Origin of the sequence: Labrys sp. 22185 (assembly GCF_052045555.1) — a bacterium.
In the GTDB taxonomy this organism is placed as follows: Bacteria; Pseudomonadota; Alphaproteobacteria; order Rhizobiales; family Labraceae; genus Labrys; species Labrys neptuniae.
In genome coordinates, this window is sequence record NZ_JBQEPH010000033.1 from 1 (window position 1) to 57671 (window position 57671).

Annotated in this window: 46 protein-coding genes and 1 pseudogene (1 of these 47 running past the window's edge); 30 read left to right on the forward strand and 17 right to left on the reverse strand. The window is 60.7% G+C overall.

Translation table 11 applies throughout. The features are described 5' to 3' along the window. Nucleotides 1-183: 183 nt before the first annotated feature. Entirely contained in the window at nt 184-558 is a 375-nt protein-coding gene (locus ACTJKX_RS32425) for an IS630 transposase-related protein (protein WP_440726361.1), read from the reverse strand. 380 nt (nt 559-938) lie between these two features. Here ACTJKX_RS32425 and ACTJKX_RS32430 point away from each other — a divergent pair, with 380 nt between their 5' ends. Beyond that, nucleotides 939-1973, forward strand: a complete 1035-nt coding sequence (locus tag ACTJKX_RS32430) for a DUF1254 domain-containing protein (protein WP_440727764.1) — start codon at nt 939-941, stop codon at nt 1971-1973. 263 nt (nt 1974-2236) lie between these two features. Here ACTJKX_RS32430 and ACTJKX_RS32435 read toward each other — a convergent pair whose 3' ends face one another. Further along, nucleotides 2237-3070, reverse strand: a complete 834-nt coding sequence (locus ACTJKX_RS32435; protein WP_440727765.1) for an acid phosphatase — start codon at nt 3068-3070, stop codon at nt 2237-2239. A gap of 41 nt (nt 3071-3111) precedes the next feature. Further along, nucleotides 3112-3894: a hypothetical protein gene (locus ACTJKX_RS32440; protein ID WP_440727766.1), complete on the reverse strand. Its 783-nt coding sequence runs from the start codon at nt 3892-3894 to the stop codon at nt 3112-3114. Between the two features lie 359 nt (nt 3895-4253). On the opposite strand from ACTJKX_RS32440, the gene ACTJKX_RS32445 reads away from it, so the two are divergent. Continuing rightward, the gene (locus tag ACTJKX_RS32445) at nt 4254-5255 is read left to right on the forward strand and encodes a helix-turn-helix domain-containing protein (RefSeq protein WP_440727767.1); all 1002 of its coding nucleotides are present in this window, start codon (nt 4254-4256) and stop codon (nt 5253-5255) included. A gap of 463 nt (nt 5256-5718) precedes the next feature. On the opposite strand, the gene ACTJKX_RS32450 is transcribed toward ACTJKX_RS32445, so the two are convergent. From ACTJKX_RS32450 to ACTJKX_RS32460, 3 genes are read right to left on the reverse strand one after another with little or no spacing between them, the layout of a single operon-like run. After that, nucleotides 5719-6309, reverse strand: coding sequence for a DUF1349 domain-containing protein (locus tag ACTJKX_RS32450; RefSeq protein WP_440727768.1), 591 nt, complete (start codon nt 6307-6309; stop codon nt 5719-5721). After that, nucleotides 6306-7232 carry a sugar phosphate isomerase/epimerase family protein gene (locus ACTJKX_RS32455; RefSeq protein WP_440727769.1) on the reverse strand — a complete coding sequence of 309 codons (927 nt, stop codon included), beginning with the start codon at nt 7230-7232 and terminating at the stop codon, nt 6306-6308. The genes ACTJKX_RS32450 and ACTJKX_RS32455 overlap by 4 nt, the downstream gene beginning before the upstream one ends. 40 nt (nt 7233-7272) lie before the next feature. Then, a complete protein-coding gene (locus ACTJKX_RS32460) occupies nt 7273-8253 on the reverse strand; it encodes a Gfo/Idh/MocA family protein (RefSeq protein ID WP_440727770.1) in 981 nt (326 codons plus the stop codon). 143 nt (nt 8254-8396) lie between these two features. On the opposite strand from ACTJKX_RS32460, the gene ACTJKX_RS32465 reads away from it, so the two are divergent. Further along, nucleotides 8397-9224 (forward strand): helix-turn-helix domain-containing protein, encoded by an 828-nt coding sequence (locus tag ACTJKX_RS32465; protein WP_440727771.1) that lies wholly within the window; start codon nt 8397-8399, stop codon nt 9222-9224. A gap of 15 nt (nt 9225-9239) precedes the next feature. Here the strand turns inward: ACTJKX_RS32465 and ACTJKX_RS32470 are convergent, their stop codons facing one another. Next, entirely contained in the window at nt 9240-9929 is a 690-nt protein-coding gene (locus ACTJKX_RS32470) for a hypothetical protein (protein ID WP_440727772.1), read from the reverse strand. A gap of 384 nt (nt 9930-10313) precedes the next feature. Between ACTJKX_RS32470 and ACTJKX_RS32475 the strand changes: the two genes are divergently transcribed. From ACTJKX_RS32475 to ACTJKX_RS32510, 8 genes are all read left to right on the forward strand, one after another. Next, nucleotides 10314-12116, forward strand: coding sequence for a thiamine pyrophosphate-binding protein (locus tag ACTJKX_RS32475; RefSeq protein WP_440727773.1), 1803 nt, complete (start codon nt 10314-10316; stop codon nt 12114-12116). Nucleotides 12117-12211: 95 nt separating this feature from the next. Then, on the forward strand, nt 12212-13528 hold the full coding sequence (gene hisD / locus ACTJKX_RS32480; RefSeq protein ID WP_440727774.1) for a histidinol dehydrogenase: 1317 nt from the start codon (nt 12212-12214) through the stop codon (nt 13526-13528). 119 nt (nt 13529-13647) lie between these two features. After that, nucleotides 13648-14859 (forward strand): ABC transporter substrate-binding protein, encoded by a 1212-nt coding sequence (locus ACTJKX_RS32485; RefSeq protein ID WP_440727775.1) that lies wholly within the window; start codon nt 13648-13650, stop codon nt 14857-14859. 80 nt (nt 14860-14939) lie between these two features. Continuing rightward, on the forward strand, nt 14940-15836 hold the full coding sequence (locus ACTJKX_RS32490) for a carbohydrate ABC transporter permease (RefSeq protein ID WP_440727776.1): 897 nt from the start codon (nt 14940-14942) through the stop codon (nt 15834-15836). A gap of 10 nt (nt 15837-15846) precedes the next feature. Further along, on the forward strand, nt 15847-16725 hold the full coding sequence (locus tag ACTJKX_RS32495; RefSeq protein ID WP_440727803.1) for a carbohydrate ABC transporter permease: 879 nt from the start codon (nt 15847-15849) through the stop codon (nt 16723-16725). A 4-nt stretch (nt 16726-16729) separates the two neighbouring features. Further along, a complete protein-coding gene (locus ACTJKX_RS32500; RefSeq protein WP_440727777.1) occupies nt 16730-17827 on the forward strand; it encodes an ABC transporter ATP-binding protein in 1098 nt (365 codons plus the stop codon). Nucleotides 17828-17838: 11 nt separating this feature from the next. After that, nucleotides 17839-19353, forward strand: a complete 1515-nt coding sequence (locus tag ACTJKX_RS32505; RefSeq protein ID WP_440727778.1) for a GMC oxidoreductase — start codon at nt 17839-17841, stop codon at nt 19351-19353. A 1-nt stretch (nt 19354) separates the two neighbouring features. After that, nucleotides 19355-20992, forward strand: coding sequence for a GMC family oxidoreductase (locus ACTJKX_RS32510; protein ID WP_440727779.1), 1638 nt, complete (start codon nt 19355-19357; stop codon nt 20990-20992). Between the two features lie 387 nt (nt 20993-21379). Here ACTJKX_RS32510 and ACTJKX_RS32515 read toward each other — a convergent pair whose 3' ends face one another. Both ACTJKX_RS32515 and ACTJKX_RS32520 read right to left on the reverse strand, forming a co-directional pair. Further along, nucleotides 21380-24496 (reverse strand): efflux RND transporter permease subunit, encoded by a 3117-nt coding sequence (locus ACTJKX_RS32515; RefSeq protein ID WP_440727780.1) that lies wholly within the window; start codon nt 24494-24496, stop codon nt 21380-21382. Then, complete coding sequence (locus ACTJKX_RS32520; protein WP_440727781.1) at nt 24496-25608, reverse strand: efflux RND transporter periplasmic adaptor subunit; 1113 nt, start codon at nt 25606-25608, stop codon at nt 24496-24498. Before ACTJKX_RS32520 ends, ACTJKX_RS32515 begins: the two co-directional genes overlap by 1 nt. A gap of 86 nt (nt 25609-25694) precedes the next feature. Here ACTJKX_RS32520 and ACTJKX_RS32525 point away from each other — a divergent pair, with 86 nt between their 5' ends. The 3 genes and pseudogenes from ACTJKX_RS32525 to ACTJKX_RS32535 all read left to right on the forward strand — a co-directional run bounded on the left by ACTJKX_RS32525 (nt 25695) and on the right by ACTJKX_RS32535 (nt 26892). Further along, nucleotides 25695-26273 carry a TetR/AcrR family transcriptional regulator gene (locus ACTJKX_RS32525; RefSeq protein ID WP_440727782.1) on the forward strand — a complete coding sequence of 193 codons (579 nt, stop codon included), beginning with the start codon at nt 25695-25697 and terminating at the stop codon, nt 26271-26273. 178 nt (nt 26274-26451) lie between these two features. Next, nucleotides 26452-26580: pseudogene (locus tag ACTJKX_RS32530) on the forward strand (SDR family NAD(P)-dependent oxidoreductase); the annotation flags it as partial. 36 nt (nt 26581-26616) lie between these two features. Next, a complete protein-coding gene (locus ACTJKX_RS32535; protein ID WP_394315390.1) occupies nt 26617-26892 on the forward strand; it encodes a LysR substrate-binding domain-containing protein in 276 nt (91 codons plus the stop codon). A gap of 179 nt (nt 26893-27071) precedes the next feature. Here the strand turns inward: ACTJKX_RS32535 and ACTJKX_RS32540 are convergent, their stop codons facing one another. The 4 genes from ACTJKX_RS32540 to ACTJKX_RS32555 all read right to left on the reverse strand — a co-directional run bounded on the left by ACTJKX_RS32540 (nt 27072) and on the right by ACTJKX_RS32555 (nt 33712). After that, complete coding sequence (locus ACTJKX_RS32540) at nt 27072-28352, reverse strand: alpha/beta hydrolase (RefSeq protein ID WP_440727783.1); 1281 nt, start codon at nt 28350-28352, stop codon at nt 27072-27074. Between the two features lie 64 nt (nt 28353-28416). Continuing rightward, entirely contained in the window at nt 28417-31506 is a 3090-nt protein-coding gene (locus tag ACTJKX_RS32545) for an efflux RND transporter permease subunit (RefSeq protein WP_440727784.1), read from the reverse strand. After that, a complete protein-coding gene (locus ACTJKX_RS32550; protein WP_394315387.1) occupies nt 31503-32594 on the reverse strand; it encodes an efflux RND transporter periplasmic adaptor subunit in 1092 nt (363 codons plus the stop codon). Before ACTJKX_RS32550 ends, ACTJKX_RS32545 begins: the two co-directional genes overlap by 4 nt. Next, nucleotides 32591-33712, reverse strand: coding sequence for an efflux RND transporter periplasmic adaptor subunit (locus tag ACTJKX_RS32555; RefSeq protein WP_440727785.1), 1122 nt, complete (start codon nt 33710-33712; stop codon nt 32591-32593). The genes ACTJKX_RS32550 and ACTJKX_RS32555 overlap by 4 nt, the downstream gene beginning before the upstream one ends. A 107-nt stretch (nt 33713-33819) precedes the next feature. Between ACTJKX_RS32555 and ACTJKX_RS32560 the strand changes: the two genes are divergently transcribed. Further along, on the forward strand, nt 33820-34491 hold the full coding sequence (locus ACTJKX_RS32560; RefSeq protein ID WP_440727786.1) for a TetR/AcrR family transcriptional regulator: 672 nt from the start codon (nt 33820-33822) through the stop codon (nt 34489-34491). Nucleotides 34492-34565: 74 nt separating this feature from the next. Here ACTJKX_RS32560 and ACTJKX_RS32565 read toward each other — a convergent pair whose 3' ends face one another. From ACTJKX_RS32565 to ACTJKX_RS32580, 4 genes are all read right to left on the reverse strand, one after another. Beyond that, nucleotides 34566-35948: an LLM class flavin-dependent oxidoreductase gene (locus ACTJKX_RS32565; RefSeq protein WP_440727787.1), complete on the reverse strand. Its 1383-nt coding sequence runs from the start codon at nt 35946-35948 to the stop codon at nt 34566-34568. 62 nt (nt 35949-36010) lie between these two features. After that, nucleotides 36011-37060, reverse strand: a complete 1050-nt coding sequence (locus ACTJKX_RS32570) for a substrate-binding domain-containing protein (RefSeq protein ID WP_440727804.1) — start codon at nt 37058-37060, stop codon at nt 36011-36013. Nucleotides 37061-37089: 29 nt separating this feature from the next. After that, nucleotides 37090-38115, reverse strand: coding sequence for an ABC transporter permease (locus ACTJKX_RS32575; protein WP_149249146.1), 1026 nt, complete (start codon nt 38113-38115; stop codon nt 37090-37092). 13 nt (nt 38116-38128) lie between these two features. Further along, nucleotides 38129-39655 carry a sugar ABC transporter ATP-binding protein gene (locus tag ACTJKX_RS32580; protein WP_440727788.1) on the reverse strand — a complete coding sequence of 509 codons (1527 nt, stop codon included), beginning with the start codon at nt 39653-39655 and terminating at the stop codon, nt 38129-38131. A gap of 249 nt (nt 39656-39904) precedes the next feature. Here ACTJKX_RS32580 and ACTJKX_RS32585 point away from each other — a divergent pair, with 249 nt between their 5' ends. The 15 genes from ACTJKX_RS32585 to ACTJKX_RS32655 form a co-directional block, all read left to right on the forward strand. Further along, nucleotides 39905-41458, forward strand: coding sequence for an ABC transporter substrate-binding protein (locus tag ACTJKX_RS32585; protein WP_440727789.1), 1554 nt, complete (start codon nt 39905-39907; stop codon nt 41456-41458). Between the two features lie 7 nt (nt 41459-41465). Next, on the forward strand, nt 41466-42449 hold the full coding sequence (locus tag ACTJKX_RS32590) for an ABC transporter permease (RefSeq protein WP_187829433.1): 984 nt from the start codon (nt 41466-41468) through the stop codon (nt 42447-42449). Beyond that, on the forward strand, nt 42446-43345 hold the full coding sequence (locus ACTJKX_RS32595; protein WP_440727790.1) for an ABC transporter permease: 900 nt from the start codon (nt 42446-42448) through the stop codon (nt 43343-43345). Before ACTJKX_RS32590 ends, ACTJKX_RS32595 begins: the two co-directional genes overlap by 4 nt. After that, a complete protein-coding gene (locus ACTJKX_RS32600; RefSeq protein WP_440727791.1) occupies nt 43342-44238 on the forward strand; it encodes an ABC transporter ATP-binding protein in 897 nt (298 codons plus the stop codon). Before ACTJKX_RS32595 ends, ACTJKX_RS32600 begins: the two co-directional genes overlap by 4 nt. A gap of 107 nt (nt 44239-44345) precedes the next feature. Continuing rightward, nucleotides 44346-45047, forward strand: a complete 702-nt coding sequence (locus ACTJKX_RS32605; RefSeq protein WP_440727792.1) for an ABC transporter ATP-binding protein — start codon at nt 44346-44348, stop codon at nt 45045-45047. A 67-nt stretch (nt 45048-45114) separates the two neighbouring features. Next, nucleotides 45115-46455, forward strand: coding sequence for an LLM class flavin-dependent oxidoreductase (locus tag ACTJKX_RS32610; RefSeq protein ID WP_440727793.1), 1341 nt, complete (start codon nt 45115-45117; stop codon nt 46453-46455). An 88-nt stretch (nt 46456-46543) separates the two neighbouring features. Further along, entirely contained in the window at nt 46544-47917 is a 1374-nt protein-coding gene (locus tag ACTJKX_RS32615) for an LLM class flavin-dependent oxidoreductase (RefSeq protein WP_440727794.1), read from the forward strand. A gap of 545 nt (nt 47918-48462) precedes the next feature. Beyond that, nucleotides 48463-49716 (forward strand): sugar ABC transporter substrate-binding protein, encoded by a 1254-nt coding sequence (locus tag ACTJKX_RS32620; protein WP_440727795.1) that lies wholly within the window; start codon nt 48463-48465, stop codon nt 49714-49716. Between the two features lie 54 nt (nt 49717-49770). Further along, the gene (locus tag ACTJKX_RS32625; RefSeq protein ID WP_440727796.1) at nt 49771-51420 is read left to right on the forward strand and encodes a sugar ABC transporter ATP-binding protein; all 1650 of its coding nucleotides are present in this window, start codon (nt 49771-49773) and stop codon (nt 51418-51420) included. After that, the gene (locus ACTJKX_RS32630) at nt 51417-52415 is read left to right on the forward strand and encodes an ABC transporter permease (RefSeq protein WP_440727797.1); all 999 of its coding nucleotides are present in this window, start codon (nt 51417-51419) and stop codon (nt 52413-52415) included. The genes ACTJKX_RS32625 and ACTJKX_RS32630 overlap by 4 nt, the downstream gene beginning before the upstream one ends. A gap of 7 nt (nt 52416-52422) precedes the next feature. Beyond that, nucleotides 52423-53814, forward strand: coding sequence for an LLM class flavin-dependent oxidoreductase (locus ACTJKX_RS32635; RefSeq protein ID WP_149249157.1), 1392 nt, complete (start codon nt 52423-52425; stop codon nt 53812-53814). A gap of 8 nt (nt 53815-53822) precedes the next feature. Then, nucleotides 53823-55196: an NtaA/DmoA family FMN-dependent monooxygenase gene (locus ACTJKX_RS32640; protein ID WP_440727798.1), complete on the forward strand. Its 1374-nt coding sequence runs from the start codon at nt 53823-53825 to the stop codon at nt 55194-55196. Between the two features lie 22 nt (nt 55197-55218). Further along, nucleotides 55219-55788 carry a peroxidase-related enzyme gene (locus ACTJKX_RS32645; protein ID WP_440727799.1) on the forward strand — a complete coding sequence of 190 codons (570 nt, stop codon included), beginning with the start codon at nt 55219-55221 and terminating at the stop codon, nt 55786-55788. Between the two features lie 66 nt (nt 55789-55854). Then, the gene (locus ACTJKX_RS32650; protein ID WP_440727800.1) at nt 55855-57207 is read left to right on the forward strand and encodes an LLM class flavin-dependent oxidoreductase; all 1353 of its coding nucleotides are present in this window, start codon (nt 55855-55857) and stop codon (nt 57205-57207) included. Between the two features lie 50 nt (nt 57208-57257). Then, a protein-coding gene (locus ACTJKX_RS32655; RefSeq protein WP_440727801.1) for a sugar ABC transporter substrate-binding protein crosses the window boundary here: on the forward strand, nt 57258-57671 show its beginning. 921 nt of this gene lie beyond the right edge of the window; the window shows 414 of its 1335 coding nt (coding positions 1-414); its start codon is at nt 57258-57260; its stop codon lies off the right edge, out of view.

Below are 57671 nucleotides of genomic sequence, written 5' to 3' on the forward strand. Positions count from 1 at the left end.
GTCTGGGTCCCCCATTTGCCAAAGGGGGCACGGGCCTTGAGCCGGCGACCGCGAGGGGCGCGGCCACGCAGGCGGGTCATTTTGGTGTTGAGGCTCGTCTCGTCGATAAAGACCAGGCGGCCTGGCTGGCGGCGCATCCGGGGCTGACGCTTCTGGATCCAGACACGACGCTTCTCGGCCACGTCAGCGCGTGCGCACTCCGACGCCATCAGCTGTTTTTTTATACGTGAACCCGGCCCGGCACAAAAGGCGCGACAGGGAAGCGGTATGAGCAACAATCCCGCTCGCCTGCTGGAGACGCTCGGCAAGCTCCGGCATGGTTATGTCCGGCGTCTCCTCCACTGCAGCGATGAGGAAGTCCAGATGATCCGACAGCGGCCCTTTGCCCGCCGGCCGCCCCATCTTCGAAGCCTTGACTTGCCCGCTCCGTTCCACTCGTGAAGCCCAGCGGATCGCCGAACTGGCACTCACGGCAAAACGCCGCCCCGCCGCTCGGCGCGACTGCCCTTGGCTAATCGCATCGGTCACTCGAACGCGTAAGTCGTCAGAATGGGCCATGATCCACCTCCTAACACGGTGAATCACGAATCCACCCAAAAGGGAATCCCTCGACTCAAACTTCCCGCACGACGCTCTAGTCGCCGTGAGGCTGCCTCGATTCGGATGGAGCTACGAGCCCCTGAGCGGCGGAAAAATCGATGCAATAATTTCTCCCATCGGATCGATGGTTGCACTGCCCTGTTCGGAACTGATGGCTGAATGGCAGTTGGCGCGAAATGGCAAGACTGATGGTCTGCCTTTGCTCAAAAAGGTCCGAACAAGCTCGTTTGTCGATCAGACTGTGACGGGGTGGACAGCGCTTGAGTTGCCCCGCGGTGCACCTTGTGGAAACGCTCCACGTCGTTACTCCGCGCGGTTTTGAATGGAGAGATATGCTTATGTTTCGCTTGGTTTGGATCGGCCTCGCATTTGCTTCAATCGCATTGACTGATGGAGCATCTGCCCAGGTGCCAGGCAGTGCAACGCCGGTCACAGTCGACAATTTCCTTCGCGCTGAAACCGACCATTACCTTGCGATGAATGCAAAGGTCATAGGTGGGCTGGGCAAGTTTCAGCACTCACGAGAGCCCGCGTCGATCGACAATCAAACGGTCATTCGCATGAACCGGGATACGCTCTATTCGTTTGCGGTGTTTGATCTCGCTGGTGGGCCGGTAACGCTTTCGCTGCCGGACGTGGGCAAGCGCTATATGTCGATGATGGTCGTTGACCAGGACCACTACTTACCGATCGTCGCCTACGGAACGGCGCCGGTGATACTGACCCAGAAATCGGTTGGTACCCGATATGCCTTCGTTGCCGTCCGGACTCTGGTCGATCCCAATGATCCGAAGGATCTCGATGAGGTCCACAAGCTTCAGGATGCGATCAAGGTTAGCCAGAAGGAGACAGGCAGGCTTGACCTTCCCAACTGGGATGAAGCCAGTCTCACCGATATCCGCAATGCGCTGCTCGCCTTGGCAAAACATCAGTCATCTTTCCGCGGCGCCTTTGGATCCCGCGGCAAAGTCGATCCGGTCCAGCACTTGATCGGCACGGCCGCCGGATGGGGCGGTATTCCCGACAGGGATGCCACCTATGTGAGTTTCACTCCCGCCAAAAACGACGGCCAGACCGTGCATATCCTCAAGGTGCCAGCGCATGTGCCCGTGAAGGATTTCTGGTCTGTCAGCGTCTACAACCCAAAGGGCTTCTTCGAGAAAAACGCCTACAACGCCTATTCGATCAACAGCATTACTGCCAAGAAGAGTGCGGACGACTCGGTGACAATCCAGTTCGGCGGCTGTGACGGCAAGGTCCCCAACTGCCTGCCGATTGTCGAGGGGTGGAACTACACCACCCGGCTCTATCGTCCGGAGCAATCCATCGTCAGCGGGACGTGGAAGGTTCCCGAGGCGATCCCCGTGAACTGAGGCTCAAGGGGGAGGCAGGCTAGTTTTGTCGAAGCGGCGATATAAAGCCACGGCAAGGCGAGCCAGGCACTGCTCAAGCTGCCACGTTTTTTGAATTGACGTGCAATGAAGGCGCTGGATCATAGCCATGGCTCGCCTGTTCGGCTCATCGAAGCCGTCATTCGCTGGTCTTCCGTCAGCATGAGCACGCTATTCTTGCGTGCTCATGCTCTTCTGGCGTCGAACGGACGCGCAGGAAGGCGGCTCACCCGGCCGGAATTGCCTTATTGTCCGGACAGTGCAATTGCCTCGGCCGCACAGTCTGCTGTCGGAACAGCGTGCTTGGCCTTCGCCGCTGCCACTTCCGCTTTGGCCGCTTCGAGGTCGGCAAGGAAGGTTGCATTGGTCTGCAACCGCGCGACGGTCGCCGCTCCCATGATACGTCCCGCATCGACATCGCTCTGCCAGTGAGCGTCGCAGATCACGCGGCTCTGCCCGAAGGCGATGCCGCGCTTGAACAATTCGTTGGAACGTTCGGGACTGATCTGCGCGAAGACGAGGGCCCAACCCCATCCGGCCGCCGTATGACCTGATGGATAGGAACCGTCTGTCCGCAATATAGCTTCCTGATCCGCCCTGCATGTCGCCTCGTTGTGAACGACGAAGGGGCGAACGCGGTTATACTTGTTCTTCACGCCGTAGGTCGACAGCCCGAGATCGGACAGCATCTTCCGCATCATCGCATAGAGCCGAGGGGTTTGCTTCTCATCGATCTTGATGCCCATCGCGCAGGAAAAATTGTCGGCTGCCTGCGGGAAAGCGAGATCGGCGTCGGTATAAGCGAGCTTCCAGCGGGCGGTGCCGCGCAGGGAGATCGTCGCTTTGCGCGCCTCTTCGTCCCTGGCCAGTGCTGCCGAATACTTTTCGGGGGGCGGGCCCAGCAGGATCAGGCTGTCCGGCAGGTCGGTTTTCTTCAGATAGCCTGGCGCGATCTTGAAATGCGGATCGGTGATGTTGGGCTGGGCCTCGCCCGATTGCGCCAAGGCCTGCCCGCAGAGCGCGAGCAGCGCAAGTGCGGAAACACCTGCAGCCCGAACCGCATTCCCAGTCATAGACATTTCCATTCCTTTCAACGTCATTGATATAACGGATCGATCGTTCAAAAACGATATGTTGCCGCCACGGCCGGTCCGTGCTGCGTCACGTTGTATGAAAAGCTACCATTGCGACAATCGACATGGAGCGCCCGGTAGCCCGCTTTCAACGTCAAGCTCTCGCTCCAGGCGTAGTTGACGCTGCCCAATGTCTGCCAGGTCAGCCTCGAGCCGATGTCGAAACCGCCGATATCGCCTGCCACCGTCAGGCTCCACGGGCCGCCGAGCTTGATCCCGAGGCGGGCGCCGACGATGGGGTCTGCCCACATCTCCGAGTCGCGATGATCGATGCGAAGATTGGCTAGGCCCGGAAGGATTTCCAGCTTGTTGTTCAGGTTCCAGAACCGCACGCCGCCGCCCATATCCAGTGAAACGGTAGGACCCTCATAGACGCGATAAAGGACGGAGCCCTGGACGGTCGTGGTTTGGGAACGCAGTTTCACCGAGGAAAAGAAGGGCCCTGGCAGCGCGCCCGCAGAGGTGACCTGGGAAAACTGCCCATCGACCAGAAAACCCCAGCGGCCGACACGCATCTCCAGGGAGGCCATCATCGCGCCGTTGAGATCTTTGAGCACATCGCCGAAGCTCAAATTGATGGGGGCGGCAGGAAGCGGCGGGAAGGTTGCACTCTTTCCGTTAATCGCGGTCGCCCAGATATAGCTTGTGATGAAAAAGCTGGGACCCGATGCGACGAGGGGCTGTTGCGGCGAGGGTGGCCGTGAGAAATCGGATGCCCGAACTGGCGTTAGCAAGGATGCCGAAATCATCCCAATAGCGAGATAGCGCACGATTTTCCCTTGGCAATTTTACCGTCGCCGACACGCTGCCGAGAGCAGGGATCGCCGCAGGACGGACGGCATGGCCGACGTTCCGGGAGGCGGATCATCGGCGCAAGCCGACACCCGAGTCGGGCCGATCGTTTCGGTCCGACGGATGGACCTTGTTCAGACCATTTCGGACATTGGCTGATCGCTGGTCTTGCCATTTCGCGCCAATCGCCAAAGCATTTCTTGATTGGAAGCAAGCGACAGGAGTCGATGCATCGAGATGCGTTTTGCTCGAGGAGATGTTCACCGTTCACATAGATAGCGAATCCCACGAAATTCTGTCTAATGGGAAGTATCAACCTACCTTGCGGCGAGATCCGATGGCGAACATCCCTTTGACGCGCTGCCAGTTTCTGCTGCCTTTCACTGGAATTCTTGACGATATTGGTGCGCCGACCAGCTCGCTTCTGGAAAAATTTCGACTGCCATCGTCTCTGGAAGACAAGAGCGATCTCTATATCCCTTTGCTCCCGACGCTGCGTTTCGCGGAAACTGCGCAGAGAAGCCAGGGTATCGAAGATTTCGGCTTTCTAGCCACCCAGCGGATCCGCTATTCCCACATGAGGGGAAAAACCCGAACCTTGATCGCTCAGTCCCCGACGCTGCTCGTGGCGTTGCGGCACGCCTGCAGATGGGCCTCGCGAGAGGATACGGTCCTGAGTATGTGGATCGAGCACGATGACGACCACGTGCGGATTTGCAGCAAGCTCGCCAGGACGAATGGATTCCTGCATCTGGAACACGCGCAATGGATCCAGAATATTTTCGCCATATATATCGTCCGGCAATTCGCGGGGCCCGATTGGATGCCTCCAACGATCGCCTTCGAAGCGCGTTACACACCGGGCCCGGCGACGCAGGCATCCTGGCCAAATGTGCGGTTCCTGTCAGGCCAGCATGCCGCCTGGATCAGCCTGCCGATCTCGTATCTCAGTCTTTCCGGTCGTCCCGCCGAATTCAGTCTTCCACCAGACGATCCCGAGGACGGTCCTTCTGCCTATGATATCGTTGAACTCCTCAAGCTGATGTTGCCGGCCTATCTCGACCAGGGAATTCCGGCCCTTGCTAATGTTGCGGAGATGGCGGGCGTCAGCACGCGTACCTTTCAACGCAAGCTTTCTCATCTCGGTCTTACATATTCAGATATACTCGATACGGTCAGATACGAGAATGCGAGCACGCTCTTGCGTGATACCGATTGCAAGATCATCGATGTTTCATTTTCGTCCGGCTATACGGATCCGGCCCATTTCAGCAGAGCCTTCCGTCGAATTTCCGGCGTAACCCCACGTCAGTTTCGGGAACGGTCGCGGCTAAAATAATCGGGCTTCGGCTTGACTTGGTGGTCCGGTAGCGAGGCCAAGTCTTCCCCGGATTCCGTCAAGAGATCGTCATGTCGCGATAGGTCCAATGATCTGGCCGCATGCTGGCTTGGCGTCAAATAGGCAAGATTATATGGGCAAAAGGCAAGTCGTGGATCTGTGGACTGAGCAGTTCAGCCAATCACCTACATCGTAATCTCGCAGGAAATCGCGATTTCGGATATTATAGCGTGCGAGAGCGTAAGACTTGGTTTCGCTCCCCCCGCAACCAATTCTGTCATAAATCAATTACCGTCTGGGTCTAAATGCCCAGGCGGTTTTTGCGTTTCTGACCATGGCGGCGGAAACTGGACCCTCTGCGAGGCCCCGTCCGCTGTCATCCTCTCGGATGCCACCGGCGAGGCGATGCGGGTTGGCGACACCCACTCACCCCGGTTTGAAAGCCGACGGTGCTTGATGCCGTCTATTCCCCGTTGCGCAGATTTTCGATCCGGATCGGCGACAATCTCACATCTGACATCACTACGCGCGTGCCCTCTCCGGTCGGGGATTGCGCCCCGAGACCGATGCGGACCGGCCTTTGCCGGATGCCTGGTAGGGTGAAGACGCGCAGGAAGTGCCAATACCGTCCGTTTTCGGAGAAGTGGGCAGCGACGATTTTCCCGTCGCAATAAAGGCGAAGCCAGACATGGTCCCCATGATAGCTCGGGCCATCGGCGTCATCCGACGTTCCTCGGGTCACGACGCTGACGATCGTCGGCTTGCGGTTGGCGGAATATTCAAAGGCAACCTTCGCCCAGTTTTCCTCGTCGCATTGGATGAAGAGTGCACCAGCGTCATAGGGCGAGGCAAAGTCGACGGAAATTCTGGCAGAAAGAGAGAAGGCCTCGTGGGCGACCTCTTGTGTCAAGCGGATGACATTCGACAGGCGCGAGCCGTCCGACGGGTTGAAGAACCAATCCGTTTTGCCATCGGCAATAAGCTCGACAGTATCGTGACTGATCTCGGTGCGGCCATGCTGGCTGCCTTCCAGAAGCAGTGTCTCGAGCTTCATGTGTTTGTTCCTTCATTCTTCATCTGAGAACTGTCTGGTTGATCCAGAATCAGCCGGTCCATCAGGATTTTCAGGTCCCGAGCGACGGCATAGCTGTTGTCCTGATGCTGGCGCCTGCAGAAGAGCTCGCAGCTCCACCAGCCCGTGTATCCGGTGGCCTTAACTGCATCGACCCAGCTTTTTAGATCGAGAGTGCCGCTTCCTGTGGGGACATCGCGCAAAGCGGCTTCATTCGGGATGCCGCCCAGATAGGGCAGGGAATCGCATAGATGCACGCCGTAGATGAGATTCTTGTCCAGCCGGGCGATCCGATCAGGGGTGTCGCCTGCGGTATAGGCATGCCAGAAATCGACGACCAGGCGAACGTTGTCACGCCCGCATCTGTCGATGACGCGCAACTGCGCATCCATGCTGTTCAGCGGGGTCCAGGATAGAGCCTCGAGATAGACGATGAGCCCATGGTCTGCGGCAATATCGGCGACAGCACCGAGGTTCGCGGCGGTCAGGGTCGTCTGTTCCTCTTCGGGCAAGTCGATGAGACCCCGGTAGAGCTGCGGATAGCACCTGGCCGCTCCAGGCTCGAAAGCGCGTAGATCCAGAGGACCGGTAATCGCCTCGATCCCTCTCGCTCCCGCAGAGACCGCCAATTGACAGAGTTCTTCTGCCTCGTGCAGCATGTCGCCCCGACGCTTGCCCTGTCGTTCCAGATCGATCAGGAAGCCGATGCCGGGCACGCAGAGATCCGCGAGACGGTCGCGCAGATCGGTTTTGCTGAAGCCGGCGTCGAGAAAGGCGGCAATCTTGGCTCCGGAGCTTTCGAGGCCATCGAAGCCGAGGCTGCGTGCGATATCGATGTCGATGGCCAGCGTATTCCACCGCGAAGCCATCGAATGAAAGATCAACTGATTGGGTTTGGTTTCCATGTCTTGGAGGTCTCGGCTGTTGCAGGTGTGGGGGACGCCTTCACATGGTGATGGTGCGGCGTTTTCTGTCCGACGCCGCAAGCGCTTCGACCGTTCGCAGGGCCATGATGCAATCCTCGCCGCGGCATAACCAGGGCGTGGGCTTGTGGATCGATGCGACAAAGCCTTCGACGGTGGTGCAATGGGCGTCCCGGTCTCTAACGGGGATCAGCTCGTTGCGTGCACCAAGGCGCCGCACCAGCGTGCCCGATGCTTTGCCGTTAAGGGTGCCGTGGGCGATCAACGCGCCCTGATCGCCGGCGAGCATGACCATGCTGTCGAACTCGGCCGTGGTGACGCTCTCATAAGCCTGGAAAACGACATCACCGGCTAGGCGCATCGCATAGGCCATCTGCTGCCGGCGGCCGTCGCCGGGCGTTGTCGGCAAGGCGGAAACCTCGATTGGGTCCCGGCCCGTCAGGAAGCGGGCGAGATCGACGTCCTGCACGGACATGTCGAGAAGCAGGTCGGCGGGTTCTTCCAATGCCTCGCTTCTGCGGTTCGGCGACTGAACCGATGCGCCGCGTATGATCAGGAGGGAGCGCAAAGTACCGATCTCGCCCTCGATCACCAGTCTGCTCATGGTCTGATGGATGGTGGAGGCGCGTAGCGGCTGGTTCACGGCGAGGACCACGCTCGAATGCTCGCAGCGCTCGACGAGGGCCTGAGCAACGCGGCTCGTATCGGCAAGCGGGCCGTCGCACAGAACATGCTTGCCGGCTGCCGCCGCGGCCGAAACATAATGTCCTCGTCGGCTGCGGGCCGCGCTGACATAGACGAAGCTCACTGCGGGATCGCTTAGCGCCTGCTGTGCCTCGGTCGACGTTCTCGGAATGCCCATGTCTTCCGAGAAGGACTTGGCATAATCGCTGTTCCGGCTGACGACCCACAATGGTTCATGGCCAATCGAGCGGATTGCCCAAATCATATGTTCGGTAGCGATCGTGCCGGTTCCCATCACCGACCAGCCCGCTGTTTGCATCAAAATCACAGCCAGAACCTCTTGCAGCCCTCGGTCAGACGAGAGTGGTGAGGTTCAGGCCCGGCCGCAATTTCGCAGGCCGTTGAAGACATTCTCACTATGACGTAGAATTTGCGTCACGTCGCGTCAGATTGGGAGGGTGAGTGGTGGAACATCTGGGGAGGGATGGCAGCGCTCTTGCAGCCAATCTGAGGACGCTATGCGACCGGCATGGGTCCGTCGCAGCCGTCTGCCGAAAGATCAACGTCAACCGGCAGCAATTCAATAAATATTTGTCGGGTGCGCATGTTCCTTCCGCTACCAACTTGCGCATCATCGCCAATTATTTTGGCCTGAGCGTAACGATCCTTTTCACGGATCCGGATGAATTCCGCACGCTCGTCGATGGAAACTTTTTCCATGCCATGGCCACGGCCCGCCAGCTGCCGGAGTTCTCCCGCTTCGTCTCCAGCATGATCGTCGAAAATAAAGCCGATCATAATGATATTGTCGGTGTTTATGATCGCTATCAGTTTTCTTCGATCTATAAGGGTTTCGTCCTGAAATCTGCCTTCTGCATCTACAGAAACAAGGAGTTTCTCCAACATTATTATGTGGAGAGGTTTCCGAGCTTCGACGATCCGTCCAAGATCGAATATGTCTTCAAATATTACGGTTTCTGCTTCCCCGTCGCCGACCGCCTGTTCACCGCCGATTTCGAAGGCATTCAGTCGAACGAAATGACGTTCGGCGTCTACGCCCAGGTGAAACGCAACTCGAAGAAGTTCATGTTCGGCATTGCGAGCGGCGTTGCGGCGAATGTCTTTCGCCAGCCTTATTCAACCAAGGTTGCCCTGCATTATCGCGGGCCGGGCCTGCTGCGCCGCGAGCATCTGAAGGCTCTCACCGTCATGGATCGCAATGATCCGGCAATTCCACGCGAAGCCCTTCAATATCTCGGCGACGGATCGGACATGATCCAGATGAGCTGAAACAGTCTCTCGCCCTCAGGGATGGAGCTCGATGGCGAGCCACACGCTGTCGGTCTCGGCGTAATAGCGATGCCAGGGATAGGTCCATTGATCGGGGCCGGTGACGCGGCAGAACGGATCGTGCGAATAGCCGATCGGCATCACGACGTCCTCGTAGATCGTCGACGGATCACGCTCCTTGAATTTCTGCATACGGCCGATGCCGTGGATCTGCGTATGGGTCTCGAGAAAGGGATGCTCGTTGTGGATGAAGCAGTCGGTCTCGCCCGGTGACCACCATAGGTTCAGTTTCAAGGTGAAATCCCGTGTGGCCTGGGCGGTCGCCAGCTCGTTGGTGAAGACGCGGGGATCGACGGTTACCCGGCCGACCTCGTCCTGTGCCGAGATGAAGAGCGGCGTATCGCGCGGAAAACCGCGAATGCGGTTGCCGAGCCAATCCCAACCACGGAACATGCAACCGCCCAGATTTGTCGGCCTGACCACCTTGATGAGAACGGCGCGGTCGGCCGACCGGATGCGGCCGCCCTTGAGCCAGGTCGATTTCCAGGCCGGCACGATGGCGGGGTGATCGTCCCCCGTCACCATGGCAGAAGGGCTGATATTGACGACGACGGCGTCCGAGACTTCGTAATCGGCCACATTCTCCACCAGCTTGGCGATGATGAAATCATCGGCAAAGGCCAGGTCTCTCGTCTGGTTCTGCATGGCGCAGCCTCTCCTCGTGCATGATGTCTTGCCTTACAGAAAGCCACACCTCGCGCGTGCGCAAAATTGCGCGCATCGATTTTACCTGACGCATTGTGAAGCAGGAAGAGATGCTCATTGCGAAGAACCGAGCAAGGGGCGTTGTGCTTTTCCGTCGAGCGGCGGTTGTCGGCGCTTGGGGGGCGGGCGGGATGAGAAAGTCGCCATCACCAAGAGATATCGACGCAAATTGACCCTCAGCACGCGTCATGGTGCGTCAGTGATTCATCTCCTGCGAACTTGTAAGCAGTGCTGCTCCGCCGAAGAATAGGCCATCGTTGAGGGGCAGGGTGCTTGCACGACACCCCTCGGCTCAAATCACAACGAGCAGCAGGGGACGGTCCAATGAAGCTGACAGGCGGTCAGGTCGTTGCAAGGGCGCTGAAGGAGTACGGCGTAAGCTATGTGGCCGGCGTGCCAGGCCACGGTATCTGGTCCTTGTTCGACGCCTTTCTGGAGGAGGGTTCGCAGCTTCCCTTCATCCAGGTCATGCATGAGCAGAGTGCCGTCCACATGGCCGACGGTTATTTCCGGGCCAGCGGTCGCCCGATGGCGTGCTCGACCTCGGTCGGCCCAGGTGCCGCCAACACCATCATCGGCCTGGCGACGGCCTATTGCGACTCCACCTCCCTGTTCTACGTCTCCGGTTCGCCGCAGAGCTATATGCATGGTCATGGCACCATGCAGGAATTGGAGCGCCAGCAGGACAATGCCTTTCCCCGCATCACCGAGCAGGTCACCAAGCGCGCCTGGCAGGCCCATTCGGTTCAGGCGTTGCCCAGCATCATGCACCGTGCCTTCAATGCCATGCTGACCGGCCGTCCCGGTCCCGTCCATGTCGAAGTGCCGATGGACGTGCAGGTCGAAGCAGCCGAGGTGACCATTCATCCCTTGGACAAGCGCCTGCCGATCGGCATCGCCTATCCCGATCCCAAAGCGATCGAGGCCGCCGTCAAGCTGCTGCTGACCGCCGAGCGGCCGGTGATCGTCGCTGGCGGCGGCGCCATTACCGCCAACGCTTCGGCCGAATTGACGCGCCTGGCCGAAAAGCTCGGCGCGGCGGTCTCCATCACCTGGAACGGCAAGGGCGCCATTTCGGAAGACCATGCCTTGTTCATCGGTGCCGTTGGCCAGACCGGCACGACCTGCGGCAATTCGATCACGGCCTCCGCCGACGTCGTCGTCTCCGTCGGCTGCCGCTTCACCGACTGGTCGGCCTCCTCCTATGCCAGGGGCGTATCCTTCTCCATCCCATCGGCAAAGCTGATCCATATCGATCTCGATCCGCGCGAAATCGGCAAGAATTACGAGACGGAAGTCGGTATCGTCGCCGATGCCAGGGTCACGCTTGAGGCGATCCTTTCGCTGGTCTCCGAGGCCGAGTCGTCTAGGATGCTGGCGCGCCGCGAAACATTCCTGGCCGATGTGCAGAAGGCCAAGGCCGACTGGGAGGCGCAGGTTGCTCCGCGCATCAACAGCCGCGAAACCCCCTTTACCTCCCAGCGTCCGCTGGCCGCCTTGCGCAAGGTTCTCGATCGCAACGGCATCGTCGTGGTCGGTTCGGGTAATACGCAGGGCTCGGTCAAGCAGAGCTTCCCGGTCTATGAACCGCGCACGCATCTGACATCCGGATCGTATTCGCCGATGGGTTGGGCGGTACCGGCCGCACTCGGCGCCAAGCTCGCCTGTCCTGACCGCCAGGTCGTGGCGATCGTCGGCGATGGCGACTTCATGATGTCCCTGCCGGAAATGGGGACGGCGGTGATGAACGGTATCAACACCGTCTTCCTCGTGCTCAACAACAGCGGCTACATGTCGATCCGCGGCGGACAACGTAAATTCATGGGCCGCCATGTCGCCTCTGAATTCAATCACCATTCCGGCAACGGCGAGCCCTATTCCGCGGATATCGCCGCCTCGGCCCGCGCTTTCGGCCTGCAGGCCTGGAAGGTCGAGAAGGATGAAGATCTGGAAAGCAGCCTGAAGGCGGCGCTGGAGTGCGGCGGACCGGCCCTGGTCGAGGTCATCGTGTCGCGCGATGCGGCTGGGCCCTTTGCCACGGGCTGGTGGGATTTACCCTCGCCGGCCTATTACGAGAAGGAACAGGCCGCCTATGCCGAGATGCGTGCCCGTGAACAGCACCTCTAGATGACCTGAGGGGGGCGCAGCACCCCCCGATTCCATCCTCTCTCATCCCTTTGCAGTGCGGAACGCCTCGTTTCCGCAAACCAAGGTTCATTGCCATGATACGGCACATCAAGACGGCGCAAGCCACCGTCGCCGGAGAGACCGACGACGGCATCACCAAGGCCGTGCAGGCACTGCTTGCCCAGGTGGAAGTCGGCGGCGACAGGGCCGTCCGCGACCTTTCCATCCGGTTCGACAAGTTCGATCGCGCCTCCTACCGCCTCACCCGGGCGGAAATCGACAGCTGCATCAATGCGCTGACCCGGCGCGAACGCGAAGACCTCGACTTCGCGCAGGACCAGATCCGCACCTTTGCGCAGGCCCAGAAAGATGCCTTGAAAGACCTGGAAGTCGAGACGCTTCCGGGAGTCATTCTCGGCCATCGCAACATACCGATCCAGAATGTCGGCTGTTATGTCCCGGGGGGCAAATATCCCCTGCTGGCATCGGCGCATATGACGGTGCTGACCGCGCGCGTTGCCGGTTGCGGGCGGATCGTCACGTGCGCCCCTCCGTTCCAGGGCAGGATCTCCGCCAAGATCGTAGCGGCGCAGGCGCTGGCTGGCGCGGACGAAATCTACTGCCTCGGCGGCGTTCAGGCCATTGCGGCGATGGCCTATGGTACCGAGACAATTGAACCGGTCGACATGCTCGCCGGACCGGGCAATGCCTATGTCGCCGAGGCCAAGCGCCTGTTGTTCGGCAAAGTCGGGATCGACCTCTTCGCCGGTCCCACCGAGACCTTGGTCATCGCCGATGACAGCGTCGACGGCGAACTGGTGGCGACCGATCTCCTGGGCCAGGCCGAGCACGGCGTCAACTCGCCGGCCGTTCTGATCACCAATTCCGAAAAACTGGCGTGGGATACGCTGGCCGAGATCGACCGCCTGCTGAAGATCCTGCCGACGGCGGCAATTGCCGCCAAGGCTTGGGACGATTTCGGCGAGATCATCTTGTGCGACACGCTCGAGGAAATGGTCGCCCAGGCCGACTTCGTGGCGTCCGAACATGTCCAGGTCATGACCCGCGACTCCGACTACTTCCTGAACAATATGAAGAATTATGGTGCGCTGTTCCTCGGCGCCCGAACCAACGTTGCCTTCGGAGACAAGGTCATCGGCACCAATCACACGCTGCCGACCAACAAGGCCGCTCGCTATACAGGCGGCCTATGGGTTGGCAAGTTCCTGAAGACTTGCACCTATCAACGCATCGAAACCGATGAGGCGTCCGCTCTGATCGGCGCCTATGGCTCACGGCTCTGCCTGATGGAAGGTTTTGCCGGCCATGCCGAGCAGGCCAACATCCGTGTCCGCCGCTATGGCGGGCGCAACGTGCCTTACGCGGCCGCGGTCGAGCCGGCCGACATCTAGCCGAAGGCGGATCCGACAGACGCAGAAGCCAGCGGATCTGCCGACTTGTCTCGACTTTAAAAATGAAAAGGGGAACTGACATGAAATGGACCACGCTTCTCGCTGCTTCGATTCTGCTCATGCCGGCCGCCGCCATGGCGCAGAGCAAGGGCACCGTCGAGGGCATTCATCATTGGGTGTCCGAGAGCGAGGTGAAGGCCCTCAAGGTCATCACCGACAAGCTCGCCTCCAAGGGATATCAGTGGCAGGACAGTGCTGTGGGAGGTCTGTCCGGGGCCAATGCCCTGCAGGCGCTTCGTACGCGCCTGGCCGCAGGCAATCCGCCGGCGACCATGCAGTTTCTCGGATATGAGGGGCTCGATTGGGCCAAGGAGGGCGTGCTTCGCTCGCTCAACGACCTCTATGCCAAGAATGGCTGGGACAAGGCGCTTGCCCCTCAATTGCTGGCCTTCGTGAAGAGCGGAGACGATTATATTTCGCTGCCGATCAATATGCATCGCCAGAACTGGGTCTGGGCGAACAAGGCCGTCTTCGACAAGGCCGGCATCTCCGAACCCAAGAGCTGGGACGAACTGATCGGTTCGGCGGACAAACTCAAGAAAGCGGGCGTGATACCGCTCGCCATCGGCGATGAGCCTTGGCAAATTCTCGAGGTGTTCGAAGCCATCCTTGTCGATGTCAACGGCCCCGATTTCTATAAGAAGGCCGTTATCGATCTCGATGAGGGCGCTCTCTCCAGCGATAAGATGCTCGACGCCTTCGATAAGCTGCGCAAGGTTCGTGGGCTCGTCGATGACGGCTTTACCGGTCGGGACTGGGCCGTCGCTACCGGTATGGTCGCCAGCGGCAAGGCCGCGATGCAGGTCATGGGCGATTGGGCCAAGGGCGAGTTTCTGGCCAAGGGTATGAAGCCCGGCGTCGATTTCCTTTGCTTTCCGACACCGACCGCCACCCCAAACTACAAGTTCGTCATCGACGCGTTCGGTCTCTTCAAGATGAACGACGCCAAGACAACCGAAGGGCAGGACGCTTGGGCAGAGTCCATCATGGATCCCGAAGTTCAAAAGAACTTTAACAAAATCAAAGGTTCCATCCCGGCACGGTCTGATGTGTCGGTTGATGACTTCGATGCTTGCGCCCAGCGCAGCTTCGCCGATCGCAAAGCCTCCGTCGAGAACGGCACCATGCTTGGCGGCCTGACCGAAGGATTTGCCGCGCAGCCTCAATTCACTGGTGTTTTCAGTGATGTCGTCAGCAAGTTCTTCGTCTCCGACATGTCCTCGAAGGATGCCGTGCAGGCGATCGTATCCGGGATCAACAACGCGCGCTAACTCTAATCAATCCGCCGACAGGGGGCCTGTTGGCGGATGTCAGATTGGAGCATTCGCGGGAACAGTGGGAGCGCGGACTTATGCGCAGCACGATTTCGTTGAAAGACCGATTGACTCTATGGCTGCCCAGGTTGGTACTTTCTCCCAGCTTGGTCGTCGTTTTCGTCGGGGTTTACCTCTTTATTGTGTGGACGGGGTGGATCTCTCTCTCCTCGTCCCAGATGGTCCCCCGATATGACTTTGTCGGCCTGGAGCAATATCTGCGCCTTTGGTCTACCCCGCGTTGGGAAACCGCAGTCGCCAATCTGTTCATCTTCACCGTCTTGTTCCTGGCCATCACGATCGCTATCGGTCTGCTGATCGCCATCCTGCTCGATCAGAGTATCCGCGCCGAAGGGGTCTTGCGCGCCGTCTATCTCTATCCGATGGCACTGTCCTTCATCGTGACGGGGACGGCTTGGAAATGGATCCTCAATCCGGATCTGGGCATTCAGAAGGTCGTCAACGGGTTGGGTTGGACCAGCTTTGTCTTCGACTGGATCACGCGGCCCGAATACGCAATCTACTGCGTAGTTATCGCCGCTGTCTGGCAGTCGACCGGCTTTGCGATGGCGATCTTCCTCGCCGGCCTTCGCGGCATCGACAATTCGATCATCAAGGCCGCACAGATCGAAGGCGCAAGCCTGCCGCGTATCTATGTGAGCATCATCATTCCGATGCTGCGGCCGGCCTTTCTGAGCGTGATCGTTCTGCTCAGCTACATCTCGATCAAGAGCTTCGACCTCGTGCTGGCCCTGACCAATGGCGGACCTGGAAGCGCGACGGAAATGCCGTCGACCTTCATGTTCTCGGCCACGTTTCGCCGCAACCAGATGGGCGTGGGCGCCGCCAGTGCCATGATGATGCTGATGACGGTCGCCGCCATCATCGTCCCTTACCTCTATTCGGAATTAAGGGAGAACCGCAATGAGCACTGAGGTTGCGGCAATGAGCACTGAAGCTGCATCGGCGCGCCGCTCTTACAGGCTTGGACGGCTGTTCATCTACGGATCCCTGCTGGCACTCGCGGCCTTTTATCTGATGCCGCTGTGGGTCATGATCGTGACATCATTGAAGTCGCTGGACGAAATCTATGCCGGCTCCTTCATCGGTCCACCGCAGGTGCTGACCTTCGAGGCCTGGCAGAAGGCTTGGGGTCAGGCATGTATAGGCACAGCCTGCAACGGGCTACGCCCCTATTTCGTAAACTCATTGCTGATGGTGATCCCGGCGGTGGTCCTTTCGACGGGCATCGGGGCCATCAACGGCTATATCCTGACCAAATGGCGCTTTCGAGGATCGAATTTCGTCTTCGGCATGTTGCTGTTCGGCTGCTTCCTGCCGTTCCAGGCTGTCATCCTCCCCATGGCGCAGGTGCTCGGCAAATTGGGGTTGTCGGGCAGCATTCCAGGATTGGTTCTGGTCCATACCGTCTATGGCATCAGCTTCACGACCCTGTTCTTCCGGAATTATTTCATCACCATCCCGGATGAACTGACGCGAGCGGCGCAGATCGACGGCGCTGGCTTCTTCCGCATCTTCTTTTCAGTGATGCTGCCGACGGCGCTTCCCATCATGGTGGTGTCCTGTATCTGGCAGTTCACCCAGATCTGGAACGATTTCCTGTTCGGCGTGTCCTTCACCGCTGGGCAATCCTCCCCCATCACGGTGGCACTCAACAACATCGTCAACGTGACCATGGGGCGCAAGCAATACAATGTCGACATGGCCGCCGCCATGATCGCCGCCCTGCCAACCCTGATCGTCTATGTCGTCGCCGGACGCTTTTTCGTCCGCGGCTTGACAGCCGGTGCCGTGAAAGGCTGAGCCCATGTCCACGCTTGAAATCGACCGTGTCCGCAAGTCCTACAGCAACCTCGCCGTCCTGAAGGAGGTCTCGATCTCCATCGACACCGGAGACTTTCTTGTGCTGCTCGGTCCGTCCGGCTGCGGCAAGTCCACGCTCCTGAACATGATCGCGGGGCTCGAGACCATCACGGGCGGCGAGATCCGGATCGCGGGGAAGGTCGTCAACGACCTCTCCCCTAAAGATCGCGACATCGCCATGGTGTTCCAGTCCTACGCGCTCTATCCGACGATGTCGGTGCGGCAGAACATCGAGTTCGGCATGAAGATCCGCGGCGTGGCGCCGGCCGAGCGCGAGACCGCGGTCAAGGCTGCGGCCGATATGCTGCAGATCACCCATCTCCTCGAGCGCAAGCCCTCGCAACTTTCCGGCGGCCAGCGCCAGCGCGTCGCCATGGGACGGGCCATCGTCCGCCAGCCCAAGCTGTTCTTATTCGACGAGCCGCTGTCCAATCTCGATGCCAAGCTGCGCGTCGACATGCGCACGGAGATCAAGCGCCTCCACGCGCGGCTCGGCACGACGATCGTCTATGTCACCCACGACCAGATCGAGGCCATGACCCTGGCGACCCGCGTGGCAGTCATGAAGGATGGGGTGGTGCAGCATCTCGACGAACCGCAGGCGGTCTATGACCGTCCGGCCAATGTCTATGTGGCGCGCTTCGTCGGGTCACCCGCCATGAACATCATTCCAGCCGTGCTCGAGATCCAGGGGGCGACTGCGAACGTCGTCTTCGAGATTGCCAACCGGCCGGCTGCCCGCATCTCGGGTATTGCCATCTCGGAAGAGGCGGCCCGGAAATATGGCGGCCGAAGAGTCCTTGTCGGCATCCGCCCGGAGAACTTTGTCGCTGCCGACGAGGCACGTGCGAACCTTGTGATCGATGTCGACGTCGTGGAACCAACCGGACCGGACACGCTGGTGGTGTTCCAGCTCGGCGGCGCCGAGGTCACCGCCCGCCTGCCACCGAAGCAGGCGTTCCCCGGACGCGAAGCCCATCTCAGCGTCGATACCTCACGCGTCGTCCTCTTCGACGCCGATACTGAAACCCGCATCGACTGAGGCCGGCTTTCATGACAATTGCGGCAGATATCGTCATCGTTGGTTCGGGCATCGGAGGGGCATCGCTGGCTCACAGCCTCGCGCCCTCCGGCCTCCGTATCGTCATTCTCGAAAGAGGGGGCTATCTCAAGGACGCGCCGCAGGCGCGCGACGACATCGCGATTTTCCAGCAGGGTTACTATCGCTCATCGGAGGAATGGCTGGGTACGGATGGTCAGAGCTTCCTGCCAGGCAATTATTACTATGTCGGCGGCAATTCGAAGTTCTTCGGCGCGGTGATGTATCGCTATCGCCGCCAGGACTTCGCGCCGCGAGCGCATATGGGTGGCGCTTCGCCGGGCTGGCCCATCGCCTACGAAGACCTGGCGCCGTGGTATGACCGGGCCGAAGCGCTCTTCCGGGTGCGAGGCTCCGCCGAGCAGGATCCGACGGAGCCTCGGCATGCGCATGCCTATGGCTATCCACCGGTTCCAGACGAGCCGGCGATCGCAGCCATTCGCCGGCGGCTGGAAGGCGCAGGTGTGCATCCTTCTGCGCTTCCTCTTGCGATCGATCTCGATGCCTGGCTGGAGCGGGCGCGGACGGGCTGGGATGCCTTTCCCAATACCGGGCTGGGCAAGATCGACGCCGAGGTAGGCCCTCTGGCGAGCGCGCTAGCCCATCCCAGTGTCAGCCTGGTGACGGGCGCCAACGTCTCGCGCCTGGAGACGGACGAAAGCGGTCGCAAGGTCGTGGCTGCGGTCTATGTGAAGGATGGCGTCGAGCAGCGCCTTTCGGCCGGATCGTTCGCCATTGCTGCCGGCGCCGTGCAATCGGCGGCGCTGCTGTTACGTTCTGCCAACCAGGCGCATCCGAACGGGCTTGCCAATGGCTCGGACCAGCTCGGGCGCAACTTCATGAACCACAATACCACGGCGATGCTCGCCATCGATCCGTTCAAGCCGAATGACTGCGTCTATCAGAAGACCATCGCCTTCAATGATTTCTACAACGAGGACAATGAGTACGGTTTCCCGCTCGGCAACGTCCAGCTGCTCGGTCGCATCACCGGCAATATTCTGAAGGCCAATTTCCCGGGGCCGGCGCCGGGTTGGTTCACCAAGCTCCTCGCGCGTTATGCCTATGGCTGGTTCCTGACGAGCGAGGATCTTCCCAATCCCGAAAGCCGCGTCACGGTGCGTGACGGACGCATTGTCATGCATTGGGTGCGTTCGAACATGCCCGCTCACGAGGCACTGATCGCCAAGACGCGGGCGGTGATGCGCAAGGCGGGATTTCCGATCGTTCTCAGCCACACATTCGGCCGTAGGACGACGTCTCACCAATGCGGCACGGCGCGTCTCGGCGACGATCCTCGCACCTCCGTCGTCGATCCGGATTGCCGCAGCCATGATGTAGATAATCTTTACATTACAGATGCTTCCGTCCTGCCGACTTCGGCTGCCGTCAACCCTGCCTTGACCATTGCCGCACTGGCGCTCAAGGCGGGGGCATCCATTCTCGACAGACGCGATGGGATGGCTTGACATGGGATCGGCTCGCCTCGGCATTCTCGCATCTCAGTCGGCGGATGTCCGGACATTCGACTATATCGTCGTCGGCGGCGGCTCCACCGGCTGCGTCGTCGCCTCCCGCCTGTCGGGAGACCCGGATCTGGACATCCTGCTTCTGGAAGAAGGGCCGCGCGACCGCAGCCCCTACATCCATATTCCCGGTGCCTATTACAAGACGGCGCAAGGCTCGTTGCTCAAGCGAATCGCCTGGGAGCCGACATCGGAGCAGGGACAGCCCCAAAATCCGACCATGGTGCAGGCACGGGTGCTGGGCGGCGGCAGTTCCGTCAATGCTATGATCTATATCCGGGGTGTTCCGGGCGATTATGAGCGGTGGGCTGCCATGGGGGCGACAGGCTGGGGCTATGCCGACGTGCTGCCTTATTTCAAGCGTGCCGAGGACAACAACCGGTTCTGCAACCACGTGCATGGTGTGGGTGGCCCGCTCGGTGTTTCCGACATCGACCATATCCATCCGCTGACGCGCGCCTGGCTTCAGGCCTGCCAGCAGGCGGGGTTGCCCTATAATTCCGACTTCAATTCGGGCGATCCGGCGGGATGCGGATTTTATCAGATTACTGCCCGCAACGGACGGCGCAGTTCTGCCGCCACCGCCTATATCGAGCCGGCCCGCCGGCGTCGCAACCTTCGGGTCCTTACGGAAACGGCCGTGACGCGCGTGATCATCGAGAGAGGCCGCGCGGTCGGTGTCGAATGCATCCAGGGCGCCACCCGATGCGTCTACCAGGCACGCAGGGAGGTCATCCTCTCAAGCGGTGCGATAGCCACGCCCAAGCTTCTGATGCTGTCGGGGATCGGTCCGGCCGCGCAGCTCTCGCGCCATGGCATCGGTATTCATGCCGACCTGCCGGGCGTTGGCCAAAATCTCCAGGACCACATCGAGATTTCGCTGATTTATCAGCTCAACGGTCCGCACAGCTATGACAAATACAAAAAACTGCACTGGAAGGCCCTGGCGGGCTTGAACTATGCCCTGTTCCGCCATGGACCGGCCGCTTCCAACCTCATTGAAGGCGGCGCCTTCTGGTGGGGCGACAAGAGCCAGGCGACGCCGGACATCCAATATTTCATGGTCGTCGGCGCCGGCATCGAGGAAGGTGTCGAGGCGGTGCCCGGCGGCAATGGCTGCACCGTCAATCTCGGTCAGATCCGGCCTCGCTCGAGAGGGGAGGTGACGCTCGCCAGCGCCGATTTCGCCGACAACCTGCGGGTCGCGCCGCGTTATTTCTCCGATCCCTATGATCTCGACGCCCTCACGGATGGGACGATGGCCGCTCTCGACATCATGTCACAACCGGCCATCGCGAAGTATCTGGCGGCCAGGCACACGCCGTCACGCCAATTGACGGCTCGGGCCGATATCAGAGCCTTCTGCCAGCAAGAGGCCCATGCGGCGCTCCATCCTGCGGGAACCTGCCGTATGGGCGGGGATGAAATGGCTGTCGTCGACCCGCAACTGCGGGTCCGAGGAATCGAGGGATTGCGGGTGGCCGACGCTTCAATCATGCCGACCTTGATATCCGGCAATCCGAATGCGGTTTGCATCATGATCGGCGAGCGCGCCGCTGATATTTTGCGCGATCAGCAGTAGACGTTGTCGCTGGGCCAGGCTCAGGATTGAGCGCTGATGGCACCCCAGCCCAAGTGCTAGCTTCCTACGATTCGGGAGGCGAAGGTGTCGCTCAAGATTGAAGGCCGGGAAGCTCAGCAAGAAAAGGCGTTCTTTGTCGAAATCGGCTGAAGCTTAATCGCCTCAATCGTAGTTTATCGAGAGAAATCATGATTACTACCGCAGTGGCGTACTTGCGGCGTAAGAATTGGTTGCGGTCCCCGCAACCAATTCTGCCATAAATCAATAATCGTCCTGATCTGACCGTGAGGACGGTTTTTGCGTTTGCGCCGAAGCTGCCGTTGAATCCTTGAAAGCATCGTCAAAGCCCTGAAGTGGACACAGAGTACTCGACCCAACGATAGTGCCTTATTCGGCGGCAATCGCTGCGTGCGAGCTTATTTGCTCGCCCGCGGAAGTCTGCGAATGGAAGTCAATCGCAGTCGGCTTGATCCGGAACCACGCAGCATAGAGCGCTGGGAGGAACAGCAAGATGAGCACCGTGCCCGCCGCCGTGCCGCCGATCAGCGTGAAGGCCATCGACCCCCAGAAGACGGAATGCGTGAGGGGAATGAACGCCAGCACGGCTGCGAGTGCGGTTAGGATCACTGGTCTTGTGCGCTGCACCGTGGCCTCGATAACAGCGTGATAATCGTCGAGGCCAGCTGCCCGGTTCTCTTTGATCTGCTCGGTCAGGATCAGCGTGTTGCGCATCAGGATGCCCGCCAGCCCTATCAGCCCCAGGATCGCATTGAATCCAAAAGGTTGATTGAACGCCAGCAACATAGGCACGACACCTACAAGCCCGAGCGGTGCGGTCAACAACACCATGGCCATCATCGAGAAGGATCGCACCTGCAGCATGATGACAATCAACGTGGCGGCGATCATGACCGGGAAGACCTTGCCCAAGGCAACATTGGCCTTGGCAGCTTCCTCGATCGATCCGCCCATCTCGATGCGGTAGCCCGCCGGGAGTGACGCGATCAGCGGTTGAAGGGCCGACATGATGTGCTTGGATACCTCCGGAGGTTGGGTCGCCTCATTGATGTCGCAACGGATCGTAATGAGAGGCGTACGGTCGCGGCGTTTCAGGATCGGCTCTTCCAGACGGATTTCAGAGTGTCCGATCTGGCCAAGCGGGATCTGCCGGCCGTCCCGGCTCATCAATGAGAAATCCTGAAGGCGTGTCGGATCCAGGCGCTCGCCGCCGGAGCTACGCGCCACAATAGGGACATTGCGTATATCCTCGCGAACCTGGGTAACGGGGATGCCGGTGAGGAGGAACTGCAACTGCTGGCTCACCTCCGCCGGCGAGAGACCAATGAGGTTCAGACGATCCTGATCGGGAACAAAGCGAAGCACGGGCGTGCGATTGCCCCAGTCACGGTTAGCCTGCCTGACGTCCGGCACACTGCGCATGATATCGAGAGCTTTTTGGGAGATCCCGTACAGTTGCGCAGGATCGGGGCCCATCACCCGGAACTCGACCGGGAAAGGCGTATAGGGCCCGAACACGAGTTGAGTGACACGCGCATAGGCTTCGGGAGCAAGTCCTTGTGCTAGAGCCGCTCGGAGCCGATGCTTCAAAGCTTCACGCGCTTCAGCGTCTGGCGTCAGGACGACGATCTTTGCAAAGGCTGGGTCGGGCAATTCGGGCGCCATCGCAAAGAAGAAGCGCGGCGCGCCTTGCCCGACATAGCTTGTGACGATCTTGGCCTCGGGCTGGCTGTCCAGCCACTTCTCCAACTTTTTGACCGTGGCCGTCGTCGTCTCGATGCTCGTGCCTTCGGGCAGGCGTACCTCCACCAGCACTTCGGGACGATCGGATGTCGGGAAGAATTGCTGTTTGATGGCTCCCATGCCGACAACCGAGAGAGCGAAAGCAATGCCGACGATGGTGCTGGTGGCGAATTTGTGGCGCACTGCAAATGTGATGAGGCGCCGCAAGCGCCGATAGTTCGGCGTATCGTAGATCGCGTGATGTCCGCCTTCGATCGGCTTGAACGCCGGAAGCATCTTGACGCCGAGATAAGGGGTGAAGACGACTGCGATAATCCAGGAGACAATAAGGGCGAACCCAACAACCCAGAAGATGTTGCCGGCGTATTCCCCCGCCGTGGATCGGGCAAATCCCACCGGCAGGAAACCAGCTATGGTCACCAGTGTCCCGGAGAGCATGGGTGCAGCAGTGTGGCTCCAGGCATAAGCCGCCGCCTTGATGCGATCCATGCCCTCTTCCATTTTCACCACCATGACCTCGATGGCGATGATCGCATCGTCCACCAACAGACCAAGTGCAAGGATCAGTGCGCCCAAGGTGATGCGGTCGAAGAACCGGCCGGTTTCCAGCATGATAAGGAAGACAACAGCAAGCGTGAGCGGCACGGCAGCCGCCACGACGATGCCAACGCGCCAGCCGAGGCTGAGCAGGCTCACCAGCAGCACCACCCCTAGGGCCATCGCGAACTTCAGCATGAATTCGTCAACTGCCGAGGAGATGTTGACAGCCTGGTCGGTAACCTTTTCAAGCGTCAGCCCAAGCGGCATCGCCTGGGCGATTCCTGCGGACTTCGCCTCGAGCGCCTTGCCGAGCTCTAGTCCGTTCCATCCCTCCTGCATGACTGCTGAGAGCATGATGGTGGGTTCGCCCTGACGTCGGATAATGTAGGTGGGTGGGTCTTCGTATCCGCGGCGGACGTCGGCGATGTCGGAAAGCTTCAACGTTCGCCCTGCAGCAACGATCGGTGTATCGGCGATCGTCTTGACGCTGTCGTAGGCCCCATTGACCCTAATGAAAACCTGCGGACCCTGGGTACCGATGGAGCCCGCTGGAGTGACAGTGTTCTGTCGCTGCAAGGCAGTGACGATATCTTGGGCCGATACACCCAGAGTTGCCAGTTTGGGATAGGAGAACTCGACAAATATCTGCTCGGGGCGCTCACCAATGATGTTGATCTTCTTCACGCCGGGAACATGCAGGAGTTCCTGGCGGATGGTCTCGGCCTGCCTGGCCAGTTCGCGCATCGGAAGGCCTTTGGCCTTGAGCGCATAAAGGGCGAAACTCACGTCCGAATATTCGTCGTTGACGAACGGGCCGAGGGCGCCGGGCGGTAGATTGCGAGCCTCGTCTCCCAACTTCTTGCGGGCCTGATAGAATTCCTCCTGCACGATGGACGGAGGTGTGCTGTCCTTCAGTGTTACCGTCATATAGGCATAGCCGGGCCGCGTCGTCGTCTCGACACGGTCGTACCAGGTCAATTCCTGAAGCCGCTTCTCCAGCGGTTCGGCGACGAGGTCCTGCATCTCCCGTGCCGTGGCCCCGGGCCATGCGGTCGTGACGGTCAGGGTCTTGATGGTGAAATTGGGATCCTCCGCCCGTCCGAGCATGACGAAGGCATATGCGCCCGCAGCCACCAGCAGGAGAATGAAGAACAGGGTAACAGCCCGTTCACGCACTGCGATCGCGGAAAGATTGAACGACATCACCGGCTCCCGCTCTCAGACACGGTCTTGACGCGTGCGCCTTCCTGGAGGAGATGAGCCCCGAGGGAGACAACGGAGTCTCCCTCGTTCAGCCCGGAGATCATGGCCGTTTCGCTGCTCATGCGAACAAGGTGTATAGGGCGGAAATGCACAGTCGAAGTGGCTGGATCGAGTATCCAGACGCCGGTTTTGCTGCCGTCATCAAGCACGGCTCCAAGAGGAATCTGGCGCTGCGGCTGGTCCGCTTGGCTTGCGACTCGAATGGTAACTGTTGCGCCGAGCGGAGCTGTTGCGGCCTTGCCATCGAGCACATAGCGAGCCTCGTAAGTGCGGGTCTGCGGATCGGCGGAATCCGACAACTGGCGCAGATGCGCCGTGTAGGGATGTTCGTCGCTTCCAAAAAGAGTCGCCTCGGCTACAGAACCGATCGTAGGCCGCATCGTCTCGGGAAGGGCCACCACTGCTTCGCGAGGCCCGGCCACGGCAAGCCGAACGACAGGCTGGCCCGCGGAGACAACTTGACCTGGTTCCCCGAGTGTCTCGACGACCGTTCCATCGGCATCTGCGACCAGGACGGAATAGGTCGCCTCGTTTTCTGCGACCTTGGCATCCGCCTCGGCCGCGGCAACTTGTGCCTGGGCGGTATCGAGGGCTGCCTTGGCCTGGTCATAACGTTGCGGGGTCGCTGCCAGTCCGCTCTTCACCAATGTTGCATATCGCTTCTCGTCTGCGCTCGCCTGAACCAAGGCAGCCCGTGCTGCGGCAACAGCGTTGCGCTTTGCCGTCACTGCGAGGCGAAGATCCGTTTCGTCGATCCGCATCAACGGTTGGCCGGCCTTCACCTGTTCACCCGTATTAACCAGGCGTTCCAGGATTTTGCCGGGAACGCGAAAGCCGAGATTGCTCTGCACCCTGGCCCCGATGAGGCCGGTGAAGCTGCGCTCGTTTTCGACCGCGTTGCCTGCCCGTATCACTCTGACCAAAGGCGGTTCCTGTCTGGGGTCGCTTTCAGCCGAAGCTTCGTGGGGCCGCGCCAAAAGCACAACGAACCCGGCCACGCCCAATGCTGCGACCAGCGCACCTGCCCCAACCAGAACGGGCTTCAGTTTCATGTCCGTGGCCTCTTTGAAAGATAGATTGCGTTCGACCTCTATATCTGATATAGATTACGAATGCAATCTAAATACGAGGATCAGTGATGCGGGTAAGTCGCGTTCAGGCCGAGGAAAACCGCCAAGCCGTGATCAATGTGTCGGGCCGCCTTTTTCGCGAGCACGGCTTTGACGGCATCGGGCTCAAGGACTTGATGAAGGGAGCTGGCCTGACCCAGGGCGCCTTTTACAAGCAGTTTGCGTCGAAGGAAGACTTGGCGGCGCAGGCCTCCAAACGAGCGATGGAAAGCGCTGGGCAAAGATGGGCCGCCGCGGTTGCGGCAAATCCTGATGATCCGCTTGGCGCAGTGCTGGGCTTCTATCTCAGCATGGAGCACAGCCAGGAGAAGATGGACGGCTGTCCGATTGCCGCGCTGGGCTCTGATGCAGCAAGACAGGGCACAAGTGTGAAGGACTCGTTCGAAGCCGGAATTAAGACGCATCTTGAGGCGCTCGGCAGCATGCTTCCCGGGGCGGACGGCGAGCCAACGAACGGCAAGGCAATGGCCATTCTTTCGACAATGCTTGGCGCATTGACGCTATCGCGCGTGGTGAACGACCCTGAGCTTGCGCAGAGTTTTCTGACTTCGGCTGCGCATCATATCCGCGAGGCTGTCGCAACCTGAAATGACATTAGCCGCCGCTGACTCGGTTTAAATTAGACACGCACCAAGTGAAGCCATCCTGGCCTGGTCGATGAGCGGGCCACTGACGACTGCAAGCCGATGGGCTTCGGTCACATCCTTACACTGCCGCTCGCAAATCCGCTGCGACCTCACAACGTAGAGAAAGAAGCAAGAGTCCATGACCAAGACCAATCTTGGTGTCGCCGTGGTGACTGGCGCATCGACCGGCATCGGGCGTGCAACGGCAAATGCTCTGCGGCAAGCTGGCTTTCGCGTGTTCGGAACCAGCCGTCGGGAGGGCGCCAAAGACAATCTCGTGTCCTGGCGCGACTGGTTAGATTAGATGAGCGTGCGCGGCATCGCGACCGATCGTGGCCGCCGCTTTGACCGTTCCTTGATGTCGATTAGCGCTGCGGTCGACGGTGTTGGCTTGGGGCTTGAGAGCCGCCTCCTTGTCCAGCGTGAGGTGGAGACGGGGCGGCTCTTCCCGCCCTTCGGCATGACGGGACCGAGCCTCGTCTGCCACCACCTTCTCTTCCTCAGGTCGAAGGCACATATCCCCAAGATCAAGGCGTTCCGCGAATGGCTTGCCACTGAGCTCGCCAGAACTGTGATGTGAATCGAAAACTGTCACGCCGACATGGCTTCTTGTGAAGCCTTCAGAAGTTAAAACCCGAGGTCACCATGGATGTTGTCCTGCCCTGCGACTACAGTGGGGGAGGCGTGGTACCCTCAAAAAAATGGAGGAAGCAAAAGCTTTGGAGGCGCAGGCTTATCTTCATCTAAACCAGAAGCGGCTCAGTAGGCAATCTGGCCATCCGTGATCTTGGACTTTGGGCCCGACGCTTCCTGGCCTGGGAGATTCGGTGTCTTGTGATTAGCAACGGCGATCGGAAGCGAGATGGCCGCTCGGGTCGCCGAGCCGGCAAAATTGGCGAATCCTTCTATTCGATTGGCCAAGGCCGTTTGCTTAGGCTGTAACGACTGCCCTGCAAGTTGGCGCCCCAGCAAGCCTATGATTTTGGGGCTGTCAGCGAAGGCATTGTGACCGAGCGCGTCCTTCGACTCCAGACCGTTGGTATTGATCACGGTGATGTCGAGACGCTTAAGAATATCCGCATAAGGCGTCGGATCCGTACCCCCGACTCGATTGATCCCGCCCGAAAGCCAGCGAGACATCGCAAGAGCCTTATCGCTGGTTGAGGTGAATATCGTGAAGCGGGGGAGTTTCGGTCCCATTTCAACCATCTGACGGCGGAACACGTCAACGTCGATATCAGGGGACGCAAGAATGACATCGTTGACCTTTGCGGGAACACCCCCTTGGCGCATCGCGACACCACGCAGAGCCTCCATGGCCAGCCAGGTTCCCATGGAGTGTGCAACGATCGTGATCTCACCGACGTCTGGGCTCCTCGCCGCCTGAATGATCAAGTCTTCCAGCGCACGTCGTGAATAATTGGCGCTCTCCTTATCATAGAGGTAGTCGAAAACACTTCCACGAGACGGCCAGGTGAAGAGAATTGGCGCCGCAGTGATGCCCGCATCGTGCTTAAGCTGGGCGAAGCGAAACACCGCATCAGCATAGGTGTTGTTGAAGCCGTGAACGAAGATGACTGCTTGTCTCTTGGAATTGCGGTTTCCACGAAACCAATCAAGGACCTGCCGTTCGGATGCCACTTTCCGAACCCCGAGCACGGCAAATTCCCGTTCGGGATTTGCCAGGGAATGTCCAGGCCACTGTATCTCACCGATGTTGCGGCTGCGATCCGGCGGGATTGAGATTTTTATGCTGTCGAAGGAGATCGCCGTCCCGCGTTCGCCCGAGTAAAGCTGACCCGGATCCTGGACGGCCTGACGCGTGGTGACGACAAGCATGTTGACCTGGCTGGCATTGGGAGCTTTCGCCGATATGGGCCGAAGCACTGCTTCCGGCCGCGTCGCGCACCCGGCCAAAAGGCAAAGAAGTGCAGAGAACAACAACGCTCGTATCGATCGCAGATCTCGGATGGCGGCTTTGCCGCAGTTGTGCCCAGAGCAAGTCAGCCGAGAACTGGCAGCAATATAAAGGTCGGTCATCTCGGTCTGGCCCTGGCATCGAGGAGAGCGAGCCGGGACCCAGCCCCGGCGCCGCAGAGTTTTGCTAGGTCGCCGGAATCTGAGCGGGCAGCGTAACTGGCGGCTCAACCTGCCGTTTCGGCTCCTCGAAGCGAAACCAAGCGACATAGAGCGCCGGCAGGAACAGGAGCGTCAGTACCGTCCCCACGATGATACCCCCCATCATCGCGTAGGCCATCGGGCCCCAGAAGATCTCACGCGCGATCGGGATCAGCGCCAGACTGGCGGCGGCCGCGGTCAGCATGATCGGACGCATGCGATGCTCCGTCGCCTCCACCACTGCCGTCCAACCGTCCTTGCCCTCCCCGCGTAGCTGCTCGATCTGGATGACCAGGATGACAGAATTGCGGATCAAGATGCCGATCAGCGCCAATACGCCGAGGATGGCGACGAAGCCGAGTGGTGCTCCACTCGGGACGAGCGCCCCGACCACACCGATCAATCCCAGGGGCGCAACGACGACGACGAGGAAGAGACGTTGGAAACTCTGGAGCTGGATCATCAAGATCGTCGCCATGGCAAACAGCATGACCGGGATAATGGCGATGATGGGGGCCTGTCCCTTGGCACTCTCCTCGACGGACCCGCCCAGGGCGATGCCATAGCCGACCGGAAGCGAGCTGATAATCTCGCCTATCCGAGGAGTCAGCTGTTCGACGACAGTGGCCGGCTGAACGGAAGTATCGACCGCCGCCTTAACGGTAATCGTCGGCAATCGAGCGCGACGCCAGACCACGGGCTGCTCGGATTCGTAGCGGAAATTGGCGACCGCGGCGAGTGGAACTGACTTGCCTGCGCTCGTCTGAATTTGCAAATTCTGCAGGGTCTCAATGGAGGATCGCTCCCCGTCGCGGGCTCGGCCGATGACGTTCACCAGATAGATATTGTCGCGAACCTGCGTCGCGGCCGAACCGCCAACAATGCCGTTGAGTGCGGTGGCAATCGTCTCGGAGGTGATGCCAAGTTGTGCGGCCTTGTCCTGTAGGACGTCGACCTTCACCACGCGGCCGGGCTCGTTCCAGTCATAGACGATATCTCTGAGGTTGCTATTGGCGGAGAGCGTCGCCGCAACCTTCTGCGCCAGATTCCGCACGATTTGCAGGTCCGGGCCGCTGATGCGGTACTGGACCGGGCGACCGGCGGGAGGGCCGATGTCGAGCAGGTGGACATAGGCATCGGTGCCGACGAAGTCTCGTTTAATGATCGCCCGTAACTTCTCGTGCAGTCGATCGCGCGCCGCGATGTCTTTGGCCACGATGACGATCTGACCGAAGTTGGGACTGGAGGGCTGCACGTCATAGGACAGCACGAAGCGGATCGCGCCCTGACCGACATAGGAAGACCACTGCTCGGTATCAGGATCCCCTGCGAGGGCGAGCTTCTCGAAGCGATCCATTTGGGCACGCGTCTCGTTGATCGAAGCGTTCTGCGCGACGGTCCAGTCGATGATCAGCTCACGCCGATCGGACGATGGAAAAAACTGTTGCTGAACGAAGCGCATTCCTCCGACGGAGAGCCCAAATGCGAGTACCGTGGCGGCGATCGTGAGCCACTTCCAACGCACACAAAAGCGCAGCAGACTGCCGAACAGGCGGGTGAACCGACCAGACTCCCCGTGATGCTGCTTCATCGTCTTCGGGAGCAGTGTTACACCGAGAAGTGGAACGAACAGGACCGCGACAACCCACGACACCAACAGCGAGACTGCGATGACGACGAACAGCGTGAAGGTGAACTCGCCCGCCGCGCTGTTGTTCAGCCCGACAGGGATAAAGCTGGCGACTGTCACCAGCGTGCCGGTCAGCATGGGGAATGCCGTCGAGGTATAGACATACGTCGCAGCTTTGCGGAGAGTGTCGCCCACTTCCAGCCGCGCCACCATCATTTCGACCGCAATCATCGCGTCATCGACCAATAGGCCAAGGGCAATGATCAAAGCACCCAGGGAGATCCGCTGCAGCGAAATGCCGGCGAGCTCCATCGCCACGAAGGTAATGGCGAGTACGAGCGGAATCGTCACGGCCACCACCAGCCCCGCCCTCAAGCCAAGACTAATGAAGCTGACGACCAGCACGATCGCGACAGCCTCGAACAGTGCTTTGGTAAAACCGCCGACTGCCTCCTCGACGATGGCAGGCTGGTCAGAGACCTGATGCACGCCGATCCCGACCGGAAGCTCGGACTCGATCTTGGCCATTTGCTTCTTCAGGGTCTCGCCAAAATGAAGCAGATTGGTATTCGGTTTCATGCCGATCGCCAGCCCGATCGCCGGTTTTCCGCCGACCCGGAAAAGTGAGGTCGGCGGGTCGATGTAGCCGCGGCTGATGTTGGCAACGTCACCCAGGCGAAAGAAACGATCGTTGATTTGCAGGTTGATGCCTCGCAGGCTCTCTTCAGATGTGAACTGGCCACCGACACGCACACTGATCCGTTCGCCCTGAGCTTCGAGCGTACCCGAGGGGGCGATCACGTTTTGCGCGCGCAACCTGTCGACGATCAATTGCTGCGTCAGGCCAAGCGCCGCAATCTGACGTGTCGAAAATTCGAGATAGATGACCTCGTCCTGTGCTCCGATCAGATCGACCTTGCCGATGTCCGGCACCGCCAGGATCTTGGCACGAATGGCCTCGGCATAGTCTCGCAACTGGCGTTGGCTATAGCCGTCGGCGGTAAGGGCGTAGATGTTCCCATAGACATCGCCAAAGCTGTCATTGAATGTCGGGCCGACCACCCCATCGGGGAACTGGTCCTTGATATCGTCGACCATGTTACGAACCTTGACCCAGGTCGCGGGAATGTCCTTGGCTTTGGTCGTGTCCTTGAGATTGACGAAGATCGTTGTCATGCCCGGCGAGTTGAGGCTCTTGGCGTAGTCGAAGTTATCCAGTTCCTCGAGCTTCTTTTCGATCCGATCGGTGACTTGAGCGGACATGTCCCCGACGGTCGAACCGGGCCAGCGTGCCTGGATGATCATCGTCTTGATGGTGAAGTCAGGATCTTCCGCCCGGCCGAGGTTGAAATATGAGAGCAGCCCAGCGAGCGAGGCCACCAGCATGAAATACCAGACGAGGGAGCGGTGCCGGAGCGCCCATTCGGAAAGGTTGAAGCGCGTCACGGGGAGATCCTTTCATCAAACTCGACTTTTTGCCCTTCGGACAAGCTATTGACGCCAGCAGTCACGATCCGCGCGTTGGCCAGCGGTTGGCCCGCGACCTGCACTTTGGTTTTGTCTCGGCCCGTTACAGTGACAGGCACGGTGCGTACGGTTTTGTTCTGGGTGTCGAGCAGCCAGATGACGGTGACACCGCTGCGGTCGAGTACCGCGGAGGAGGGGATCTCGAACTCCTGCTGCGTCGTCGTTTGCCGTTTCGAGAAGACAGTGATCGTGGTGCCCAGCCGGAATGCATCGACGGTCTGATCGAGTGTGATCTTCACTCGGCGTGTGCGTGTCGACGGATCAGCCTGAGGCGCAATCTCGCGGAGTTTTCCGCTTGTCGTAACAGAGGAATCCGCCTGGAGCTGGATTGTAAATGACTGACCCTGCTTGAGACTTCTCGCCGTCTCATCAGGAACATCGACGACAGCTTCCCTTATATCGGTTCGGGCGATCGTCATGACTTTGTTGCCGGCAATCACGGTCTGACCGATCTGAGCATCCACGCTCGTGACGACGCCAGCCTCGTCCGCCGTCAGAATAGCGTAGCTGCGCTGCTCGCGGGCCTTGGCAAGGCTGGCCTGAGCCTGCTTCACGGTGGCGGCAGCCGCTTCACGCGACTGCTGAGCAGTGTCGAAATCGGCCTGGTTGGCGACGCGTTTGGCCAGCAAGGTGTTGATCCTGCTCTCCGCCGCGGAGGTGTTCGCGAGGGCAGCCTGCGCCTTGGCGAGGTCGGCCTCACTCGCCCGCACTGCAAGATCCAGCAATTGCGGGTCGATCTGCGCCAATATCTGGCCTCGGGATACGACGTCTCCGACCTCGACATTCCGGGAAATCAGACGACCAAGGACACGAAACCCCCGATCTGTTTGAAAGCGGGGCTGGATAGTGCCGGCGAACCCGATCGTTTGGTTCTCGAGAGGTTTGACCAGAATGGTGACGACGGGTCTTGGGGACGTAGGTGCCTGGGTATCTTCGCCGTTGGAGTTGCAACCCACCAACGTGCCGGCCAGGACGGCGGCCGTGACAAACAACAGAGCGGGTCTCATTTCGAGGCCTCCCCGTTGACCTGCCCTACCGGCATCAGCGGGGTCACCGTCTGGCCAGGATGAAGCAATTGTGTGCCGGCCGTCACCACGACGTCGCCGCTCTGCAGACCGTCTGCGACCAGGATCTCATCTGTTCGATAGCTATCGACGGAAATCGGCTTGATCGTCGCAACATGAGTTTGCGGATCGACCGTCCAAACGGCGGGATTACCGTTTTGAGTAAAGAACGCGCTTGATGGTAGAGCGAACACTTTGCCGGGTTGGAACCGACCTGTCCCTGTGACGGCGGTGCCGAGAGTCATCGCGGCGGGCGGAGCATCGATTGAAAATTTGACGCGCACGGTGCCGGTCGAAGGATCAACTGCAGGGGCCACCTCGCGGATATGGCCGATCGCGATGACTGTGGGATCGGATACCAGCGCAACCTCAATTGAGCCGTCGGCCGGTCGGTGAGATAAAAGTCCTTCATTGACCTCGAAGACAGCGTCGCGCTCCCCGTCGCGCGCGACGGTGAAGACCGACTGGGCTGCATCGACGACCTGCCCCGCCTCCGCACTTCGCGAGACCACGATGCCCGATGCGCTGGCGGTCAGCGTCGTGTAGGCAAGCTGTTCCCTGGCTGTCCCAAGATTTGAGCGAACGGCGTCGAGGGTCGCGCGAGCTGCTTGGAGAGCCTGCAGGGCATTGTCATAATTGCCCTGCGTCGTGAAACCATTGGCGAGCAGGGTCTGTTGCCGATCAAAGGCGGCGGTTGTCTGGCGCAAGGTCGCTTCAGCCGACTGAACGCCCGCCGTCGCGCTGGCGACGTCCGCCTCCTGCTCCTGCGGTTCCAGTTTCGCGAGCATCTGGCCGGCTTCGACATGATCGCCGATTTCGACAAAGCGTTCAGTGAGTCTGCCTGTGACGCGAAATGCAAGGTCGCTTTGAACACGCGCCTTTATTTCTCCAGTCAGGGCAACTGATTGGATTTTTTGCGACGCGGTCACGATCTGAGCCTGCACAGCAAGCGGCGTAGGTACGGGTGAACTTTCCTTGTCGCCGCATCCGCCCAATGCCAGGGCGAGCCCGCTCAGAAGGAAAGAGGTTGATTGTCGAGGGAAACGAAGCGGCCACCGCATCGGGCATCCATTCATCAAACTAAACTAAACCGTTCAGTTTTTTCATTTGCTGAATATGGCTGCTCGTGTCAAGTTCAAACTGAACGGTTCAGTTTTTTGGGGTATGAATGGCTATAAGTGCACCGCGGGCAAAGGAAGCAACGCAGGAAAAGGCGGGAGGTCGTGCGTCAACGCAGCGAGATCGCAAGATCGCGTCTATCCTGGCCGCTGCCCGTGAGCTGTTCCTGGATCACGGGTTCGATACGATCACGATGGATATGGTCGCACGACAGGCCCAGGTATCGAAGGCGACGCTCTACGCGCATTTTGCGAGCAAGGAGGAATTGTTCACTGCGGTCATGGTAGACGAAGCGAACTTGATATCTGCGGAAATATGGCAGATTGCGCCGGATAACGACGATGTTCGGAACGTCCTCAGGCATGTTGCGCAAAAGTTCGTCGAGATCTTTCTGTCGGAACGCGCCATGTTCTTGCGACGCGCCATTGTCGGGGTGGTGCCTCGATTCCCCTCGATCGGTGAGGCCATGTTCAATGCGGGACCTAAGGCCATGACAGAGCGTTTGGCGAAGTTCCTGACTGAGGCTCACCAAAAGGGCCTGCTTAACGTTCAGAATCCGGCTCTCGCCGCGAACCAATTCCTCAGCACTGTCCGAGGGGACCTCGACATTCGGGGTCTGCTACTGCCGGAGCTCGCTCCCAGCCGACGAGAGATAGACGCGCAGATCGAAGCAGGCATCGACCTATTCCTCCACTTTTATACCCTTGCCGAGAGGAGGTAGCCGCAGAACATCATCTGTGGCTCGAAATAAATGAGCGATAAATGGCGTTGATGTCGGGACCTCGCGATCGGTGTTCATGCCGTGGATGGCTGGTGGCGGAAGCCAGCAGCCGGGTGTGGGTGCTCCAGGCGTGCATGCCCTCGGCCGAACAGTTTTTCACGGAAGGTTCCTTCGGCATATTCATTCTTGAACACACCGCGCCGCTGAAGCTCCGGTACGACCAGATCGACGAAATCGACAAAGGTCTCCGGCATGACCGCATAGGAGATATTGAAGCCGTCGACGCCGGTGTCGCGGACCCATTCCTGCAGATTGTCGGCGATGGTTTCGGGGGTGCCGACGAGCATGGTGGTTGAGCCGCCGACGATGGTGCTTTGCGCCAGATCGCGTGCTGTCCAAACGCGTTTGTCGGGATTGTCCACCGTCAAGGCCTCGATGGCGGACCTGATGGCGTCGTTCTCGACATATTCCAGCGGTCTGTCGAGGCCATGGGCTGCCAAATCAATCCCGAGCCAGCCTGACAGCAATGCCAGCGCACCTTCGATGCTGCCATATTTAAGATACTCGTCATATTTCGTGTGGGCAGCAGCCTCGGTTTTGGCCACGATCACATTGAGTTCGACGAAGGCCTTTACGGAGGACGGGAGTCTGCCAGCGGCAACGGCGCGGCGGCGGATGTCGGCCACGCGAGAGGCGACGAGAGCCTTGGAGCGCCCGTTCAGGAAAACGCACTCGGCGTGCCTGGCTGCAAAATCGCGTCCCTTGCTTGAAGATCCCGCCTGAAAAAGCAGGGGTGTGCGTTGAGGGGATGGCTCGCTGAGGTGAATGGCATTGAGCTGATAATAGGGACCCTTGTGCAGGGCGGGCCGGACATGGTTCGGGTCGGCATAGATGCCTCGTGCTGTGTCCTTGACAACGGCAGCATCGTCCCAGGATCCTTCCCACAGCTTGTAGACGGCGTCCATGTAATCATGGGCTATGTCATAGCGGATGTCGTGCGAGACCTGTCGCTCATGGCCAGCGCCTCGGGCGGCGCTGTCGAGATAACCGGTCACGATGTTCCAGCCGATGCGGCCGCGGGTGAGGTGGTCGAGCGTCGACATGCGGCGGGCGAAAGTATAGGGCGGTTCGAAAGACAGAACGGCGGTCGAGGCAAAACAAAGATGGGTGGTGACGGCCGCCATTGCCGGGATCACCAGAAGCGCGTCGTTGACCGGTACTTGCGCCGCGTTGCGCAGCGCCGCTTCGGGGCCTCCGCCATAGACATCGTAGAGGCCCAGTACGTCGGCGAGAAATAGTCCGTCGATCAGGCCGCTTTCGAGCAATTTGGCAAGATCGGTCCAATATTCCAGTGTGTTGTAGTGTGTCGAGCGGTCGCGCGGGTGTGTCCAAAGCCCGGGTGAGAGATGCCCGGGGCAGTTCATCGCGAACGCATTGATGTGAATTTCAGAACTCATCGATCCTCACCTCGAGGATCATCGGCCGGTCGGCGAGCCGATGATCCCAGCTTCCAGCAGATTTAGTTGGCCTTGGGGATCCACGGGGCGGAGGCGACATCGCGGGCCAGAAACGCCGGAAGCTTTGCGACAAGGTCCTCTTCGTTCTTGATGTCGTTGTCGTGGAGTAATTGGCGGGTGATCAAGGTCGGGGAGCCATAGATTCTGTTCGTGTCGAGCTTCCCGGCAATCGAGAGCGCGAGCGCTCGGACCTGTACTTCTCCCAGCCCTCCCGCGCTCGTGGCGGCGGTTGCCACCCAGGGACCGGCGGGATCTCGGATCGCCTGGATATCGGAGGTGGAGACATCCACGCTGTAGATCTTGACCTGGTCGGACAGTCCCGCCTCAGTGACGGCGAGGGCGGCGCCTCGGGCAAACTCGTCATAGGGCGCTATGATCACGGTGATGTCCGGATTGGCGCGCAGAACCGCGGCGGTCTGGTTGGCTACCGAGGCCGCCGTCGTATCGTCGACCGTGCCCCATTGGGCGACCTGCTGCACGCCAGGATGCTTGGCCTTGAAAGCGGACCAGGCCTTGTCGCGACGATCGAGCGCGGGGAAGCCTTCCACATAGACATAGCCGGCCTTGAAATTCTCCCCGTTGTCTTTGAGTACTTGGTCGAGGACGAGATTGAGCTGGCGATCCTCATCCTGGTCGACGATCACGACCTCAGGCTCCGTGAGATAGATATTGCCCGCCACGATCTTGATGCCGTTGGCGAGAGCCTCCTTGACGACATCGTCGACGGCCTCGGCCTTTCCGCCGCTGACAATGATGCCCTGCACACCCAATGCGACGGCCTGGCGAATTTGTTCGCGCTGCTCGTCGGGCTTCTGACGGCCGGGAAATATCCGCAAGTCGATGCCCAGAGCCTTGGCCTGCCGGACGGCGCCGGCTTCGGCCGCCTCGAAATAGTCGCCCCCCGACAGATAGGCGACGAGCGCAATTTTGACACCGCCCTTGTCGAAAGGTGCGGGGGCGCCCGCAAGGCCATCCGCCCAGGCGGCCGATGCCGTAACAAGAACGCTTGCTGCAAGCGCAAGGCCTGCGGCGCGCAAGGTGCTGCGTAGCATCATCTTCGTCTCTCCTTGAATGATGTATCTCAGCTCGGCCGCTTGGTCAGGCCGAAGGTGACGGTCAAAGCGCCGATGAGGACCGCGCCTTTGATGAAATCCTGGAGGTAATAGGGAGCATTCAGCATTGTCAGGCCGTTGAGCAGGACGCCCACGAAGACGGCTCCGATGATGGTGCCGAAAATATTGGGGCGATTTACCCCCAAGACCGCATAGCCGATCAGCGCCGCCGCGACGGCATCGAGCATGAGGCCGTTGCCGGCGCTGACATCGCCACGCCCGATCCGGCCGGCAAGCAGGATGCCACCAAGGGATGCAATCGAGGATGAGAGGACATAGGCCAGGACGCGGTAGAGCTTGGTCGGAGCACCCGCCAGACGGGCTGCGATTTCGCTTCCCCCAACGGCATAGAAGACGCGTCCATATCGTGTCCGCTCCATCACGAACCACATCAGCAACGCAACGGTAGCCAGGACGACGACGGGAAGCGGGACGATCCCTTCAATCCTGTAGCGCCCAAGCGCAAGGAAGCTGTCGGGAAAGACGCCAGGTGCTCTCGTGCCGTCGAGCAGGGTCATACCCGGCGCGATCGAACGCCCACCGGTGGGGATGAGCTGCAGGCCGGCGAGCAGGAACAACGTGCCAAGCGTCGCCAGCAAATCGGGAATGCGAATGACCACGATGAGCAGGGCGTTGAACAGGCCGACGAGAACGCCGATGAGCAGGCACCCGGCAACGGCGACCTCGCTCGAACCGTTCAGCACGATGAGAATGTAGGCAGCCGCCATCTGGGAGAACGCCGCCAGCCCGCCGACCGAGACATCGAATCCGCCGACGATCGTCGAGATCGTGACGCCGACGCCGAGCAGGGCAACGATCGAGACGGCTTGCAGGATACTGAAAAGGTTGGCGACCCTGATGAAGGCAGGCTCTCGCACCGCAAAGATCACGATCATGGCGGCGAGGAGCAGGAAAATTCCCCATCGCACGGCGATGTCGCGAGCCGAGAGGCTTTGAGCACGGTCCGCGGGGGCAAGGGATGAGGTTGATGACATGAAGGAGAGGGCCTTAATTGGCGGGTAATGTCGGGGTTGAAGAAGTCGTGTTGGTGGAGGCGAGCAACAGGGTTGCTTCCTCCAGGCTGCCCGCGGCATCGCCTACGATGACGTTGTCGACGATGACCAGCACCCGGTCCGCCACTTCCAACGCTTCTTCCAGGTCATTGACGAACACGATCGTAGCCCTGTCGGCCGAGCGTGCCCGGATCGTGCGTATGATGTCCTCTCGAGCCCCGATGTCGACACCCTGGAACGGTTCGTCCAGGAGAAGGACTCGCGCGGTCTCGGCGTGCCAGCGTGCAAGCACGACCTTTTGCTGATTCCCGCCCGATAGCGCGCCGAGCGAGTCGAATGGACCGCCCGCCTTGATCCCGAAATCGCGGATCAGCCGTCGGGCCCTGTTCTGCTCGTGCTCGCGCTGAACCGTGCCGCGCTTGGACCAGGCCTTGAGAAAGGGAAAACTGATGGTTCCGGCGATGTTGGCGAAGGGCACCGTGCTAGGAAAAAACGAGGTACGCCAACGGTCTTCTCCGGCCAGGAAGACTCCCTTTGCGATCGATTCTGCCGGGCCGGACGGTGCAAAGGGCACGCCGTCGATCTCGACCTTGCCGCTTTCCAGGGGCCACAGCCCGAAGATTGCGCCGGCAAGGGTCGTCTTGCCGGCGCCCACCGGGCCGGTGATCGCAACGACTTCGCCTACGTGGGCGACCAGATCGAACGACGCGGTGGAGCGGCGGAGCCTTGCGTCCTCGAGACGCAGGACGATCTGGCGTTCTTTGGCCTCGGCAGATTTTGTCACATGGCGCGTTTGTCGACCAATCATCGCACCGATGGCCGCGCCATAGTCCACCGGGGCATGAAAACTCGCCGTGACGCGTCCGTCCCGCAGGACGATTACCCGGTCTGCCAGCCGGCGAAGATCACTGATCTTGTGCGAAATATAGAGGATCGCGACGTTTCGCCGACGCAAGCGCTCGATGACGTCGAAAAGACGCTCGGCTTCAGGTGCCGACAACGAGGCCGTCGGCTCATCCAGGATCAGGATCTTGGGCTGCAGGGCAACCGCCCGCGCTATTGCGACGAGCTGGCGTTCGGCAATCGACAGATCGTCCAGGCGCCGATCGAGGTCGACGTCGAAAGCGATGGCATCCGCAATGGCTTGCGCCGTCTGCCGGCCCTGCCGGCCACCCGTCACCAACGATCCCTCGTTGGCGCAGTACTGGTCGAGCAGCAGATTGTCGAGGACAGACAGGCTGGGAACCCCTGTTTCCGCGATGGTTTGGTGGACCGCCGCAATGCCCTCGTTCCGCGCTTGGGCGGGAGAGCCGAGCTTGACCCGTTTGCCGTCGATCAAGGTCGCTCCGGCATCAGGTTGGTGGATACCGCACAAGATCTTAACGAGCGTGGATTTGCCCGCGCCGTTGGCGCCCATCAACGCAACGATTTCGCCATGAGCAATCTCCAGATCGATGCCGTCGAGCGCGATCGTCGAACCGAAGCGCTTGGCCAGTTGCTGAACCAGGACTGCCGATGTCATGGGCTCTTGCCAGTTGGAAATGGGTTGTGCATCTTTAGTTCATATAATCCATAAAACAAATATATATTTGCGATCTCAAGGGAGAGAAACCTCCCTCCTTCGCGCCGTGCGGCAAGGCTCGGCTCGCGCCTTCCGCAGGCGCTTAAATTTAAATATATAAAATTTATGGATTTAATTGATTAAATGGGTTCGGCATGCCATCGTGAAGATGCCGCTGCGAGCATGTGGCACCTCAGTTGGAATTTTGTGATGGTCGATAGTCGAAGTTTCCACCCCTCCAGGCGGCAGGCCTTGCTCGGCGCCGTGGTCTTGGGAAGCATGGCAGTAGTGGGCCGGCCTGGACGTGGCGTTGCGGCGGGCACGAAGACGCTACGTTTGGCGACGGGCGAAGCCGACGGTGTGAAGGGAACGCTCGATCCGGCCTTTGGGAACAACGACAATGACGGCGCGCGAGCCAGCCTTGTCTATGAGCGCCTGGTCGTTCCCGACGAGGCCTTTGCAGCGCAGCCTCAACTGGCATTGAGCTGGAAGCCGGACGAGTCAGGCCAGGTGTGGACATTCGCCCTCCGCCAGGGCGTCAAATTCCAGGACGGCTCGCCGTTCACCGCCAATGATGTCGTCTTCACGTTCAAACGGTTGATCGACCCGAAAACAGCCTCGCCCGCCGCTGCGGTTCTCGGGCAGATCGATCCCGAGGGCATAAAGGCCCTGGACGATCATACGGTACAGTTCCGCCTGCGCGCGCCGGCGGTGGAGTTTCCTCTCCTGATTGCCAATCGCTTCACCTATATCGTTCGTGCGGGGCAGACCGCGGAGCAGCTGCGTACGGCCGGTATCGGTACCGGTCCTTTCCGGGTGGAGAAATTCGTCCCCGGCGAAGAGCCGAGCATATTCGCCCGCAGTGAGCATTATTGGCAGCCTGGGCGCCCCCTTCTCGATCGCGTTGAGCTGAGGGCGATCGCCGAACCCTCCTCACGCATCGCCGCTTTGCTTGCCGATCAGGTCGATGTCGTGGCCGAACTGCCGTCTTTGGGACTGCAGCGACTGGAAAACAGTCCGGACATCAAGATCCAGTCCGTCCGCACCTCGGCGTGGCAGGGGCTTGCCGTCTTCTCGGATGTGCCGCCGTTCAATGACGCAAGAGTGCGCAAGGCTCTCAAGCTGGTGGTCAATCGGGACCAATATCTGAGGGCTTTGGTGGGTGGACGGGGGGCCGTCGCCTATGACACGCCCATTCCGCCATGGCAGTCCTACGGCTTGCCGCAGGAGCCGCTCAAGCAGAATATTGCCGAGGCCAAGAGGCTGCTGGCAGAAGCAGGCCATCCCAATGGCCTCGATCTGGAGCTTCATACCTCGGCCGGCGACGTCGGCCTGAGCCAGACCGCAACCCTGTTCAAGGCGCAGGCCGCGGCGGCCGATATTCGCGTGACCATCATTCAGGCTCCCGCGGCCGACTATTGGACCAACATCTGGCTCAAGAAGCCGTTCGTGACCACGTCCTGGAACGGGCGTTCGACCGACGAGGCTCTGGCCTTGGAATTTCTGTCGAGTGCGCAGTGGAACGAGACCCATTGGCGCAACAATGAATTCGACGCGCTCGTCGCCCGGGCGCGCACGACGCTCGACGAGGCGCAAAGGACGCAGCTCTACCATCAGGCTCAGCGTCTGATTCAGGATGATGGCGGTGCCATCATCCTAGTCTACGCCGACACGGTCGGCGCGACCCGTGCAAATGTCAGTGGCTACAAGGTTCATCCCCAAAAGTTTCCCACCGACTTTTCCGGCGTCTCCATCGACGGGTGATGGCGCGATGGCACGGCTGTTCCTGCGCACGAATCCGCTAGGCCGACTGGTCGCGCGCAGGTTGGCGTTCGCAGTGCTCTCGCTGCTGGTGGTGGCGACAATCGTGTTCTGGGCGATCGACCTTCTGCCGGGTGACGCGGCTCAGCGCATCCTGGGTCGGGATGCGACGCCGGAGGCTCTGGATGCGCTCAGAATGCGTTTGCAGCTCAACGATCCGGCCCTGCTCCGCTATGTCAGATGGCTGGCGAGCCTCATCCAGGGGGATCTGGGGTCATCCCTGGCCGCGGGCAGGCCTGTTTTACCTTACGTTGCAGGCCATTTGGCAAATACCTTGCTTTTGGCTGGCGCTGCGCTGGCCATCCATATTCCCCTTAGCATCGGGCTGGGGCTGGTGGCGGCCAGTTCGCGGCGCGATGGTATCGCGGATACACTGATCGCGGCGTTTGTCCTGCTTGGCATGTCGGTACCTGAATTCGTGATCGGCATTGGTTTGGTCACTTGGCTTTCCACAGCGTGGAATTGGTTTCCGCCACTTGCACTGATCGACCAGGCTCACTCGATCGGGCAGTTGGCGAGGGTGCTGGCCTTGCCGGTGCTGACGCTGAATTGCCTCATGACGGCCTATGTCGTGCGGCAGACGCGCTCGTCGATGATCGAGATCATGCAGTCCGATTTCGTTCGGGCAGCGACGCTGCGCGGTCTTCCCAGAAGCCGCGTGCTGTTGCGCCATGCACTGCCCAGCGCGATCGGCCCGGCAGTCAATGCAATCGCTCTCAATGCGGGTTGGTTGATCGGCGGTATCGTCGTCGTGGAGGCTGTCTTCAATTATCCAGGCCTGGGCAGGCTGCTGGTCGAGGCGATCGGCAATCGCGATGTCCCCATGGTGCAGGGAGCGGCAATGGCCCTGTCCGCCGCCTATATCGTCATCAATCTCATCGCCGATGTCGTGACCGTTCTGTTCAACCCCAAACAGCGGACGGCATTGGCATGACGGAGTTGTCGACCCCGGCAGGTCTTGGTCCAGGGCAGATAGGGCGCAAGAAAGGATCAGTGCTCTCACAGGCCGCCCGCCTTCCCTGGACGGGATATTTCGCGCTTGTCGTTCTTCTCGGCTATGTCCTGGTCGCGTTTGCCGCCCCGCTGCTGGCGGCCCATTCGCCGACCGACGTCTTCATTGCCGGGCCGTTCGAACCACCATCGGCCGAGCTGTGGCTTGGAACGGACGCACTTGGACGCGATGTCGCCAGCCGGTTTCTCTATGGCGGCAGGACGGTGCTAGCAACGGCCGGCGGCGCAGCAGCCCTTGCCACCATTCTCGGAGGCCTCGTCGGGATTTTCTTCGGATTGCGCGGTGGCATCGTCGACGAGATCGCGATGCGGGTGCTCGAGATCATCATGAGCATTCCCTCGATCGTATTTGCTCTCCTCATCGTCGGACTGGCTGGCTCGGACCGCCCGACGATCATTCTCACCGTCGGTCTGCTTTCGGTTCCGAATGTGGCTCGGGTCCTTCGCGCTGCGACTTCGGCCTTCGTAGCCGAAGACTTCATTGCTGCCGCCAGGGCGAGAGGTGAGGGGATGCTGTCCATCAGCATCCGCGAATTGCTGCCCAATGTGCTTGGCACCGTGGTGGTCGAATTCTCGATACGGACCGGATTTGCGGTGCTGTTCATTGGCGGCCTGGGGTTCCTCGGCTTTGGCGTTGCCCCGCCGGCACCCGATTGGGGACTGATGATCAATGAAGGGCGCTCTTCGCTGGAATCGGCGATCTGGCCCGTACTCGCACCCGCGCTCGGCATAGCGGTGCTCGTCACCAGCGTGAATTTGCTGACGGACGCGCTCATGCGCGGCTTTGGTTCTCCTTCAATTCGAGGCGCAAACGCATGATCGCTCGCGGCGCTCCCTTGCTTCAGGTCAATTCGCTGCAGGTCGACTATCGGCGCGGCTCCGGCTGGCAGCGCGTCCTGCATGACGTCAATCTCCATATCGGGGTTGGCCAGATGATGGGCCTCGTCGGCGAGTCAGGCAGCGGCAAGTCGACCCTGGCCGCCCTGCTGCTCGGCGAACGTCGCGACGATCGGCGCATTGCGGCGGGCTTCATATCCTTTTGTGATGTCGACCTCTTCTCAGCGCCTTTGAGCGCAGTGAGCCGGCTGCGAGGCGCCAAGATCGCCTATCTGCCGCAAAATTACGGGGCGTCACTGACACCGACCATGCGTGTCGGTGCAATCTTCGCTGAGACCCTGAGATATCACGGGCCAAGGTCAAGCTCAGCGGCCAGGCGAGAGACGATCCTGGCCCTGCTGCGTGACGTCGGCCTCGTGGATGTCGAAACGGCGCTGACACGCTATCCCCACCAATTCAGCGGTGGGCAGCAGCAGCGTATTGCTCTGGCCTTGGCCATCAGTTGCCGGCCCCGGCTGCTCGTGCTCGACGAGCCGACGACCGGCCTCGACCCGATCATCCGGCGTTCGGTGGTGACGATGCTGCGCCGCCTTTGCCGTGCGCACGAGATGGCCATGCTTTTCGTCTCGCACGATCTGGCCACGGTTGCAGAGCTCTGCGAAGCGGTCGCCGTGATGCGAGCCGGACAGATCGTCGAGACCGGCACGGTGCGACAAGTCTTCGCAACGCCCCGCCATCCCTATACGCGTTCGCTGCTCGAAGCCCTTCCCCGGCTTGATCGAGACGACACGCAGGGGTCAGCGGCCCCTGCTAGCAAGGGCCGGAACGCGATCGGCAGGGGTGTCGAGATGTGTGATCTTGGCCAGGTGATCTGATGGGGGTGCCAATGCAATCCCCACTGGGGCAGACATCTCTGGTGACGCTCGAGGGCGTCACTCACATCTATGGCGCCAATGCCTCGGGCAGCCCAGCTCTCAATGCCGTGTCGTTCGGCATCGGAGCAGGCGAGACGGTTGTGGTCATCGGAGAAAGCGGCAGCGGCAAATCGACCTTGGCACGCATATTGGCGGGGCTCTTGCCTGCGACGCGCGGAACGATCCGGTTGCGAGGCGAGACTCTTGCGGGAACGACGCAACACAGGTCGTCCGATCTGTTGCGCAGGATTCAGATCATCTTTCAGAATCCAGGCAGTTCGTTGAACCCGCGCCATCGTGTCTCCACCATCATAAGCCGCCCTCTTCAGCATTTCTTCGGCTTGAGCGGTGCCGCGTTGGCGGACCGGGTCGAGACCCTCCTTGGCGAGGTTCGGCTGCCCGGCCACTATGGTGAGCGCTATCCCTCGGAGTTGAGTGGCGGCGAGCGCCAGCGTGTGGCGATCGCCCGCGCCTTGGCCGCCGAGCCCGATCTTCTGATCTGTGATGAAGTCACCTCGGCTTTGGACGTTTCCGTGCAGGCTGCCCTTCTGGGCCTGTTGAAGGATGTTCAAAAGCGCACCGGTGTTTCGATGCTTTTCATCACCCACGATCTGGCTCTGGCCCGATGGTTTGCAGACCGGGCGATCGTCCTGTTCCGCGGCGCCCTCTGCGAGGATACGGCGATACCCGAGCTCTATGAGCGGCCGCGCCATCCCTACACAGCCAGCCTCATCGAAGCGGTGCCGAGTATTGCGCGCTCGCTGACATGACCCACGCGCTCCAAGGCGGCGTCTCGCCCGCGGCTACTAGATTCTGTTCATTCCTTTCGAGTTTTCAATGACTAATTCTCGTCGCCTCAAGCTTGGTCTTTCCTTCTATCCGGCGGGTTATCATGTCGCCGGCTGGCGCTTCCCTGGCGCTCAGCCGGATGGTGGCATCAATCTGCGGCATCACGTCGAAATGGCGCAACTGGCGGAAGCCGCCCGTTTCGATTTCTTCTTCCTGGCGGATACGAACGCCATATGGGACGAGAACCTGGAGGCCGTCGGACAGACCACCTGGGGCGCGAAATTCGAGCCGCTCACCGTTCTGTCCGCGCTGGCGATGGTGACCAGCCGGATCGGCCTGGTGGGAACGGCGAGCACGACCTACAACGATCCCTTCAGTCTGGCCCGCCGGTTCGCCTCTCTCGACCATATCAGTGCGGGGCGGGCTGGGTGGAACCTCGTCACATCCGCCACGGCGGCCGAGGCGGCCAATTTTTCAAAGGATAGCCATCCCCATCATGGGGATCGCTACGTCCGGGCCCGGGAATTCGTCGAGGTGGTCACGGGCCTGTGGGATGGCTTCGACGATGCTGCCTATCAGTATGATCAGGGCAATGGCGTCTGCTTCGATCCGCGAAGGGTGCGCAGGCTTGATCACCGGGGGCAGAACTTCCAGGTGCGCGGTCCGCTCAACATTCCAAGGCCGGTGCAGGGCCATCCGGTGATGATACAGGCTGGGCTTTCGGAGGCCGGCCGTGAGCTTGCCGCCGAAACGGGGGAAGTCTTGTTTACCGCGCAATCGGAGCTGGCCGCGGCCAAGGCTTTCTATGACGACGTCAAAGCCAGGGTGGCCCGCCATCGTCGGTGCCCAGAGGAACTCAGCATCATGCCAGGTGCCGTTACGGTCGTGGCAGCAAGCCGGGCCGAGGCGGAGGACCAGATTGCGGCTCTCGACCGCCTGCTTCCGACATCGGCCGGCCTGGCGTTTCTGTCCGGTCTGATTGGAGAGACCGATTTGTCAGGTTTCTCACTGGACGATCCCTTGCCGCCCCTGCCGCCGACGGAAGGGCCGAAGGGACGCCAGCAAGTCGTGTTGGAGAAGGCGCAGCGCAAAGGACAAACACTGCGCGAGGTCTATCGGTCCATTGCACTGACCAGCGGTCATCGTCTTGTCTATGGCGCGCCGCTGGAAGTTGCCGATCAGCTGGAAGAATGGTTCGCGGCAGGAGCATGCGATGGCTACAACATCGCGCCAGCCCATCTTCCTGGAGGCTTCGAGGCCTTTGTCCGCCTGGTCGTACCCGAATTGCAGCGTCGCGGGCTGGTGCAGCGTCAATATACGCGTGAGACGTTGCGCGACAATCTGGGGTTGCCGCGCCCTCCCAGCGCCCATGACAGGTCGGCGGCTTGATCGCAGGCTGACGCGCATTTCGCCCTCCTGCCAGTTGTATCGAACCCAAAGGCCTGGACATGGTGCGGCTGGCTTAAGAAAGATCTTGATGATGACTAGCGCTGCAAAGCCCAAGGAACTTCGTCTCAACGCCTTCTACATGAACTGCATCACGCACCAGTCGCCTGGGCTATGGCGGCATCCGCGAGACCAGACCCAGCGCTACACGGATCTCGACTATTGGGTCGAACTCGCCCGCACCTTGGAGCGGGGCTATTTCGATGCCCTGTTCCTCGCCGATGTTCTCGGGGTTTACGACGTCTACGGCCGAAATGCCGAGGCTGCCCTGCGCGGCGCGGTGCAGGTTCCCGTCAATGATCCGATGCTCCTGGTCCCGACGCTTGCCTACCAGACAAGGCATCTCGGGTTCGGGGTCACCAGCATCCTGTCCTATGACCAGCCCTATGCCTTTGCGCGGAGAATGTCGACGCTCGACCATCTCACCAAGGGGCGCGTCGGCTGGAACGTGGTGACCGGCTATCTCGACAGCGCAGCCCGGGCGAGCGGACGCGGCAAACAGCGCGGACATGATCAGCGCTATGCCGTGGCGGACGAATATATGGAGGTGGTCTACAAGCTGTGGGAAGGAAGCTGGCAGGACGATGCCGTTTTACGCGACCGCGACAGCGGTATCTTCGCCGATCCCGGCCGTATCCATAAGATCGTGCATGAGGGCGAATATTTTCGTCTGGAAGGCTATCATCTGAGCGAGCCTTCGCCCCAGCGCACGCCCGTTCTCTTTCAGGCCGGATCCTCCACGCGCGGACGCGCCTTTGCGGCTCGCCATGCCGAATGTGTCTTCATTGCCGGAAATTCGAAGACGGAAATCGCCCGGCTCGTTTCGGAAATACGGCAGGCCGCGGCCGGCCATGGACGGGACCCGCGCGACATCACGGTCTTTCTGAGCGCGGTGGCGATCGCCGGCCGATCCCGCGCCGAAGCCCAATCCAAGCTCGACGACTACCGCACCTATGGCGATGTCGAGGGCGCTCTTGTCCTGCAATCGGGCTGGCAGGGTATCGATTTCGGTGCGGTGCCTCTCGACAATCCCTTGTCTTCGGCGCGCGAGACGGTGACCCAGGCCCACGATCGGAGTGATCGAGCACCCGACCCGCGTTCGGTCCGCCAACTGGCGGAGGCAGCGACATTGGGCGGCGGGGCACCGCTCCTGCTTGGAACCGCCAGCGACATTGCCGACGAGATGCAATCCTGGCTGGAAGAAGCCGACATCGACGGTTTTAATCTGGTGAGTGCCGTCGCTCCCGAGACTTATGTGGATTTTGTCGATATCGTCGTGCCGGAGTTGCAGAAACGCGGTGTCTACAAGCGCGGCTATCGCACCGGCACGCTGCGTGAAAAATTGGGTGGTCGCCCACGGCTGCACGCCGGCCATCCTGCGGCACGCTTTCGTCATGGGAATTGATCTGCGATCTCGCGGCTGCGTCGTTCGTCGACAGCTATCGACCTGGGAAGAGGTCAAGGACGGGTATTTTGCCAGCCACTCGTGTTGCCTATGAAGGAGTAGGGTTTGAGCCCTATGCACAAGCGATTGCGGTAAAATATAACCTCATGGTCATGCGCTGCAGGCAGGAGAGCCACGTCGCCGATGGCCGGTCATGCTTTTTGCGCAGAAGGAAAACGCCCTGAGATAGGCCTGAAGGCGATCTGCGAAGCTGAAATCGCGTTGCAGCAATCCTGGCTCCCGGTCGCCGGGCCTAGCTAAGCGATGTATCCTAATACCGCATGCCAGTCATACTCTTTTTGCATATTTACTTTATATAATATATATAAATGGTAGACTAATGTGGCTTTGCAAGGGGCCGGGATGCTGTCGGTTTGGCAAGCAACCAGGAACATCCCAGAAAATTTCAGGAGGCGAAGATGGTGGATCGATTTATATCTAAATTTCCGGATTTCTCGCAGAAAGCGCTTGTCGATCGCCATTTGGACCGCCTTGACACTAAGGGAGTGAGTCGGCGTGACTTCCTCGCCCTTGCCTCTGCAGGCGCTGCAGCAGCTGCCACCGCTGCCGCCATGGGATTGCCCTCGGTTGCCGTGGCCTCGCCCAATGGCAAACTGGCCTTCCTGACGGCTTTCTATCGCAATGAATACAACATCATTCTCGACAAGGCTTTTGCCGATGCCACCAAGGAGCTGGGTTTCGGCGGCTATACGGCTCTGGACGGCAATTTTGACAGCCAGCTTCAGCTGAACCAGTTCGAGCAGCAGGAAGCCGCCGGCATCCAGTCCGCCATCTTCAACCTTGCCGACGGCAGTCCCTTGCGTCGCATTACGAAGGGCGCGCAAGACAACAAGGTTTATGTCGGCAATGTCTGGGACACCCTGTCCTGGTTCACGCCCTTTGAGGCCGGCGACTATTACACGCTTTATGCCGTTCCCGAGGAATTCGTGGCCCATCGGGCCGTAACCGAGGAATTGCTCAAGGCCGTCACTGAAAAGTTCGGTGGCGGTGATATCATCGGTGTCACCGGTTCACCGGGCAATTGGACTGACGTCGCGCGCAGCCGCGGCCGCGACGCCGCCTTCAAGGCCTACCCCAAGACGCGCCTCGTCGACCAATTGCCGGGCAAATGGAATCGCGAGGACGCGCTCAGGGCCACCGAGGATCTGCTTAGCCGTCACAAGAACGTCGTCGGCGTGGTGGCGCAGAATGACGACGTGGCCCAGGGCGTGATCGCGGCGTTGAACGCAGCCGGGCTGCGCCCGGGAGAGGACGTTCTGGTCGTCGGTGCCGACGGCACCAGCGGCGGCGTGAAATCAATCGAGCGCGGCACGCAACTAGCAACGAGTGCCAACAGCCCGGCCTATGCCGCGGCTCTGTTCGCAGGCCGCATCTATGACGTGACCCATGGTTGGCAGCCCCGTGCCTCGGAACGGCTGCTGAACTGGCGTTCGCTCATCGCCACCAAGAACAATATTGGCACCTATCTCAAGCGCTTCGTCGACAATGACGGCGTCAAGCCCTTCGACTACCGCAAGATCTCCAAGGTGCTGCATCCCGATGATTGGGACCCGCAGGCAGAAGTGCACCCCCTCGACATCGACAAGCACTGGGAAGGCATCGCCAAGCCGGAGGGCTGGACCTATCCGCAGGCCTATCAGGATGCGCGCTCGTCCGGCGAATTCGAGAAAGTCCGAGCGGAATACGCCGATCACTACAAGATCAAGTTCGACGGCCCTTCGCCCAATGCGAAGGCTTAGCGGCGGCATTCCGTCCGTATTCCCTCTGCTGTCCCCCGCATTTGCGAGGCCCCGATGACCACATTCAGTGAGGCGCGTCGGCATCCGGCGGCTCCGGCTGCCCAGTCCGATGCACAGCCTCTCCTCTTCGAGGCGAAAGGCCTGGCCAAATCCTATGGACGGGCCGTCGTTCTGAACGATGTCAGCTTCGAGGTCCCTTCCAACAGGGTGGTGACTTTCGTGGGTGAAAATGGGGCCGGCAAATCGACCCTGTTCAACATCCTCAGCGGCCTGGTGAAGCCGGACCAGGGAGCGATGCGCCTCGCCGGGCGTTCCTTCGGGGTACGCAGCTATGGCGAGGCCGTTGCGAAAGGGGTGTCGCGCGTCTTCCAGGAACAATCCCTCGTGGCCAACATCCCGGTCTATGAAAATCTCCTCTTGGGACATGAGCGCCGCTTCACGCGAGCGGGACAGTTGATCGACAAGCGGGCGATGATCGCCGCTGCAGAGCGCATCGTCGAGGAAGCCGGCATCGACGTCGATGTGCGCCGCCGGACCGGCGACTACGACTTTTCCAAGCGCCAGTCGATCGAGATCGCCCGTGCCTGCCTCGCCACGACGCATCTGGCCGGGATCACCACGCCCTTCATCCTGTTGGATGAACCGACTTCCGCCCTCGACCGGCGAGACGAGGAGGCGTTCTTTCGGCTGGTGGCCCGCATCAAGCAACGGGGTTCCCTGCTGTTCGTCTCTCACCGCCTGACCGAAGTGCTGGAGATTTCCGATATCATCTACGTCCTGAAGGATGGCGTACTCGTTGCTCGCCTTGATCCGCGCCGGACCGACGAACAGCAACTCCACGCCCTCATGGTCGGGCGCGAACGGGCGGCGGACTATTATCATGAGCGCCGCCAACGCCGGATCGAGGGTTCGGATTACGTGATCCAGGCCGACCGCCTGACCGACCCAGGGCAGTTCGAGGATGTCTCCCTGACGGTCCGGCCCGGTGAAGTGGTGGGCATCGGAGGCCTGCTCGATTCAGGCAAGAGCGCGGTGGGCAAGGCGATTGCCGGCGTGGTCCCGGCAGCCTCCGGCACCGTTTCTCTTCGGGGGGGCAAGGCGGTCCTGCCGCGCATCAGCCACCTCGTGCGCAAGGGATTGGGCTATGTCCCCGCCGAACGGCTGGCCGAGGGAATGATTGCACCCTTCAGCGTGGCCTGGAACATCTCGCTCGCCAGCGGCGCAGACCTTTTCTCCAGCCGGTTCGGCATCTGGCGCCGGCACAAGGAGATCGAGGTCGCGCAGCATTATGCCCAGCAATTGTCGATCAAGTCGGCCACGCCGAATTTGAGCAGCGCCAGGCTCTCCGGTGGCAACCAGCAGAAGGTCGTCCTGGCCCGCTGGCTCGCCCGCGATCCCGACATTCTCGTTCTCGACAATCCCACCCGCGGCGTCGATGCGGGCGCCAAGGAAGAGATCTATCGCCTGATCCGCGACCTGACGGCCGCTGGTGTCGGCATTCTACTGATCACCGATGAGCTTCTCGAACTGATCGGGCTCTCCAACCGCCTGCTCATCATGCAGCGGGGGCGGATCGTCACCGAAATCGATGCCCCCATCGACGCCAAACCCAGCGAGCGGGAGGTGGTGGCCTGGATGCTGCCCCAGAGCAGCGACAGGGCCGACCCTCCCAAGCCGCTCGCGAACCTCGAGATCGTACCATGACGACTGTTCCGCTCCACTCTTCACCGCACCGTCGCCCGCGCTGGTCCTTCGATCTCAAGTCGGTCGACACCAGCCTGTGGTTTCCCGTCGGCGTCGTCGTCTTTCTGTTCGCTTTCTTTTCGGTGGCGACCGATTCTTTCGCAACGCTGCGAAATTTTACGGCCGTGAGCGGCCAGGCCGGCACCCTGCTCATTGCCTGCCTGGGCGGCACTTTCGTGGTGCTTATGGGTAGTATCGATCTTTCAGTGGGAGCGGTCGTGCTGCTGGCAGGTGCAGTCGGGGTGACCCTCCTGAACACGACGCCGCTGGGCTTTGCCGTGCTTCCGGCGGTCGCCCTGATCGGCGGGCTCCTGGGCCTTGTGAACGGCGTCATCTACACAATGGGGCGGATTCCCTCCTTCATTGCCACCCTCGGCACGCTCTCCGTCTTCAGTGGCATCGCCTTGACCATTCTCGACGGACGCGCGATCCAGTTCGACCTTGCCGGCTTCGAGCAGATCGCCATCGGCCAGCTCATTCCTCGGCTGCCCAATATTGCGCTCTGCGCACTCGCGGCCTGGCTGGTGGCCGTATTCATCGGTGCGCGTACGCGCTTCGGCCGCTACATGTACCTGATCGGGGGAGGCGAGACCGTGGCCCGCACCGCCGGCATCCCGGTCGAGCGCTACAAGATCTATGCCTTCGTGCTCTCGGGCGTGCTCGCCGCGATCGGTGCCGCTCTGTCCGTCGCGCGGCTGGGAGCGGCGGGTCCCTCGCTCGGGTCCGACCTTCTGCTCAACAGCCTCGCCGCGATCGTCGTTGGCGGCACATCGCTGTCGGGCGGCGTGGGTGGTCCGCACCGCACGCTCATCGGTGTCCTCATCATCGCCATTCTCGACAATGGCCTGAACCTGATGGGGGTTTCTCAATATTCGCAGATGGTGGTGAAGGGTGCCGTGGTGATCGCCGCCGTACTGGTCAGCCGCGATCGTTCGCGCGCAGGCGTGGTCAAATAGGTGCATCATGACAAAGCGATTGATCTTCAACGGCTTTTCCATGAATGCCGTTTCCCACGTCTATCACGGGCTCTGGCGTCATCCCCTGACAGCGCAGACCCGTTTCAACGAGCTGGAGACCTGGGTTGAGCTGGCGAAACTCCTGGAGAAGGGCAAGTTCGATGCGCTCTTCGTCGCCGACATTCTGGGAGTGGACGCGGTCTACAAGGGATCGTGGGACACCTATGTCAGGGAAGCGGTGCAGATCCCGATCAACGATTCCGGGGTGCTTGCCGGCGCCCTGATCCAGTCGACCGAACATCTCGGCCTGACGCTCACCAGCTCCATCCTCCAGGAGCATCCCTTCAATTTCGCGCGCAAGCTCTCGACCCTCGATCATCTCAGCAAGGGGCGGGTCGGCTGGAACATCGTCACCAGCGTCAGCCACAATGCGGCGCAGAATTTCGGCTTCGACCGCATCGTTCCCCATGACGAACGCTATCGCTGGGCGGAAGAATATGTCGACGTCGTCTACAAGCTCTGGGAGGGGTCCTGGGACGAGGACGCGGTCGTGAACGACAAAGCCGGCAACCTCTATGCCGATCCGGCCAAGATCCATCGCATTCACCACCACGGCCAGCGCTACAAGGTTCTCGGCCCCCATCTGAGCCAGCCCTCGCGCCAGCGCACTCCCGTCCTGTTTCAGGCGGGCTCCTCGCGGGCCGGCCGTGCTTTTGCCGCGCGCCATGCCGAAGGCACTTTCATTGCCGCCGTCAATCCGCACGGTGCGCGCCGCCAGATCGAGGAGACCCGGGCGCTGGTGCGGGCGTCGGGTCGCGATGCCGGCGATCTTCTGTTCATCCAGGGCATGTCCTTCGTCGTCGGCGGAAGCGAGGAGGAGGCACAGCGCAAGGCCCGAGACCTGGCGCAGGATATCAGCGTGGACGGTCTGCTGGCGCATATCAGCCGCGATCTTGGCATAGATCTCGGCCTGCTCGATCCCGACCGGCCGGTCGACGAACTCGAGATCGAGGGCGTGCAAGGCATCATCCGGGCCTTCGAGGAGGGTAATCCCGGCAAACGGGCGACGGTGGCCGATCTTGGCCGCGCCTACGCGCTGAGCAGCCAGGTGATCGGCACGCCCGAGACCATCGCCGACCAGCTGTTCGAGTGGCAGGAAGCCGGGATCGACGGCATCAACCTGATCTATCACACCACGCCGGGGTCCTTCGTCGACTTCATCGAAAACGTCACGCCCATCCTGCAGAAACGCGGGCTGGCGCAGAGCGAATATGCCGAGGGCAGTTTCCGCGAGCGTTTGTTTGCTGAAGGCACTGCCCGCCTGCCCGACCGCCATCCGGCCAGCCGCTATCGGGGGGCTTTTACAGGCATTTCCGAACGCAACCAGCCTGCGGCCTAGGGGGCAAGATGCGCAAGCGGCTCATCTTCAACGCCTTTTCGATGAACGCTGTTTCCCATGTCTATCACGGGCTGTGGCGGCATCCCGCAACGCGTCAGACCGAGCTCAACCAGCTTTCCACCTGGGTGGACTTGGCACGCACGCTCGAACGGGGCCGCTTCGATGCCCTGTTCCTTGCCGATGTCATCGGCGTCGACAAGGGTCACAATGGAAGCTGGGATATCTATCTCAAGGAGGGGATCCACTTTCCGGCCAACGATCCCTCGGTGCTGGCGGCCGCACTGATCGGCGCGACCAACCAACTCGGGTTGATGTTCACCAGTTCGATCCTGCAGGCGCATCCTTTCGATTTTGCACGCCGTGTGTCGACCCTTGACCATCTCAGCGGCGGGCGTATCGGCTGGAACATCGTCACCTCCACCAGCCGCAACGCCGCGGCCAATTTCGGTTTCACCGAGCCTGTGCCGCATGACGAGCGCTATCGCTGGGCGGACGAATACGTCGAAATTGCCTACAAGCTGTGGGAGGGGTCGTGGGACGATGATGCCGTGCTGCTCGATCGGGACGGGCGGGTCTACGCCGATCCGCATCGTATTCGCCCCATCGATCATGCAGGATCGCGCTATCGTGTCGCCGGACCTCATCTGACCACGCCCTCGCCGCAGCGCACACCCGTGCTGATCCAGGCCGGTTCCTCCCGTGCAGGCCGGGCTTTTGCGGCGCGAAACGCCGAAGCAACCTTCCTCGTCTGCCTGACGCCGCAGGCTGCAGGCACCGCGATCGGGGATATCCGGGCCGAACTCGTCCAGGCAGGCCGGCGTCCCGAGGATCTTCTGTTCTTCCAGGGCCTGTCCTTTGTGGTGGGCAGTACAGAAGAAGAGGCCTGGCGCCAGTCCCGAGCGATCGACGAGTATGTCAGTACCGATGGCCTTGCCGCACATGTCGGGCGCGATCTTGGCATCGATTTCGGTCTGCTCGATCCGAACAAGCCGGTGGCGGACTATCAGATCGAGGGATTGCAGGGTTTCACCCAGTTCTTCGAAGAAGCCAACCCAGGCAGGAAAGCGCGGCTGATCGATCTGGTGACGGCCATGTCCTACAATGGCCGCATCGTTGGCACGCCCGAGCAGATCGCCGATCACCTCGAGGCCTGGCAGGACGCCGGCATAGATGGCGTCAATGTCGCCTATCAGACCACGCCCGGTTCCTTCGTCGAATTCATCGAGCATGTGATGCCGGAACTGCGCCAGCGCGGGCTTGCTCAGCGCGAATACGCGCCGGGCACCTTGCGCGAGCGCCTTTTCCCGGGGCGTCCCGCACTCCTAGCCGAAAACCACCCGGCGACGAGATTCCGCCAGCGGCGCAGCCAGGCCGCCGAATAGCCTGCTTCAGAGGAGAAAGATCATGACCGCCTTGTTGCAACAGACTTTCGAGCATCCGATTTCCCGCTTGCCCATCCCCGAGACCGGGGATTTGCCCGAGAATGTGCGGAAGGTCGTCGATGCGCACCATCAGGAAAACTGGGTGCGCTCTCTCTCGGTCAATGGCGAGACGGTAGGCCGCTTTGCCGGCTATTTCGAAAGCTTGTTTTCGCCGCGCGGCCGCTTGCCGCTGCAAGAGCGCGAACTGATTGCCGTGATCGTCTCGGCTGCCAATGGTTGCGGCCTATGCACCATCCATCATACCCGCGCGCTCGGCGATGTGCTGGACGATGATGCCCGCGCCCAGCGTATCGCCCTGGACGACCATCTCGTGTCGCTCTCCAAACGGGAGAGGGCGCTGGCCGATCTCGCCCGCAAGATCACCCTGACGCCGAAATCGGTCGGGCAGGAGGATTTCGGCCGGTTGCGGGAAGCGGGCCTGTCCGATGCCGAGATTCTCGAGGCGGTCGAAACGAGTTCCTGGTTCAACCATACCAACCGGATCTTCATTTCGCTGGGCGTGGTGCCCGATGACAAGTTCTTCCCGGCCTGACGAGGCTGGGCCAGCCGCGCATGTGGGAGCCGGTGTGCGATTTTCCCATGATCGAGTAGAGGATCCATGTCGAAAAAGATGCATCTGGCCGGCTTCCTGATGGCTTCCCCGATGACGCACAGCCACGCCATGTGGCGTCATCCTCGGGGCGCCCTGAACTTCCTGCAGCCGGACTTCTACGCAGCGATCGCTCGTGCCGCCGAAAGAGGCTTCTTCGACTTTGTCTTCTTTGCCGACGTGCTGGCCGTGCCAGGGCGCTATGGCGACGATTTCAGGCAGGCGCTCGCGGTGGGCGCTCAGACAGCGGCGGCGCTCGACCCGTCCTATGTGGCCCTGTCCATGGCGTCGGCCACTCGTCATCTCGGCCTCGGTGTCACACGCTCGACCACCTATTACGCACCCTATGACATTGCGCGGGCCTTCGGTACGCTGGATCACCTGACCGGCGGACGCATCGCCTGGAACGTGGTGACGTCCAATGCCGATGCCGAAGCCCAGAATTTCGGCTTCCGCCAGCATCTCGAACATGAGAGCCGCTACGAGCGCGCCGACGAATTCCTGGAGGCGACTTTCGGCCTGTGGGCAAGCTGGGAGCCCGATGCTCTCGTTCTCGACAAGCAGGGGCTGTTTGCAGATCCTGCCAAGGTTCATCGCACCGCACACCGCGGACGCTGGTTCGATACCGCCGGCCCGCTCACCGTGCCGTCCTCGCCACAGAAACGTCCGGCAATCATGCAGGCCGGTTCCTCCGGCCGCGGCAAGGAATTTGCGGCGCGCTGGGCCGAGATTATCTTCGAGATCGATCCGACGCCGGAAGGACGCAAGGCATATTATGCCGATGTCAAGGGCCGCCTGGCCCGTTATGGCCGCCGGCCGGATGACGTGAAGATCTTTCCCTCCTTCATCCCTTTCGTCGGTGAAACGGAGACGATCGCACGGGAAAAGCAGGCCTTCCACAACGAGCTCGCCGATCCGATCGCCGGCTTGATCACGCTGTCGGCCCATTTCGATCATGACTTCTCGCGCTATTCGCTGGACGAGCCGATCCGCAACGTCGCGGTGGGGGGCAATCACGGCCTGTTCGACGTCGCCCAGCGTGTCACCGCCAAAGACAATCTCACCCTTCGTGACCTTGGCAAGCTCTATGCCCAGGGTGTGCTGCTCCCGCAGATCGCAGGCACGCCCAGCCAGATCGCCGACCAGCTCGAAGCGAGCATCCATAATGAGGAGGCGGATGGCTTCATTGTTTCCGCCGCTTACCTGCCCGGTTCTTTCGAAGAGTTTTCGGATTTCGTCGTGCCCGAGCTGCAAAGGCGCGGCCTCGTACGCACGCGTTACGAGGGCACGACGCTGCGCGATCATCTCGGTCTTGCGCCGGCAACCCTCTTGCCGCCGAGCCGGCTTCAGGCCGCCGAATAGGATCGGCCCTTGCACCACCAACATCTGCCCCATCGCAACAGGAGGCCTTCGTGCCCTTCAAGAAGAATGCTTTTGCCTTTGGCGATCTGACCGACAAGCGCCTTGTCGACCGACATCTCGATCGCCTGGATACCCATGGCGTATCGCGTCGTGATTTCCTCGCGCTGGCCTCTGCCGGCGTTGCGGCCGGCGCGGCTGCGGGCCTGCTCGGCAGTCCATCCGTCGCGGTCGCTGCTCCGTCGGGCAAGCTGGCCTATCTCGCCTGGACCAGCCGCGTTGAATTCATGGTGCAGGCGAGTAAGGCCACCCAGGCTGCTGCCCAGGCTTTCGGCCTGGGCTATAGCTATCTCGATGGGCAGGTCGATAGCCAGCGCCAGCTGAACCAGGCTGAAGAGCAGTTCAACATCGGCGCAAACGCCCTCATCCTTCATGCGCCCGATGGCAGCGCCGTCAAGCGCATTGCC

Bases quoted from the DNA above. Each gene is read 5' to 3' on its own strand.
- ACTJKX_RS32635 (WP_149249157.1), top strand. From the start codon at position 52,423: ATGACAAAGCGATTGATCTTCAACGGCTTTTCCATGAATGCCGTTTCC.
- ACTJKX_RS32540 (WP_440727783.1), bottom strand. From the start codon at position 28,352: ATGACCGACCTTTATATTGCTGCCAGTTCTCGGCTGACTTGCTCTGGG.
- ACTJKX_RS32520 (WP_440727781.1), bottom strand. From the start codon at position 25,608: ATGAAACTGAAGCCCGTTCTGGTTGGGGCAGGTGCGCTGGTCGCAGCA.
- ACTJKX_RS32490 (WP_440727776.1), top strand. From the start codon at position 14,940: ATGCGCAGCACGATTTCGTTGAAAGACCGATTGACTCTATGGCTGCCC.
- ACTJKX_RS32485 (WP_440727775.1), top strand. From the start codon at position 13,648: ATGCCGGCCGCCGCCATGGCGCAGAGCAAGGGCACCGTCGAGGGCATT.
- ACTJKX_RS32610 (WP_440727793.1), top strand. From the start codon at position 45,115: ATGACTAATTCTCGTCGCCTCAAGCTTGGTCTTTCCTTCTATCCGGCG.
- ACTJKX_RS32625 (WP_440727796.1), top strand. From the start codon at position 49,771: ATGACCACATTCAGTGAGGCGCGTCGGCATCCGGCGGCTCCGGCTGCC.
- ACTJKX_RS32555 (WP_440727785.1), bottom strand. From the start codon at position 33,712: ATGCGGTGGCCGCTTCGTTTCCCTCGACAATCAACCTCTTTCCTTCTG.
- ACTJKX_RS32560 (WP_440727786.1), top strand. From the start codon at position 33,820: ATGGCTATAAGTGCACCGCGGGCAAAGGAAGCAACGCAGGAAAAGGCG.
- ACTJKX_RS32515 (WP_440727780.1), bottom strand. From the start codon at position 24,496: ATGTCGTTCAATCTTTCCGCGATCGCAGTGCGTGAACGGGCTGTTACC.
- ACTJKX_RS32495 (WP_440727803.1), top strand. From the start codon at position 15,847: ATGAGCACTGAAGCTGCATCGGCGCGCCGCTCTTACAGGCTTGGACGG.
- ACTJKX_RS32650 (WP_440727800.1), top strand. From the start codon at position 55,855: ATGTCGAAAAAGATGCATCTGGCCGGCTTCCTGATGGCTTCCCCGATG.
- ACTJKX_RS32590 (WP_187829433.1), top strand. From the start codon at position 41,466: ATGGCACGGCTGTTCCTGCGCACGAATCCGCTAGGCCGACTGGTCGCG.
- ACTJKX_RS32505 (WP_440727778.1), top strand. From the start codon at position 17,839: ATGACAATTGCGGCAGATATCGTCATCGTTGGTTCGGGCATCGGAGGG.
- ACTJKX_RS32500 (WP_440727777.1), top strand. From the start codon at position 16,730: ATGTCCACGCTTGAAATCGACCGTGTCCGCAAGTCCTACAGCAACCTC.
- ACTJKX_RS32535 (WP_394315390.1), top strand. From the start codon at position 26,617: ATGAGCGTGCGCGGCATCGCGACCGATCGTGGCCGCCGCTTTGACCGT.
- ACTJKX_RS32600 (WP_440727791.1), top strand. From the start codon at position 43,342: ATGATCGCTCGCGGCGCTCCCTTGCTTCAGGTCAATTCGCTGCAGGTC.
- ACTJKX_RS32640 (WP_440727798.1), top strand. From the start codon at position 53,823: ATGCGCAAGCGGCTCATCTTCAACGCCTTTTCGATGAACGCTGTTTCC.
- ACTJKX_RS32425 (WP_440726361.1), bottom strand. From the start codon at position 558: ATGGCCCATTCTGACGACTTACGCGTTCGAGTGACCGATGCGATTAGC.
- ACTJKX_RS32430 (WP_440727764.1), top strand. From the start codon at position 939: ATGTTTCGCTTGGTTTGGATCGGCCTCGCATTTGCTTCAATCGCATTG.
- ACTJKX_RS32435 (WP_440727765.1), bottom strand. From the start codon at position 3,070: ATGTCTATGACTGGGAATGCGGTTCGGGCTGCAGGTGTTTCCGCACTT.
- ACTJKX_RS32445 (WP_440727767.1), top strand. From the start codon at position 4,254: ATGGCGAACATCCCTTTGACGCGCTGCCAGTTTCTGCTGCCTTTCACT.
- ACTJKX_RS32455 (WP_440727769.1), bottom strand. From the start codon at position 7,232: ATGGAAACCAAACCCAATCAGTTGATCTTTCATTCGATGGCTTCGCGG.
- ACTJKX_RS32615 (WP_440727794.1), top strand. From the start codon at position 46,544: ATGATGACTAGCGCTGCAAAGCCCAAGGAACTTCGTCTCAACGCCTTC.
- ACTJKX_RS32470 (WP_440727772.1), bottom strand. From the start codon at position 9,929: ATGCAGAACCAGACGAGAGACCTGGCCTTTGCCGATGATTTCATCATC.
- hisD (WP_440727774.1), top strand. From the start codon at position 12,212: ATGATACGGCACATCAAGACGGCGCAAGCCACCGTCGCCGGAGAGACC.
- ACTJKX_RS32550 (WP_394315387.1), bottom strand. From the start codon at position 32,594: ATGAGACCCGCTCTGTTGTTTGTCACGGCCGCCGTCCTGGCCGGCACG.
- ACTJKX_RS32460 (WP_440727770.1), bottom strand. From the start codon at position 8,253: ATGCAAACAGCGGGCTGGTCGGTGATGGGAACCGGCACGATCGCTACC.
- ACTJKX_RS32525 (WP_440727782.1), top strand. From the start codon at position 25,695: ATGCGGGTAAGTCGCGTTCAGGCCGAGGAAAACCGCCAAGCCGTGATC.
- ACTJKX_RS32565 (WP_440727787.1), bottom strand. From the start codon at position 35,948: ATGAGTTCTGAAATTCACATCAATGCGTTCGCGATGAACTGCCCCGGG.
- ACTJKX_RS32510 (WP_440727779.1), top strand. From the start codon at position 19,355: ATGGGATCGGCTCGCCTCGGCATTCTCGCATCTCAGTCGGCGGATGTC.
- ACTJKX_RS32570 (WP_440727804.1), bottom strand. From the start codon at position 37,060: ATGCTACGCAGCACCTTGCGCGCCGCAGGCCTTGCGCTTGCAGCAAGC.
- ACTJKX_RS32630 (WP_440727797.1), top strand. From the start codon at position 51,417: ATGACGACTGTTCCGCTCCACTCTTCACCGCACCGTCGCCCGCGCTGG.
- ACTJKX_RS32580 (WP_440727788.1), bottom strand. From the start codon at position 39,655: ATGACATCGGCAGTCCTGGTTCAGCAACTGGCCAAGCGCTTCGGTTCG.
- ACTJKX_RS32595 (WP_440727790.1), top strand. From the start codon at position 42,446: ATGACGGAGTTGTCGACCCCGGCAGGTCTTGGTCCAGGGCAGATAGGG.
- ACTJKX_RS32575 (WP_149249146.1), bottom strand. From the start codon at position 38,115: ATGTCATCAACCTCATCCCTTGCCCCCGCGGACCGTGCTCAAAGCCTC.
- ACTJKX_RS32585 (WP_440727789.1), top strand. From the start codon at position 39,905: ATGGTCGATAGTCGAAGTTTCCACCCCTCCAGGCGGCAGGCCTTGCTC.
- ACTJKX_RS32450 (WP_440727768.1), bottom strand. From the start codon at position 6,309: ATGAAGCTCGAGACACTGCTTCTGGAAGGCAGCCAGCATGGCCGCACC.
- ACTJKX_RS32475 (WP_440727773.1), top strand. From the start codon at position 10,314: ATGAAGCTGACAGGCGGTCAGGTCGTTGCAAGGGCGCTGAAGGAGTAC.
- ACTJKX_RS32645 (WP_440727799.1), top strand. From the start codon at position 55,219: ATGACCGCCTTGTTGCAACAGACTTTCGAGCATCCGATTTCCCGCTTG.